The organism is Verrucomicrobiaceae bacterium, from assembly GCA_016713035.1.
In the GTDB taxonomy this organism is placed as follows: Bacteria; Verrucomicrobiota; Verrucomicrobiia; order Verrucomicrobiales; family Verrucomicrobiaceae; genus Prosthecobacter.
In genome coordinates, this window is sequence record JADJPW010000001.1 from 346,027 (window position 1) to 403,697 (window position 57,671).

Annotated in this window: 50 protein-coding genes and 1 pseudogene (2 of these 51 only partly in view); 23 read left to right on the forward strand and 28 right to left on the reverse strand. The window is 60.1% G+C overall.

All coding sequences use genetic code 11. From position 1 onward, the window contains the following. Positions 1–830, reverse strand: partial view of a hypothetical protein gene (locus IPK32_01440; GenBank protein MBK8090682.1) — the 5' portion only. Its footprint begins 436 nt before the window's first position; only the first 830 of its 1,266 coding nucleotides appear in the window; its start codon is at positions 828–830; its stop codon lies beyond the left edge, outside the window. Between the two features lie 76 nt (positions 831–906). Here IPK32_01440 and IPK32_01445 point away from each other — a divergent pair, with 76 nt between their 5' ends. Continuing rightward, a complete protein-coding gene (locus IPK32_01445; GenBank protein MBK8090683.1) occupies positions 907–2,694 on the forward strand; it encodes a cytochrome C peroxidase in 1,788 nt (595 codons plus the stop codon). A gap of 179 nt (positions 2,695–2,873) precedes the next feature. On the opposite strand, the gene IPK32_01450 is transcribed toward IPK32_01445, so the two are convergent. After that, positions 2,874–4,178: a Gfo/Idh/MocA family oxidoreductase gene (locus tag IPK32_01450; GenBank protein ID MBK8090684.1), complete on the reverse strand. Its 1,305-nt coding sequence runs from the start codon at positions 4,176–4,178 to the stop codon at positions 2,874–2,876. A 172-nt stretch (positions 4,179–4,350) separates the two neighbouring features. Here IPK32_01450 and IPK32_01455 point away from each other — a divergent pair, with 172 nt between their 5' ends. Continuing rightward, entirely contained in the window at positions 4,351–5,583 is a 1,233-nt protein-coding gene (locus IPK32_01455; GenBank protein MBK8090685.1) for a xylosidase/arabinosidase, read from the forward strand. A gap of 17 nt (positions 5,584–5,600) precedes the next feature. Here the strand turns inward: IPK32_01455 and IPK32_01460 are convergent, their stop codons facing one another. From IPK32_01460 to IPK32_01505, 10 genes and pseudogenes are all read right to left on the reverse strand, one after another. Then, complete coding sequence (locus tag IPK32_01460) at positions 5,601–6,416, reverse strand: aldolase (protein ID MBK8090686.1); 816 nt, start codon at positions 6,414–6,416, stop codon at positions 5,601–5,603. A 9-nt stretch (positions 6,417–6,425) separates the two neighbouring features. Continuing rightward, on the reverse strand, positions 6,426–7,652 hold the full coding sequence (locus IPK32_01465) for an SGNH/GDSL hydrolase family protein (GenBank protein MBK8090687.1): 1,227 nt from the start codon (positions 7,650–7,652) through the stop codon (positions 6,426–6,428). Between the two features lie 221 nt (positions 7,653–7,873). Next, a pseudogene (locus IPK32_01470) lies at positions 7,874–9,006 on the reverse strand (exo-alpha-sialidase). Then, a complete protein-coding gene (locus tag IPK32_01475) occupies positions 8,984–9,745 on the reverse strand; it encodes an SDR family oxidoreductase (protein ID MBK8090688.1) in 762 nt (253 codons plus the stop codon). Before IPK32_01475 ends, IPK32_01470 begins: the two are co-directional and overlap by 23 nt. Continuing rightward, complete coding sequence (locus IPK32_01480) at positions 9,742–10,488, reverse strand: SDR family oxidoreductase (protein ID MBK8090689.1); 747 nt, start codon at positions 10,486–10,488, stop codon at positions 9,742–9,744. The genes IPK32_01475 and IPK32_01480 overlap by 4 nt, the downstream gene beginning before the upstream one ends. Beyond that, positions 10,485–10,826: an HNH endonuclease gene (locus tag IPK32_01485; protein ID MBK8090690.1), complete on the reverse strand. Its 342-nt coding sequence runs from the start codon at positions 10,824–10,826 to the stop codon at positions 10,485–10,487. The genes IPK32_01480 and IPK32_01485 overlap by 4 nt, the downstream gene beginning before the upstream one ends. A 65-nt stretch (positions 10,827–10,891) precedes the next feature. Continuing rightward, positions 10,892–11,116 carry a hypothetical protein gene (locus IPK32_01490; GenBank protein MBK8090691.1) on the reverse strand — a complete coding sequence of 75 codons (225 nt, stop codon included), beginning with the start codon at positions 11,114–11,116 and terminating at the stop codon, positions 10,892–10,894. A gap of 50 nt (positions 11,117–11,166) precedes the next feature. After that, positions 11,167–11,559: a RidA family protein gene (locus IPK32_01495; protein MBK8090692.1), complete on the reverse strand. Its 393-nt coding sequence runs from the start codon at positions 11,557–11,559 to the stop codon at positions 11,167–11,169. Beyond that, positions 11,556–13,031, reverse strand: coding sequence for a M81 family metallopeptidase (locus tag IPK32_01500; protein MBK8090693.1), 1,476 nt, complete (start codon positions 13,029–13,031; stop codon positions 11,556–11,558). Before IPK32_01500 ends, IPK32_01495 begins: the two co-directional genes overlap by 4 nt. 7 nt (positions 13,032–13,038) lie before the next feature. Then, positions 13,039–14,379 (reverse strand): aminotransferase class III-fold pyridoxal phosphate-dependent enzyme, encoded by a 1,341-nt coding sequence (locus tag IPK32_01505; protein MBK8090694.1) that lies wholly within the window; start codon positions 14,377–14,379, stop codon positions 13,039–13,041. Positions 14,380–14,515: 136 nt separating this feature from the next. Between IPK32_01505 and IPK32_01510 the strand changes: the two genes are divergently transcribed. Both IPK32_01510 and IPK32_01515 read left to right on the forward strand, forming a co-directional pair. Continuing rightward, entirely contained in the window at positions 14,516–17,191 is a 2,676-nt protein-coding gene (locus IPK32_01510) for a DUF1592 domain-containing protein (GenBank protein ID MBK8090695.1), read from the forward strand. A gap of 89 nt (positions 17,192–17,280) precedes the next feature. Beyond that, positions 17,281–18,582, forward strand: a complete 1,302-nt coding sequence (locus IPK32_01515; GenBank protein ID MBK8090696.1) for a DUF1552 domain-containing protein — start codon at positions 17,281–17,283, stop codon at positions 18,580–18,582. Positions 18,583–18,589: 7 nt separating this feature from the next. Here the strand turns inward: IPK32_01515 and IPK32_01520 are convergent, their stop codons facing one another. Together IPK32_01520 and IPK32_01525 are read right to left on the reverse strand one after the other, a co-directional pair. Next, positions 18,590–19,447, reverse strand: a complete 858-nt coding sequence (locus IPK32_01520; protein ID MBK8090697.1) for an FAD:protein FMN transferase — start codon at positions 19,445–19,447, stop codon at positions 18,590–18,592. A gap of 115 nt (positions 19,448–19,562) precedes the next feature. Next, positions 19,563–20,867 (reverse strand): DUF58 domain-containing protein, encoded by a 1,305-nt coding sequence (locus tag IPK32_01525; protein ID MBK8090698.1) that lies wholly within the window; start codon positions 20,865–20,867, stop codon positions 19,563–19,565. 128 nt (positions 20,868–20,995) lie between these two features. On the opposite strand from IPK32_01525, the gene IPK32_01530 reads away from it, so the two are divergent. Genes IPK32_01530 through IPK32_01540 form a run of 3 tightly spaced genes read left to right on the forward strand, consistent with a single transcriptional unit; the run spans position 20,996 to position 22,924 of the window. Further along, on the forward strand, positions 20,996–21,499 hold the full coding sequence (locus IPK32_01530; protein ID MBK8090699.1) for a hypothetical protein: 504 nt from the start codon (positions 20,996–20,998) through the stop codon (positions 21,497–21,499). Next, positions 21,496–22,050, forward strand: coding sequence for a hypothetical protein (locus tag IPK32_01535; GenBank protein MBK8090700.1), 555 nt, complete (start codon positions 21,496–21,498; stop codon positions 22,048–22,050). Before IPK32_01530 ends, IPK32_01535 begins: the two co-directional genes overlap by 4 nt. Further along, the gene (locus IPK32_01540; GenBank protein ID MBK8090701.1) at positions 22,007–22,924 is read left to right on the forward strand and encodes a hypothetical protein; all 918 of its coding nucleotides are present in this window, start codon (positions 22,007–22,009) and stop codon (positions 22,922–22,924) included. The genes IPK32_01535 and IPK32_01540 overlap by 44 nt, the downstream gene beginning before the upstream one ends. Here the strand turns inward: IPK32_01540 and IPK32_01545 are convergent, their stop codons facing one another. Further along, positions 22,925–23,701, reverse strand: a complete 777-nt coding sequence (locus IPK32_01545) for an SDR family oxidoreductase (protein ID MBK8090702.1) — start codon at positions 23,699–23,701, stop codon at positions 22,925–22,927. Positions 23,702–23,969: 268 nt separating this feature from the next. On the opposite strand from IPK32_01545, the gene IPK32_01550 reads away from it, so the two are divergent. The 4 genes from IPK32_01550 (at position 23,970) to IPK32_01565 (ending at position 29,965) form a co-directional block, all read left to right on the forward strand. Further along, positions 23,970–24,308 (forward strand): helix-turn-helix transcriptional regulator, encoded by a 339-nt coding sequence (locus tag IPK32_01550; GenBank protein ID MBK8090703.1) that lies wholly within the window; start codon positions 23,970–23,972, stop codon positions 24,306–24,308. 158 nt (positions 24,309–24,466) lie between these two features. Beyond that, a complete protein-coding gene (locus IPK32_01555) occupies positions 24,467–27,601 on the forward strand; it encodes an efflux RND transporter permease subunit (GenBank protein MBK8090704.1) in 3,135 nt (1,044 codons plus the stop codon). A 38-nt stretch (positions 27,602–27,639) separates the two neighbouring features. Further along, positions 27,640–28,623: an efflux RND transporter periplasmic adaptor subunit gene (locus tag IPK32_01560; GenBank protein MBK8090705.1), complete on the forward strand. Its 984-nt coding sequence runs from the start codon at positions 27,640–27,642 to the stop codon at positions 28,621–28,623. A gap of 37 nt (positions 28,624–28,660) precedes the next feature. After that, positions 28,661–29,965 carry a TolC family protein gene (locus IPK32_01565; protein ID MBK8090706.1) on the forward strand — a complete coding sequence of 435 codons (1,305 nt, stop codon included), beginning with the start codon at positions 28,661–28,663 and terminating at the stop codon, positions 29,963–29,965. Between the two features lie 17 nt (positions 29,966–29,982). Here the strand turns inward: IPK32_01565 and IPK32_01570 are convergent, their stop codons facing one another. Next, complete coding sequence (locus IPK32_01570; protein MBK8090707.1) at positions 29,983–30,798, reverse strand: aldolase; 816 nt, start codon at positions 30,796–30,798, stop codon at positions 29,983–29,985. Positions 30,799–30,949: 151 nt separating this feature from the next. Between IPK32_01570 and moaC the strand changes: the two genes are divergently transcribed. After that, positions 30,950–31,408, forward strand: a complete 459-nt coding sequence (gene moaC / locus IPK32_01575) for a cyclic pyranopterin monophosphate synthase MoaC (protein ID MBK8090708.1) — start codon at positions 30,950–30,952, stop codon at positions 31,406–31,408. Here the strand turns inward: moaC and IPK32_01580 are convergent. From IPK32_01580 to IPK32_01595, 4 genes are all read right to left on the reverse strand, one after another. Continuing rightward, complete coding sequence (locus IPK32_01580; GenBank protein MBK8090709.1) at positions 31,386–33,167, reverse strand: M3 family oligoendopeptidase; 1,782 nt, start codon at positions 33,165–33,167, stop codon at positions 31,386–31,388. The genes moaC and IPK32_01580 overlap by 23 nt on opposite strands. Before the next feature lie 162 nt (positions 33,168–33,329). Next, positions 33,330–34,043: a DUF1080 domain-containing protein gene (locus tag IPK32_01585; protein MBK8090710.1), complete on the reverse strand. Its 714-nt coding sequence runs from the start codon at positions 34,041–34,043 to the stop codon at positions 33,330–33,332. Positions 34,044–34,102: 59 nt separating this feature from the next. After that, positions 34,103–35,209: a Gfo/Idh/MocA family oxidoreductase gene (locus IPK32_01590; GenBank protein MBK8090711.1), complete on the reverse strand. Its 1,107-nt coding sequence runs from the start codon at positions 35,207–35,209 to the stop codon at positions 34,103–34,105. A 117-nt stretch (positions 35,210–35,326) separates the two neighbouring features. Next, a complete protein-coding gene (locus tag IPK32_01595) occupies positions 35,327–35,887 on the reverse strand; it encodes a CDP-alcohol phosphatidyltransferase family protein (protein ID MBK8090712.1) in 561 nt (186 codons plus the stop codon). Positions 35,888–36,000: 113 nt separating this feature from the next. On the opposite strand from IPK32_01595, the gene IPK32_01600 reads away from it, so the two are divergent. The 5 genes from IPK32_01600 to IPK32_01620 all read left to right on the forward strand — a co-directional run bounded on the left by IPK32_01600 (position 36,001) and on the right by IPK32_01620 (position 42,631). Next, a complete protein-coding gene (locus tag IPK32_01600) occupies positions 36,001–36,606 on the forward strand; it encodes a leucyl/phenylalanyl-tRNA--protein transferase (protein MBK8090713.1) in 606 nt (201 codons plus the stop codon). A gap of 73 nt (positions 36,607–36,679) precedes the next feature. Next, positions 36,680–37,282: a biopolymer transporter ExbD gene (locus IPK32_01605; protein ID MBK8090714.1), complete on the forward strand. Its 603-nt coding sequence runs from the start codon at positions 36,680–36,682 to the stop codon at positions 37,280–37,282. 379 nt (positions 37,283–37,661) lie between these two features. Further along, positions 37,662–39,212, forward strand: coding sequence for a hypothetical protein (locus IPK32_01610; protein MBK8090715.1), 1,551 nt, complete (start codon positions 37,662–37,664; stop codon positions 39,210–39,212). A gap of 74 nt (positions 39,213–39,286) precedes the next feature. After that, positions 39,287–41,191 carry a DUF1549 domain-containing protein gene (locus IPK32_01615; protein ID MBK8090716.1) on the forward strand — a complete coding sequence of 635 codons (1,905 nt, stop codon included), beginning with the start codon at positions 39,287–39,289 and terminating at the stop codon, positions 41,189–41,191. 90 nt (positions 41,192–41,281) lie between these two features. After that, complete coding sequence (locus IPK32_01620) at positions 41,282–42,631, forward strand: DUF1501 domain-containing protein (protein ID MBK8090717.1); 1,350 nt, start codon at positions 41,282–41,284, stop codon at positions 42,629–42,631. Between the two features lie 35 nt (positions 42,632–42,666). Here IPK32_01620 and IPK32_01625 read toward each other — a convergent pair whose 3' ends face one another. The 4 genes from IPK32_01625 to IPK32_01640 are packed head-to-tail and all read right to left on the reverse strand — an operon-like array spanning position 42,667 to position 47,816. After that, positions 42,667–45,495 (reverse strand): ankyrin repeat domain-containing protein, encoded by a 2,829-nt coding sequence (locus IPK32_01625; protein ID MBK8090718.1) that lies wholly within the window; start codon positions 45,493–45,495, stop codon positions 42,667–42,669. 36 nt (positions 45,496–45,531) lie between these two features. After that, complete coding sequence (locus tag IPK32_01630) at positions 45,532–45,669, reverse strand: winged helix-turn-helix domain-containing protein (protein MBK8090719.1); 138 nt, start codon at positions 45,667–45,669, stop codon at positions 45,532–45,534. After that, a complete protein-coding gene (locus tag IPK32_01635; GenBank protein MBK8090720.1) occupies positions 45,635–46,219 on the reverse strand; it encodes a response regulator transcription factor in 585 nt (194 codons plus the stop codon). The genes IPK32_01630 and IPK32_01635 overlap by 35 nt, the downstream gene beginning before the upstream one ends. Positions 46,220–46,232: 13 nt before the next feature. Then, the gene (locus IPK32_01640; protein ID MBK8090721.1) at positions 46,233–47,816 is read right to left on the reverse strand and encodes a HAMP domain-containing histidine kinase; all 1,584 of its coding nucleotides are present in this window, start codon (positions 47,814–47,816) and stop codon (positions 46,233–46,235) included. 148 nt (positions 47,817–47,964) lie between these two features. Here IPK32_01640 and IPK32_01645 point away from each other — a divergent pair, with 148 nt between their 5' ends. Next, the gene (locus IPK32_01645; GenBank protein ID MBK8090722.1) at positions 47,965–48,414 is read left to right on the forward strand and encodes a hypothetical protein; all 450 of its coding nucleotides are present in this window, start codon (positions 47,965–47,967) and stop codon (positions 48,412–48,414) included. After that, positions 48,345–50,852 (forward strand): DUF1553 domain-containing protein, encoded by a 2,508-nt coding sequence (locus IPK32_01650; GenBank protein MBK8090723.1) that lies wholly within the window; start codon positions 48,345–48,347, stop codon positions 50,850–50,852. Before IPK32_01645 ends, IPK32_01650 begins: the two co-directional genes overlap by 70 nt. Before the next feature lie 19 nt (positions 50,853–50,871). Here IPK32_01650 and IPK32_01655 read toward each other — a convergent pair whose 3' ends face one another. Continuing rightward, positions 50,872–51,627, reverse strand: a complete 756-nt coding sequence (locus tag IPK32_01655) for a hypothetical protein (protein ID MBK8090724.1) — start codon at positions 51,625–51,627, stop codon at positions 50,872–50,874. A gap of 190 nt (positions 51,628–51,817) precedes the next feature. Here IPK32_01655 and IPK32_01660 point away from each other — a divergent pair, with 190 nt between their 5' ends. The 4 genes from IPK32_01660 to IPK32_01675 all read left to right on the forward strand — a co-directional run bounded on the left by IPK32_01660 (position 51,818) and on the right by IPK32_01675 (position 55,425). Continuing rightward, positions 51,818–53,212, forward strand: a complete 1,395-nt coding sequence (locus tag IPK32_01660) for a DUF1501 domain-containing protein (protein MBK8090725.1) — start codon at positions 51,818–51,820, stop codon at positions 53,210–53,212. 263 nt (positions 53,213–53,475) lie between these two features. After that, positions 53,476–54,090 carry a superoxide dismutase gene (locus IPK32_01665; protein MBK8090726.1) on the forward strand — a complete coding sequence of 205 codons (615 nt, stop codon included), beginning with the start codon at positions 53,476–53,478 and terminating at the stop codon, positions 54,088–54,090. An 89-nt stretch (positions 54,091–54,179) separates the two neighbouring features. Beyond that, positions 54,180–54,497, forward strand: coding sequence for a hypothetical protein (locus IPK32_01670; protein MBK8090727.1), 318 nt, complete (start codon positions 54,180–54,182; stop codon positions 54,495–54,497). A gap of 25 nt (positions 54,498–54,522) precedes the next feature. Beyond that, the gene (locus IPK32_01675; protein ID MBK8090728.1) at positions 54,523–55,425 is read left to right on the forward strand and encodes a thiamine-monophosphate kinase; all 903 of its coding nucleotides are present in this window, start codon (positions 54,523–54,525) and stop codon (positions 55,423–55,425) included. A 12-nt stretch (positions 55,426–55,437) separates the two neighbouring features. Here the strand turns inward: IPK32_01675 and IPK32_01680 are convergent, their stop codons facing one another. The 3 genes from IPK32_01680 to IPK32_01690 all read right to left on the reverse strand — a co-directional run. After that, positions 55,438–56,112 carry a hypothetical protein gene (locus IPK32_01680; protein ID MBK8090729.1) on the reverse strand — a complete coding sequence of 225 codons (675 nt, stop codon included), beginning with the start codon at positions 56,110–56,112 and terminating at the stop codon, positions 55,438–55,440. Between the two features lie 320 nt (positions 56,113–56,432). Next, entirely contained in the window at positions 56,433–57,074 is a 642-nt protein-coding gene (locus IPK32_01685) for a YdcF family protein (protein MBK8090730.1), read from the reverse strand. A 51-nt stretch (positions 57,075–57,125) separates the two neighbouring features. Then, positions 57,126–57,671, reverse strand: partial view of a DNA alkylation repair protein gene (locus tag IPK32_01690; protein MBK8090731.1) — the 3' portion only. The gene runs 165 nt beyond the window's last position; the window shows 546 of its 711 coding nt (coding positions 166–711); its start codon lies beyond the right edge, outside the window; it ends in the stop codon at positions 57,126–57,128.

Here is a 57,671-nt window from a genome sequence, read left to right on the forward strand (position 1 = left end):
GGGATTCCCGTCCCAGCAGGTGTCAGGGCAGCATGGAGCCGATAGGTGCCTGCGGAGGCGGGTGTGAAGGCGGCGACGTACTCGCCTGCGGTGCTCACGGCCTTCACCGCGAGGTGATGGAACTCCTTTTTATCCGCATTCGTGACGATGAGATGCACTTTTTGCGTGTGCATGGGCCAGAGGGCTGATTCCTCCACTGGCGTGCCATCGGCGTGGCCCAGGGTGAGTGTCAGTTTCACCTCTTTTCCGGCCTGTGCGGGTGCAACGGGCTTCACCGCCATTTGGATGCCTGGTTTCTCCGCACGAGCATGGATGAAGCTATACGGGATGCAGCGCGGAAAGAGTGTTGCGGCGCAAGTGGGGCATTTTTTGCCGTTTTCACGCTCCAGCACCTCAGGATGCATCTGGCAGGTGTAGAGCTCGGATTTCACCACAGCCGTATCGAAGCAGGTGGCTAGCTCCGCGAGTGACTTTTCGAACTCAGTGAGCACTGCGGGCAATCCGTCAGCATTTTCCGCCATGCCATCACGGGCGAGCAGATTCACCTGTGCAAAGGCACGCGTGGTGAGCTGGGTCATATCCCCTTCCCGTCCGGCCTTCACCGGGCTGCGGGCCAGCATGCGGAGCGCGGGACTGCATAGAGAGATCTGCGTGGCTACCTCCAGCGGGCGGCGCTCACGCACGAGTCGGGCGGTATTCGCTGTGGCCAGACGGATGATGTTCCAGGCCTCGGTCGCGTCCGCAGGCTGCAAGACCGCCGGTGGCAGCGGCACATCAGCATGCAGCACAGCGGAAAGTGAGAAGACGAGGGCAAAAAGACGGCCAATCATGGCGCGGATGATGGAGGGCAGGCGCGGGAATGTCGAATGCGGAATGCCGCAGCATCGTTATGCTAGGATATCTCCCATGCCACCGACCTGCTTCACACGCACGCTCGCCACCGCCACAGCAGCATTCCTCATGCTGCTACTGCCCGTGCATGCGGCGACGCTGCGCCTCATCATGGAGCCGCAGGCACAGGATCGACCACTAGTCCTCAATGACACACGGCTACGCAGCACCGCTGGTGAGGAGTGGAGCATCACACGCCTGAGCATGATCCTGAGTGGGCTCTCGCTGCAAAAAGCAGATGGCACCTGGCTGCACCGACCCGATGCCGTGGCGTGGATGAATGCCGCCACGCAGCGTGATACCTGGGAGCTCACCGCATTGCCCGCAGGGGCTTACACAGCGCTGCGCTTCCACATCGGCCCGCATGCACAGGATGACTCACGCCCTCCATCCGCATGGGGGCCAGATCATCCGCTGAATCCACGCATCAATGGCCTGCACTGGAGCTGGCAGGGCGGCTTCATCTTTCTAGCGCTGGAGGGCATGTGGAAAGGCAACGATGGGAAGTCCAGCGGCTACGCCTACCACCTGGGGAGGGATGCTTTCCGCGCACAAATCACTATACCCTGCGATCTACACCTCCAGGAAGGCACCACGCAGCAGCGCATCGTGCTCGATGTGGCAGCGATTCTGAAAAACATCCACTTCGCCCGTGATGGCAGCACCACGCACTCACGAGCGGGCGATCCACTCGCGACGAAGCTGCATGACAATCTGCGCAGTGCCTTCCGCCTGCTAGCGCCAGAGGCCACCGTGGCCACCACGGTGCCCAGAGCAGCCACACCGACCAGCGCAGCCGTAAAACTGGATTACGGCAGCTCCTTTCCTCAGCCCAAACTGCCCGCAGATAATCCGCTCACTCCAGCACGCATCGCTTTGGGCCGCAGACTCTTCGCGGAGAAGAACTTCTCGCGTGATCGCAGCCTCGCCTGCGCCTCCTGCCATGCTGCCGGGGCCGCGCTGAGTGATCCGCGCCGTTTCAGCATCGGTGTACAGGGCCGTGTGGGAGAGCGCAATGCCATGCCGCTCTTCAATCTCGCGTGGAAGGATGCTTTTTTCTGGGATGGCCGCGCCCCGAGCCTGCGTGCGCAGGCGCTGATGCCCATCGTCGATCACCGTGAGCTGGATATGAGCCTAGATGCCGTCGTAGCACGCTTGCAGGATGAAAAAAGCTACGAGCAAGAATTCGCCACCGCCTTTGGCATGCCGGGAATCAGTGCAGAGCGCATCGGGCTCGCGCTGGAGGCCTTCATGCTCACACTCACCTCGCATGACTCCAAGTTCGACCGTGCGCAGCGTGGCGAGACGAAGCTCACCGCCGATGAGCAACGCGGGTTCGAGCTTTTCATGATGGAGCGTGAGCCACGGCTCGGCACACTAGGCGCGGACTGCTTTCACTGCCACGGCGGGCCGCTTTTCACCGATCACCAGTTTCGCAACAACGGCCTCCCTTTCACCGATGCGGATACGGGTCGTCACCGCGTCACGGGTGCAGCGCTGGATCGCGGCACCTTCGCCACGCCCAGCCTGCGCAATATCGCCCTCACCGCGCCCTACATGCATGATGGCCGCTTCTCCACGCTGGAGCAGGTGCTCGATCATTACAGCGAAGGCGTGCACCGCACCGACACGCTCGATCCAAATCTCGCCAAGCATCCAGACGGCGGCCTGCACCTCACGGCGGAGGATAAGCGCTGCGTCATCGCCTTTCTGCGCTGCCTCACCGATGATCGCTTTGCCAAATCACCGCAGGCAGTGTTTGAAAACCGTACACAGGCACCAAAAAAGGCGCCAGCAAAGTAGCCATCTCGCTCCGCGAGATGAGCTGGACGCGTGGCAAACCCACCGGCTTACAATCTCCGCACATCGTTCATGCTGGCGAAAGCCTTCCGCTTCATCTCGACGGAGCGAGATGGCAACATTGCTTCGCTTGATGTTTGCTAGCAGGTTTAAATACACTGCCGTAGCTGCGGCTGGCCGTGTCACACGGGATACTGCCACTCACCACGGTACTCGCGGCGGAGCAGCTTCGCGGCCTCTGCATCGCCGATGATTTGCTCTTTTTCGGCATCCCACCGGATGCTGCGACCAGCTTTGTAACTGAGCATGCCCAGCATCGGCAGGCATGAGGAGCGGTGCGCACTCTCGATGTCGGCGACAGGCTTGCGGCCCGTCTCGATGGCTTCGAGGAAGTCCGCCCAGAGCAGAGCGATGTTATGCCCATCTGGCTCCTGGAGCTGATGATTGCCGTGCTTCTCGCCGTCCTTCGCATTGGCAGGATGAAAGGTCCAACCATCGCGCCAGCCGATGTGGAGCACGCCTTTTTCACCATAGAAGTAGGCACCGATGCCATGCTTCTCGCTGTCATTGCCCGCGAACTTGCGGTGCTCCCAGACCGCCGTGAAGTTCTCGAACTCAAAGGTCGCCACCTGATGATCTGGCGCATCGGTGGTCTGCTCTTTCTCATTGAGCACTGGGGCACCGGCGATGTCACGCCCACCCGTGCAGAAGACTGTTTTCGGCCCCTTCTCCCCGCTCCACCAGAGGATCTGATCGAGCCAGTGCACTCCCCAGTCACCCATGGTGCCATTCGCGTAATCGAGGAAGTTCCGCCAGCCGCCGGGATGCAGCTTGGTATTGAATGGACGTAGCGGCGCAGGGCCGCACCACATATCCCAGTCCATGCCCTCCGGCACCTTGCTGTTCGGCTTCGGCTGCTCCAGCCCACCTTTGCTATGCGCAAAGACTCGCACCATGCCCACCTTGCCCACGGCACCGGACTTCAGGAAGTTCATCGCCTCGACGTGATGCGGCCCGATGCGCCGATGCAGTCCTACTTGCACGACGACTCCTGCCTCGCGTGCCGCTTTCACCATCGCCTGGCTCTCGCCGATGGTGTGCCCAGTGGGTTTTTCGACCAGCACATGCGCCCCAGCCTTGCATGCAGCGATGGTTTGCAGCGCATGCCAATGATCCGGCGTGGCAATGATGACGATCTCAGGCTTCTCCTTGGCCAACAGCTCGCGGAAGTCTTGGTAGAGCTTCGGCTCGTCGCCATTGAGGCCATTCACATCATCTCCCGCGTTCGATGCCACATCCTCATGCACATCACAGAGGCCGCAGACCTTCACCCGCTTCGATGCGATAGCCTCGCGCAAAATATTCATCCCCCACCAGCCCGAGCCGATCAGAGCGACGCGGTATTTCTTATCCTTATCCGCTCCAAAGATGTGAAAAGCAGGTGCTGCGAGTGCGGCAGTCGTGAGGAAGGTGCGGCGTGAGGTCATGAGTGAAGTGGCGTAACGAGCATGGAACAGCGGAAACAGAAAACCAGCCCCGCGTTTTCTCATGAACGAGGCCCATGGCAAGCCTTTTTCTGCCACCCACGCTTTCCCAGCCAAGCACTGACTCGAATCGCACTTCACATCCCTCGAAACATGCGCATTGGTTTTGCTAAGTATGCGCCATTTCTTCCTCACGAGTCTGCTTCTCCTCTCCACACATCTCCCAGCGTCCGATACGCTGACAGGCAGCGTGATGTGCGGTTATCAGGGCTGGTTCTCCACGCCAGCGGATGGCTCAGGGCTCGGCTGGCGGCATTACGGTTTTGAAAAGCCCGGTCAGTGCCACATCGACCTCTGGCCGGATGTGAGCGAGCTCGATGCAGATGAAAAAGTGCCCACACCGCTCCTTTTCGCCGATGGCAGTCCCGCGCACGTTTTTAGCTCCGCCAATGCCAAGACCACGCGGCGGCATTTTGACTGGATGCAGCAGCACGGCATCGACGGCGTGTTTTTGCAGCGATTTGGCTCCGTACTGCGTGATCCACGCTCACGGGCACATGCCGACACGGTGCTGGAAAACGTGCAAAAAGCCGCAGAGGCCACTGGGAGGACTTTTTGCATCATGTATGACCTCAGTGGCATGCGGGCAGGCGAGATCGACTCCATCGTCATGCAGGACTGGAAGCGGCTGCGCCGCGAAAAACGCGTCCTAGAGAGTCCTGCGTATCAAAAACATGCCAAAAAGCCCGTGGTGGCCGTGTGGGGCATCGGATTCGGCGATGACCGCGCCTACTCACTCGATGAATGCCACGCCTTGCTGCGCTTACTCCATGACAATCCCGAGTGGGGCGGCCTCACCGTCATGGCTGGCGTGCCCTGGGGCTGGCGCACACTCGACCGCGATGCCGCACCCGATGCACGGCTCCATCAAGTACTGGGCAAGGCCGACATCATCAGTCCATGGGCCGTCGGTCGCTATCACGATGAAAAATCCGCCTCGCACATGATCACCAGCATCCACACCGCCGATGCCGCATGGTGCCAGGCCCGTGGAAAGGACTACCTGCCCGTGATCTTCCCAGGCTTCAGTTGGGCCAATCTGATGAAGATGCGCGGCAAAGAGGCCAAGCTCGATCAAGTGCCTCGCCACGGAGGCCGCTTCCTCTGGCATCAGGCCCAGCAGCGTATGCAGTTAGGCTCACGCATGCTCTACGTGGCCATGTTTGATGAGTTGGACGAAGGCACCGCGATCTTCAAAACCGCCTCCACAGTGCCCGTCGGCACCGTCGGCTTCGTCACAGAGCCCACACTGCCATCGGATCACTACCTCTGGCTAACCGGGCAGATCGGCCGCATCCTGCGCGGTGAAATGCCGCTGCCAGATGCCATGCCCGAGCGGAAACTGTGATGGCTGCCACGCGGCACTCAATACGTCTTCCCCGCCGGGATCGCGGCGATGTCACTGCTTTCCGACAAAGCGGTATCGAAGTCTTTCGCACACGCCGCCAGGTGAGAGTGGACCGCACCGAATTCACTCCCATACGCCACGAGGCGTGCCCCCAGAGCGATCAGCGCACGCACATCTGCCAGCGTGCCCACAGGGCGCCCCCAGGCCTTGCCATGCTTCACACACGCGGCGTTCAGATTCTTCTGCACCTCGATCATCACCGGATCACTCACCGCAGGTGTGCAGCCCAGCCGCAGCGAGATGTCACCCGGTCCCAGAAATAACAGATCCACTCCCGGCACCGCCGCGATGGCTTCCACGTTTTCTAGCGCCTGCGGAGTCTCGATTTGCACCATGAGAAACGTCTCTCGATTCGCCTGCTCTGTGTAATCCGCAGGCTTCCCGATCCAGTAGTCCGCATCACGCCCACCACCGCAGAAACCACGGTCGCCCATCGGCGGAAACTTCACTGCCTGCACCAGCGCCCGCGCTTCCTCCGGTGTGCTGACATGCGGGATCATCAATCCAGACGCACCATCCTCCAGCAGGCGGTAGAGCGCATTTTTCTCTTTCGTCGGTGGACGATACAGGCAGTCGATGTCCGCCGCATGGTGCTGCGCCAGCATGGCATCTGCCTCACGCGGTTCCCAGGTGCGGTGCTCCGCATCCAGCCAGATACCATCAAAGCCAAAGTGCGCCGCCACCGCCGGGTAAAACATAATCGGATTTCCCAAGCTACAAACACGGGCGACTTGCCCAGAGCGGATTTTGGCGAGGATTTTAGAACGGCGCATAAAAATGGATTAACGAGAGGTGGATCGGAGATGAGGGGCGAGCCAGTGAGTCAACAAATCAGCAGTCGTGGACCTGTCCCCTTCCCTGCGGTCGATCATGTGGAGGTCTTGAGCCTGGATCAACTGCCGAGCGAGCTTTTCATGCGCCATCTGCTCTGCGGGGAGCTGCGTATTCGTCGCGGAAGGCACCACCACGATCACATCCCACTGCTGCGGCCCGAAACTGAGCGCCAGATTCATCGTCCAGGAGTAATTGGCATGAAAAGCCTCCATTTTCCCCACTGGCACAGCACCAGGGATGGCGATGAGCACGAGATCAGGAGCCATCGCTCGCACTTTACCAGCAAAGGCACGGATCTGCGCCAGCGTCTGTCCCTGCGTCGGCCATGGCGTGACCTGCATGACCGCCTGCGGAAAGGCATGCTGAATCGCCGACGTGATCAGTGTGTCATACGGCGGCATCGCCAGCACATGGATGGGCCGCCCCTCCGCCAATCGAGCCCGCGTGTGGCGCAGCGCAGGCTCTGGCGGCCCTACACCAGCCAGGGATGTCTTCTGGCCCGTGATCGTCTGCGCGATCGTCTCGGCAAAGAGCCGATGCCCCGCCATGTTCGGATGGATGTCGTCACTCAGCAGCAGATTCCACGCCGATGTATCCCGTGCATGCACCGCCTCAAAAGTCGCAAAACAATCTGCCACCGCCAGCGACTCAGACTGCGCCACATCGCGAATTATTTGACTAAACTCCGCCAACCGAGCCGCTGGGCGCTTTTCAGACGGATAGATGGAGTTCTGCGTGCAGAGGACGACCTCCGCCCCGATGCCGCGACAGCGCAGGATGATCTCACGCAGATGCTTTTCAAAAGCCACCGCCTGTGTGCCCACGAGGTCATTCATCCCAAACATCACCGTGACCAGATGCGGCCGATGCGACAGCACATCACGTTCCAGGCGCTTCAAGCCACCAGCAGTGGTATCACCACTGATGCCCGCATTGCGCACACTCACCAGCGCCTGCGGATGGATCTGCTTCAGAGCGATCTCCAGCATCTCCGGGTAAGCACGCAATCCACCGCTATGATAATAGACCCCCGTGATGCTATCTCCGATGCAAACGATGCGAACCGGCTCTTTGCCAGCGGCAAGGAGCTGCGCCGTTTTCAGCGGTGCAGCAGGCAGCTGACTCAAGCAAGCCAGCGTGCCTGCGACGAAGATGAGGAGAGTGCGGCAATTCATGAACAACTCATCATACGGCCCACCGAGCCCATTTCACCCAGTGGAATCGCAATCAGTAATCAGTAGCAAGCTTCTAAATTTACCTGGCAGTATAGCGGCATTCAGTTGCCTTCATTCTGTTGCCAATCTGCCAATGAGATTTCACAAAAGATGAACCCTGGGCGTGTAACTTACTTTGAAGGTCCTGCCGCCGACTTTCGTGAGGCAGTGATGCATGGTCTTCAGGGCTGCTTCAGCCAATCGAGGGTGATGCGGCGTATGCGGAGGCGGTTGAGGGCACCGACTTTGCTGTCGCCGGCGCAGTAGCCGATGAGCATAGCATCACCGATGAAGTGGATGGCGGTGTAGTGGTAGAGACCGTCGGGGTCGCTTTCGATGAGTTTGCGCTGCGGCCAGGTTTTGCCGCCGTCGGTGGAGAGGGCGGCGACGAAGGGATTGCGCTTTTTGGCGGGAATGGGAACTGGCCGGAGTGATCGTTGAAGATGGCGAGCAGGTCGCTGCTGCCGGGCAGGCGCTTGATGCTGGCGGGACCGTTGGGGGATTTGAGTTCGGTGGGTTCGGGTGGGGTGAAGGTCTTGCCCGCATCGGTGGAGCGGAAGCCGTATTGCGTGCCCTGATCGGTGCGGGACCAGGAGAAGAGGCTGCCATCGGCGAGTTCGACGACGCCGGGCTCTTGCAGACCGCTGCCACTGCGCACGGGCATGGCCCACCAGCTTGAGGATTCGGTCCAGGTGCTGCCTTCATCATCGGAATAGAGCCAGGTGGCGATGGCGCGTGCGTCCCAGGATTTGCTGGTGTGCGGATCGGTGCCGCGTGAGCGGTGAAAGGCGAGCGGGACGATGAGGCGGCCTTTGCTGGTCTGGATGACGCGGTCGTTGTTTAAGACGAAGTAACCTGGCGCTTGCTGGATGAGCTGGGGCTCGGTCCAGGTCTCGCCGTCATCGGTGGAGAGGCGCATGTGCGGGCGGCAGTCGATCCAACTGTTTTTGATGCAGTAAAACATGGCCAGCTTGCCACTGGCGAGGCGCAGCAGCGACACGCTCATCACATTGTTACCGCCTGTGTTTTCCACCACGGTGACAGGCGGGCTCCAGGTGCGGCCTTGATCGTCCGAATGGATGCGCACGAGGCGTGCGGGGCTCTCATCGGCATTGCCACCGTAGAACTGCGAGTAGATGAAGATGACGCGACCAGAGGCCAGCGTGGCAAAGGAGCCTTCGGAGTTACGCGGATGCTCTTTGGAGGGCTCGACATTGAGCGTGACGAGGCTTTCGGCGTGGGCAGAGAGGGTGAGGAGGAGAAAAAAGAGGGCTTTCATGCCAAACATACGTTCACCACACCGTCCATCCACCATCGACGGCGAGATTTTGACCCGTGATGAAGGTGGAAGCATCGCTGAGGAGAAAAGCGACAGCTCCAGCGATTTCGGGCGACTGACCGACACGGCCCAGAGGCACCTTTTTCGAGAGCCTTTCGATGAAGGCGGGCTGTTGAACCTGAATCGTCGGATTGGGGAAAGGGCCAGGGCTAATGGCATTGCAGCGCACGCCGCTTTTACCGTAATGAACGGCAAGGTAGCGCGTGAGCTGCTGGATGCCCGCTTTGCCGACGCCGTATTCGACAGGATTGGGGTTCATCGGGGCCTGGTAAATATGCGGATCAGGCGAGACGCTGCCATACATGCTGGAAAAGAGCACCAGGCTGCCGCTACCGCGCTCCGCCATGGCATTGCCGATGGCGCGGGCGAACGTGAAGGTGGCGGTGAGGTTGCCGTGGTTCGCGTGATCGAACTCGGCAGCGGTGAGTTCATCAAATTTCTTCGCCGTGGAGGCATACGTCATCACCACCAGGCCATGCGGCACGCCACGAGCAGCGATTTGATCCGCGATGAACTTTTCGAGCGCTACAGTGTCCGCCGCATCAAGATCAGCAGCGGTCACGTTCGGAGCATTTTGAGCCTTTCCGGGCAGATCTGCGCACAAAACGGTCGCGCCGAGCTGTGTGAGTATTTTGACCACTTCCTGGCCCAGATAGCCTGCGCCGCCGATGACCCAGATGTCGCGATTTGGCAGTGAAAAGGGCGTTTCGCTCATAATTTGCCGATTTGAGTCGTGGTGAGGCCTCCGTCGATAGTGATGATTTCACCGGTGATGTAGCTAGCCGCTGGTGAGCAGAGAAAAACCACCGCCCCGGCACAATCCGGTGGCGCACCGACTTTACCTAGCAGGATTTTTTTCTCATAATGCTTCAGCAGATCATCTGCGCGGCTTTCCATCCAGGTGCCCGTCAGCGGCGTGCGGATGAGCCCTGGCGCGATGCCATTCACGCGGATGCCATGCGGTGCGAGCGAGGCCGCGAGTGATCGCGTCATCATGACGAGGCCGCCTTTACTGGTGTCATAAGCCACGCTGTCGGCCTCTGCCTGAAATCCATTCGTAGAGCTGACAATGACGATGCTGCCACCACCGCCCAACGCCACGCGTCTTTTCGCAAAGGCTTGAGCGAGAAAGAAGGTGGCGCGGAGATTCAGCGTGACCGTTTTCTCCCACTCCACCGCTGTCATATCGAGAAAAGGCGTGTCAAAGAAGCTGCCAGCATTCAGCACCAGCGTATCGATGTCGGGCTGGAGGACGAAGGCTGAATCAATCAGCAAATCAGGCCCCGCCGCATCGGATAAATCCGCGCGGACATACCCCGTGGCACTCGGTATCTCCTGCAATCCATGCCGCACCACCGCAGCCCCCGCATCCTCTAATCCCTGCGCAATCGCGGCACCAATGCCCTGCGAGGAACCTGTGACCAGAGCCGCGTGATTTTGGAGTGAGAAGTGGGTCATGAGAAGGGTGGGAAGAGACCAAAGAGTGCTTCAGCAGTGCGCACACGCTGGCGACGAGGGTGATTGAGATCGAGAGCAGAAATAGTAGCTCGCCCGACAGAAGTTAGCCCGATGATCGTCGTGCCCTGCCAGGCAAAGTGCTGTCCCCAATTATCCTTTCGTGGGTGATACAGCTCCATTAGCAGACCGGTTTCCGGGTCCAGCGCATGAGTTCGATCCGATTTGTGCAAATTGCGTCCACATGCGACAGCGAGGTTTTGCTCCTCCGACACCCCACCCAGAATACGTGGTAGAATGTGCTCCACATGAAACGTGGCGACCTGGAGTGACTGCGACATTCCACAGTATTCACACCGCCCGCCAGCGCGAGCTTGCACAAGAGCCGTGATGCGAGCGGATACGCTCATGCAGGGCGGGAACCTAGCAATTGGAGTGCTTGTGCACGTAGGACGGAAAAATCTTCACTCAGGGCAGCAAGCGCGGCGAGTTCTTCTTTTTCCTCCGCCAGTAGAAGCCCATCATTATTCCGATCCATCAACTTCCTCAGGTGCCCATCCGTTTGGGATGGCAACCTAAAGTCCACAATAGACTGAATCCATGCGGCAGGAACTGAGATGGTGGCGTTCATGGGTTGGAAAATGCGGGACCGTGATGTTTTTGTCAACGCTTCGCTTTGCATCACGTCAGCCGCCTCACCGCCACCGCCTCGATCTCATAGCGGAGGCTGGAGGGCAGGCAGTTGGTGATGGTGGTGCGGGCGGGTTTTGGATCAGGGAAGTACTCGCGGTAGAGTTGGTTGTAGAGAGCTACGTCTTCGGCATCGCGGACGTAATTCCGCGTCTGCACGACATGGGCCAGATCGCTACCGGCGGATTCCAGCACCTTGCGGAGATTTTCCACACTGCGGCGGAATTCGCCCTCAAAGCTATCGCTGATGATCCCTCCTTTGGCATCCACACTGGCTTGGCCAGAGACGAAGATGAGATCACCCACGACGACGCAGGGGCTGAAGGGCAGATGCGAGGTCGGCGTGTCGGGATTGCAGGGATAGGAGACGAGTGGATGGTTCATGCATCGAGCGGGTAAATGGGGCGGCGGATGTGCTTGTAGGGCAGCGTTTTCAGATTGCTGCTGCATGGACCAGGTGTGTCCACCCAGAGCATGCGTGCGGCGATGGGATCATAAGCTCGCCGATGAGCGACGGCGGCCTTCACCGCGATGACGGAGAGCTGCGTCGGCTCGATCCCCTGGCTGCGCCACTGACCGAGGTCAAAGGGCGGCGTCTTGGTGCTGGTGAGCAGGATGGTGAGGCCTGTATGGCGGACGACCGCAGTCGGCCCCATGTCGAAACGATCGCCGCACATGCTGGCGAGATGGCTTTGCTTATCCTCCAGCTCGAAGCAGCCATCGCTCAGTGCAATGACCTCGACCTCCAGCTCCACAGGACCCGCATCCAGTCGGCTACCTTTGCCACCAATGCTCAGTGTGACACGGGAGCCGATCCCAGAGGCAGCGGCAGCCTTCACTGCCGCAGGATCAGCGATGCAGATGGCGCTATTCGCGACTTCAAAGTCGAGCAAAGCACGCAACAGTCCCGTGCCATCGCCAGGAGCACCTCCGCCGATATTGTCCGAGGGCTCGACGAGCACTGTGAGGCCACTGGTGGCAGCAAGCACCAGCTCCATGATCTCATTGAGCGGCGGATCGATCACATTGCCGAGTCCACGCAGTTCATGCGCCTTAGCGGACAACGATTTGAGACAATCCTCCATCGCCTGCTGATCGGTGCCCGTGGCTAGCAGGCTGACGCCCGTATCTTTCGTGTCGGCAAAGGCAAAACCAGCCACGACACTGACTGACCATATCCCCGAGCGCTTCTCCATCTCACGGGCCATGGTCTCCAAAGTCTTCATCGGGTCATTGGATGTCGCCGTGCCCGTCGGCGGCCACACGATGGAGCAAATCTGCACCTTTTGATGCGGTAGCTCGCCTGAGCTCAGACAACGCTGGAGCAAGCGAGCTGACACGCAGGCTGCCTCACGAGCATCCGTGTGGGGATTCTCTCGGTATCCAACGAGGCATTCGCTCAGAGCAGCCATTCTTGCGGTAAAATTGGCATGTAGATCAAAGACGCCGAACAGCGGCAGCTTCGCCAGCGCTGGAATGGCGCGGATACGCTGAAGAAGCTCTCCCTCCACATCCTGAATGCGCTGCGAAGTCATCGCTCCATGCAGGACAAAGTAAAACGCATCGAGCGGTTGGCTGAAATGTGGCTCAGCGTGGTTGATAAAATCCTTCCAAAAGGTCTCCACGACATCATCCTCCACCGTGGCACTCGGTTGTGCGCGGTAATCGACCGTGGGCAGCACTTCCCAGCCGAATTCCTCTGCCAGCTCGAGCACGCCACCGAGCGGTGAGCTATCGCCTTTGGCCATGAGCATGTCTTGGCCACGAGTGATGTGGAAATCACCAAGGCCCGTGGTGCCATCCAGAAACGTGTGCGTCTCGTGGAATAGACCGGAGATGAGGACTCGCTTTTTCATGTTCGGTTTAGGCTGCGCTCCACTCCGCAGCGTGTTGGGCAAAGGCGGGCGCGGCGCGTTCCAGAGCTTCGGTGATGTGCTCCTCGCGGTGGGCGAGGCTGACAAACCACAGGCCGCGCTCGATGGCGCGGACGCCGTGATCGAGCAGGCAGCGACGCAGATGAGCCCAGCGTGGCGCATCCTGGCGACGGGCGTAGTCGCGGTAGTCGCGGATAGGGCCTTCGGCGGCACCTTTTTTGAGCATCACGGCGTGGAAGGCCGCGCCGGGGCCCTGGGGGCGCAGGGGGATGCCATTTTGATCCGCCAGCGTGCGCAGGCCGTGCATCAGCTTTTGTCCGAGCTCCGTGACGACACGCGGATGCGTGTCTCCGAGGCTCAAAACATGATCGAGGCACCATTTCGATGCCGCGAGGCAGAGCGGATTCCCATTGAGCGTGCCTGCATGCACGACCTGCCCCGAGATGATTTTTTGAAACGCCGCTTCTTTGCCCACCAATGCCGCAAAGGGCAATCCACCGCCGATGGCCTTGCCCAGGATCGTCAGGTCCGGCGTGAAGCCCAGGAACTGCTGCGCACCACCCGGCGCAAAGCGGAAGCCCGTGATCGTTTCATCCGCGATCATGAGCATGCCATCGCGGTCGCATAGCTCGCGGATGGTGGCGATGAGGCCGTCCACCGGCTCCATGCAGCAGGTGTTGCACATGATGGGCTCAAAGATGATCGCAGCGATCTGACCGCGATGACGCTCCACCACGCGGCGGAGGTGATCGGGGTCATTCCAGCGGGCGACGACAAAGGTATCGAGCACCGCAGGAATCACGCCCTGGGAGGGATGCAGCCGCGTAGGGGCCTCATCGTCGCCCCATAGATCCGGCGGGGGTGCGAAGCCGACGAGCCCCTCATCCGCCCAGCCGTGATAAGCGCCCTCAAACTTCAAAATGAGCGGCTTGCCTGTGTGCGCACGAGCGAGGCGCAGCGCGGAGAGCACGACTTCCGTGGCACTATTATTGAAGCGCACACGCTCCGCCCCAGGCATCAGTTTTTGCAGCCGCTCGGCCACATCGATCTCCAGTTCACTCTGCGCCGCCCAGTGGGTGCCTTTGTGCGCCTGTGCGGCGATGGCATCCGCCATTCCCGCTGGTGCATGACCATAGAGCAGAGCCCCCTGCCCTATCTGGAAATCCAGGCACTCATTGCCATCCACATCCCACAGGCGCGGGCCATCCCCGTGGTCAAAGTAGAGCGGCACTGGCTGCTCCATTTTGCGAATGCCGCTATTCACGCCAGCAGCGATGGATTTTTGGGCACGTTCAAAGAGGCGGCGAGAGGTGGCGTAGCGATCAGACATGAGAAGGCGAATACGAAGTGGAATGCAAAAGCTGTCGGCATCCTGTTCCCTCGTCAAAAAAATCTGATCACCATTCCAGCTCAATTTGACCACAGTTCCATGAAGGCTCGCGCTGCATTCCGCCGTTTCCCCGCCCGTGATTCGCCTCCTCGTCATCTTTGTCTTCAGTCTTTCCTGCACCACCGCAGCGGAAATCCGCCCACTGCTGCAAAAATACTGCCTCGACTGCCATAACGCCGACAAACAAAAGGGCGATGTCGATCTCACGCACTTCGGCTCACCGCAAAATGTGGTGAAGGAATTCAAGCTCTGGCAAACCATGCTCCAGCAGGTCGAAGAGGAGGAAATGCCGCCAAAGAAGCCGCTACCCCGCAGTGCTGATCGGGCGGAGATCGTCGCGTTTCTGCGCAAGGGCATCGACTCGGTCGATTGGAGCCAGCAGAAAGGTATCGAGCACGTCACGCTACCGCGACTGACCAAAACCGAATACAACAACACCCTGCGTGATCTCCTCGGCATCGACTTTGAGCCCGGCAAGCTGCTGCTGGATGATGGCCCAGGCCTTTCGGGCTTCACGAATGATCGCGATGCGCTTTTCATCTCCCCCGCGCTGGCGGAGCAGCTTTTCGATGCGGCGGATTATGCTCTGCAAAGCATGCTCAATCTGCGCCAGCAGCCTTACACGAAGCACTTCGAGGCCGAAAACATGCTCATGACGGAGCGCAGCGCGAAGCCCGAGGACCTGCCCGGCGGCGGAGTCGGCTACTCGCTGGCCGGAGCGGGGCAGCGCACCCTTTATGACGAGGTGATCGTGCCTGCGGATGGCTGGTATCGGCTGACAGTGAAGCACGTCGGCCGAGGTGGAGATAGCGGCATGCGTCTGCGCATCGACAACGAGCCACGGGCGCTTCTGAAGTGCCTCGACAACGCACCGCAGGAGGAAACGATCGAGCTACTGCTCCGTGCTGGCACGCATCAGATGACCTGGAATATCGACAACACCAGCCTGCGTGCCGCAACACCGGCACCGCTGCGCAAAAACAGAAAGGCAGCACCAAAGGGCGGTTATCCTGTCTTTGATCAAAAGAAGGCTGCGCCGCTAGTGAAGGATGCGGCAGCGAAGAATGCGCCAAAGCTGCCGCTGCCCGCAAATGCCACAGACGAGATCAAGAAGCTCACCGACACACTCAACCGCAACTTCCAGAACATGCAGATGCGCATCGAGTATCTGCGTGCGGTGACGCCCGCTGGCAGCCCGAACGATCTGCGCAGCTTTTACAATCTACTACCAGAGCGCACCGAGGCGATGGTGGTTGTGAAGCATCAGCTCGCCAAGGTGATGCAGCTCTCCGTAGCCGAGCTGGATCGCCAGATCGAGGCTGCGAACGTGCAGAAGCTCGCCAGCAACCGCGAAGTGGTGGGTGATTCACTCCAAGTGCTCGATCTGAATTTTGATCCCGCCTCGCTCATCGGCAGTGCAGAGGCTCAAAAAGCCGTGAAGGCCGAAAAAGTCGGTGCGCCAGGAGTGGACTGGATTCGCGTCGCAGGCCCGATCTCGCCCACAGGCTTAAAACCACGCGAGATCTTCCAAAGTGATGCCAAAGCCGCTTTGAGTGCCTTTTTGCCAAAAGCCTTCCGTCGGCCCCTGCGAGCCGGAGAACTCGAAAAACACCTCGCGCTTCATGAAAAGGCCCAAAAACGCGGCGAATCGCCCGAACAGGCTCTGAAACTGGCTTTCGCCGCCGCATTGACCTCACCGAGCTTCTTGTTCCGCGATGAGTTGCGTGCCGGAAAGCTCAACGATCATCAGCTCGCCAGCCGCTTGAGCTACTTCCTCTGGATGACCATGCCGGATGATGAATTGCGCACTCTCGCCGATGCCGGAAAGCTGCACGACGACGCTACGCTGCGTGTGCAGGTGCGGCGCATGATCGCTGATTCGCGCTCGCGGGCCTTCACGAGCACGTTTTTGAGCCAGTGGCTGGGCTTCTCCGGCCTGGGCACCGAGCATGTGCCGGATGCGCGGAAGTTCCGCGACTTCACACCCGCGCTGGCGGATGCGATGAAACTGGAGCCCGTGCTCGTCTTTGAAAACCTCCTGCTAACTGGCGGCAGCCTCTCTCGCTTGCTCGATAGCCGCGAAACCTTTGCCAATGCCGAGCTGGCGAAACTTTACGGCATCGCAGTGAGTGGCGAGGCCATGCAGCCGGTCAAATTCACCGATGACAAGCGTGCGGGACTTCTCGGCATGGCGGCCGTGCTCACCGCCTCCTCCACGCCGAACCGCACGAGCCCCGTGATTCGCGGCAAATGGCTGCTCGAAAACCTCCTCGGCCGCAAACTCGCCGAACCACCCGCCGATGCCGGTCAGCTCGATGACAAAGCCGGTGATCGCGGCAAGACACTGCGTGAAGAGCTCGCCGCGCATCGCCGCAACGAAAGCTGCGCCAGTTGCCATGACAAGATCGACCCCATCGGCTTCGGTTTAGAGAACTTTGATGCCATCGGCCGCTTTCGCGAAAAGGAAGCAGGCAAGCCTGTCGATGCCACTGGCACCCTCCCCGGCGGCATTTCAATCAACGGCCCCGCCGAGCTACGAAACGCCATCCAGCAGCACCACGCCGATGAATTCCTCCGCAACGTCACCCAGCGCCTCACCGCGTTTGCGCTTGGTCGTGCCTTAAAGCCCCAGGATGAAGGTTTGATCCGCCAGTTGCTCGCCCCCCTGAAACAAAACGACCACCGCGCCGACGTCCTCATCGAGTCCATCGTGCTCAGCGAGGCGTTTCGGACTCAAGGCACCACACCTTGAAGCCCGGAGGGCTTCCCTACGAATGGCCAGGGGAATGCCTCCGGCATTCAAATGTAAGGTGGGGGAGCTGGGGGGCGTTGAGGCGGAATATGTCCCACCGTATCGAACGCCGCACTCTTCTTCGTGGACTCGGAGCCACGCTGGCTTTGCCATGGCTCGAAATCATGACGCCGAAGGCCCGTGCTGCCGCAAAACTGCCGCCACGGCGGTTTGTGACGTTTTTCCAGCCGAACGGAGTGTTTCCGAAGGCTTGGGATGTGACGGGCACGGGGCGGGATTTTGCGCTGTCGCCGATTTTGCAGCCGCTGACGGATTATCGCGATGACATGGTTGTGCTGAGTGGGATCGACAGTTGCGGAAAAGGGCATGTGAAGCTCACCGGGGCCTTTTTGACCGGCACGGCCATCGAGAATGGGGTGAATGGCATTTCGGTAGATCAGGTCATCGCGCGGCAGATTGGCCAGGGCACTCGCTTTGCGAGCATCGAGCTCGGTACGGAGCCGCCACGGCAGGGCATGGCCGGTGATGATCCCATCGCATTGGCAAACACCGTTTCCTGGAGCAGCGCCACGCAGCGCATCGCGCCAGAAATTAGCCCGCGAGCGGCTTTTGATCGGCTTTTCCGCGATCCGTCGTCGCCGGAAGCACGGCGAGCAGCGGAGAATAGGCGCAGCGTGGTGGATCTCGTTTTGGAGGATGCCAAAGCACTGCAAAAGATCGCTAGCGGTCGCGATAAGGAGAAGATCGACGAATATCTAGAAGGCGTGCGCGGTGTGGAGCAGCAAATCGCACGCACGATGAATCCGCCTGCGCCGGAGTGGTCACCGCTGACGCCACCAGAGCTAAAACGGCCACCTGCTGGCATCCCGATGAGCAAGGATGCACACATGAAGCTGATGCTGGACCTGATGGTGCTCGCTTTGCAGACAGACACGACGCGTGTGGCCACCTTCATGAGTGCGCATGGCTTCTCGCGGCAAAATTTCACCTTCCTCGATGGCGTGAAGAACGACCACCACGGCATGAGCCACCACAAGAACCAAGAGGCGCTAGTGGCCGAGTACACGACCGTGAGCCGCTGGTATGCGCAGCAGGTGCAATATCTCGTGTCGAAGATGCGCGGAATTGATGAAGGCAATGGATCGCTGCTCGATAACAGCGTGGTGCTCTACGGCAGTGAGATGAAGGATGGCAACGGCCACATCAAAGAGGACCTCCCTCTAGTGCTCATCGGCAAAGGCCAAGGCCGCATGAAGACGGGTCAGCACGCCACCTTCGCCAAAGGCACACCCTTGGCGAATCTGCATCTCTCGCTGGCGCAGCAGTTCGGTGTGGAGATGACGAGCTTCAACAATGTGAGCACCGGCACGCTGAGTGGGCTGTTTGTGTAGGCCGTATTTACTCTGGCCAGAGCAACTCGACACCTGCGACCTGCGCTGCTGCCAAAGTGCCTTTTTCCCGGCCTAGGACGCACATCGCTGTCGCTAGGGCATCGCTGGTGGTGCAGTCCGGTGCGATGACGGTGCAGGCGATGCGCTGGGTGAGGCCGAGGCCCGTTTTGGGCGAGACGATGTGCGCGTAGCGAGTGTCGTCGATCTCGATGTATTGATAAAGATCGCCAGAGGTGGATACACCGCGCTCGGCGAGTATCAGCGTGGTCAGGCGGTTGTCCGTGGCTGCGAGGGACTGCGTGCGGAGCTTGATCTCCCAGCCAGCGGCATCAGGTGGAGCAGTGCCGATGGCGATGTCTCCACCAGCGATGACCAGCGCACGACGGATGCCGTGCCGCTCACGCAGCAGCCGCAGGGCTTCATCCGCTGCGCGGCCTTTGGCGATGCCTCCGAGGTCGATGAGCATGCCTGCACGCTTCAGCGTGAGGCTGCGGGAGGATGGATCGAGTGCCAAGGCCCGGTAATCCGTGGCGGCGAGTGCTTTTTGCAGCCGATCCGGCGGAGGGAGCTTTTTTTGATCTCGTGTGCGGCGCCAGAGGCGGGTGAGATTGCCACAGGTGATGTCGAAGGCTCCGTCGGTGGCGGCGGAAAGCTCATGAGCACGCGAAATGAGCCCGTAGAGCTCCAAACTGGCTGCAAAGGGCTTTCCGGCCTCTGCGCGGTTCAAACGTGATAATTCGCTCTCTGGCTCGTAGTCAGAAAAAATCGCGTTCAGGGCCGCGATGCGCTCAACGGTGTCTTGGGCAGCTTTTTCTGCCTTTTGGGAGTCCTGGGTATAAAATGACACACGGAACTTGGTGCCCATCAAAAGGGGCCTCGAAGTCAAAACGCTGCTCCTGGGCCACCAACGGTGTGGTGATGAGGATGAAAAGGAGTCGCAGCGTGGGATTCATCGGTGTGGAGTCGTGAACGCGGCATTGTTACAACTTCCCGCCAGCTTTCACATCGAGGTACTTATTGGCCAGAGCGACGGGGAGCATCTGCGCCGTCTCATCCACAGTCAGGACGCGGCGTGAGCGCAGATTCTCCAGCAGCAAGCGGCGCTCACCGAAGTAATGGGTTAGCGCACCATAGCCGAGTGCATCGTTCAAATTCTGCACGGGGCGAGCGGCGTGGTCTTCGAGCTCTTGCTCACGCAGCGTGGCGGCGAGCACGAGATGGCGCTTTTGCATGAGGTGTGTGGCAGTGACGAGGTTGCCACCATCTTCGCTGCGTAGATTGGTCAGTAGGATGACCAGCGCACGGCGCTTCTGCCGCGCCATGACCTGCTCTGCGGCCTCGATGAAGTCGCTCGGCTCACTGGTGGTCTCGTAATCGTAGAGGTGATTGAGCAGGCGTGGCATGCTATGGGTGCCTTTGACTGGTGGGAGCCACTTTTTAGTGCCGCCAAAGCCGCACACGCCGACTTCGTCACCCTGCCGCAGGGCGATGAAGGCGATGAGCAGCATCGCATTGAGGCAATGATCGAACTGAGAGAGCGAGCCATCCAGAGCACGCATGCGGCGGCCACAGTCTGGCACCAGCAGCACGGTCTGATTACGCACCTCATCGAAATCACGGCTGATAAGGCTGAGGCGGCGGCTGGTGGCCTTCCAGTCCACGCGGGAGAGCACGTCGCCGTCTTGATAATCACGAAGTTGGTGAAAATCCAGCGAGGCACCGATGCGCCGCCGCCGCACGATGCCCATCTGCTCCAGCCTGTTTGCCGTGGCCAGCAGGGCAAAGCGCACCACGGGCTCGTAGTTCGGATACGCACGCGTCATCTGCGCTTCACCGGCTTGATAAAACCGCCGCCAGAGTCCCAGCAGTGAGTCTGCTAGCACCTGCACCAGGCTGAAGCTGTGCTGACCGCGCTGGACGAAGCGGACCTCGTACGATGCGGTGGCATGCTGTCCGGGAGGTATGGCCAGGTGCTGCGGCATGCCTTCTGCCTCTGCACCGAGCGGGATACCATCAAACACCTCCAGATGCAGCTCACGCCGCGCGGTGTGCGTGATCGTCAGGGTCACAGAGCCTGGCACACCGAGCGCGAAACGGCCCGGCAGCGAGCGCTGCGCGGTGATGCGGCCTTTGCGCGGCAGCGTGAGCGCATCGAGCACGAGCACGAGAACCGTGAGCGCTGCACCGATGCGCCAGAGGATGGCGATTTGACCCCAGACACTGCCCGCCAATGCCAGCGCCAGCAGCACCAGCAGGACGCGGAGTAATCGGGGCGTGGGTCTCATGAGTTGGCGTGCTATCTAGGCCGTGTTTGAAAACTGGCAAGGCTGGCTGTGGCTGCAATCGGGGTGAGTTTTGTGCATTCTCTGGCGCTGGGTCGAAAGTTCTCCACTGCCGGAAGCGAACTACAGCCATGCCTGACGCCGCCCCACTGCCCTACACCGATACGAAGCCCGTCGGCGCAGCGGATTTCTACACAGCGATCAATGCGACCTTCCGCTTCATCCATGCCAAGCTGGGAATCGAGGGGCTGCGGCGTTACTGGCACGAGCTGGGCACTCAGTATCATGCTCCTGTGGCGGAAAAGTGGCGAGCAGGTGGCCTGCGGGCCGTGGCGGACTACTGGCGGGCTTTTTTCGATGCGGAGCCCGGTGCAGAGGTGCAAGTGAGCGAGTCGGCGGATGCAGTGCATGTCCGCGTCCAGGTCTGCCCCGCCATCCGCCACCTGCGTGTGCAGCAGCGTGAGGTGATGCCGCTTTTCTGCCAGCACTGCTACTTCGTCAGCGAGGCGATGGCGGCACCTGCGGGCCTAACGGTGCGTGTGCTAGGCGGGAATGGCTGCTGCGAGCAGCGCTTCATGAAAAACAGCTCTGAACTGGAACCCCAACGTCTGGAGGACATCACCCACGCATCATGATCGGCTGCTACGACTTCTGTGGGCACTATGAGTGGACTTTCGGCTGGCTGGAGCAGCAGGGTGGGCATGACCTAGTGCGTGCGTATTGGGAAGAGGCCATCAGCATCGACTCCCAGCGGCATGCCGCCGATCTGATCATCGGCCAGGGCATCGAAGGGATGAAAAAATACTGGCACCACACGCTGGAGGAGGAGGCCGCCGATCATGTCATGACAGCGACAGATGAGGTGTACCGCATCGACATGCATCAATGCCCTTCCAAGGGATTCCTCATCCGTAATGGCCTGGATCAATACCGCGACTACTGCGACCACTGCATGGGCTGGATCGGACCGATGATGAAAAAGGCAGGTTTTGTCATCGACCACGAGCACAACCACTGCGGCCAATGCTGGTGGGAAATGCGGCGTGCCGAGGACGCCTCGCCTGCTAGTGACCCTGGCGAACTCAGCGGCAAAAACGACGTGCGCCTCCTGCCCACATGGAAATCCGAACACACCGACCATTATGAACGAGCGACTGATCCTGATGACAAAACGGCTCTTTGTTAGCCTCGCACTCCTTTGCAGCGCCTACGGGCAATGGGAGCCACTGCCGCCGCTGCCTGAGCCCAATGGTGGAGGTGTAAGTGGACATCAAAATGGCCAAATCATCCTGATGGGCGGCACGAACTGGGAAGGCGGGAAGAAAAACTGGCTGAAAAAAATCCACACTTTCGATCCATCATCCAAAGTCTGGAAAAGCACCCAAGAGCTGCCCGAGCCCGTGGGCTATGCCATCACCGTACAAACGCAGGAAGGCCTTTCATACCTGGGCGGCTTCAATGGCGAAAAGGTCAACCCAGTGGGAGCTTTCAAACACGCAGCCCTCGCCGCAGGTGGCGTCATTGGTCAGAGCGTCATCGCGGTCGGTGGCACGGATGATCCAGCGAATCTCGCCGGAGTCAGCCGTGAGACTTGGTTGCTCGACAAAGAGGGGAAACGCCTCGCGGACTTCCCTGGTAAACCCTTTGCTACGGCGGCCTCATCCGTCGTGGGAGATGCGTTGTTCGTCTTTGGCGGCATGAACTTTGAGACGACGACTCAGACTGTCATGAACACCGCTGTCGCCTACGCATTCACGCCGGAGAAGAATCAGTGGCGCAGTTTGAGACCCCTCGCTCACGCCACCCGTGGCCTCTGCGCCGTCGCTCTCGATGAGCAGCATATCTACATCGCAGGCGGTTATCGAGATGACTTCACAGCGGCGGCGGTGATCTATGATGTGCAGGCCGATAGCTACCGGGAGGCCACACCCCTGCCCTACGCGGCGATGGTGAGCCTCGTGAAGCTCGGCGGATCTGTCTATTGCCTCGGTGGTGAGGACAAAAAGCAGTCCCGCACGGATAAATTCTACCGCATCCCGGTCGCTGAGCTGCTGAAGTGACTACTTCGCCGTGTAACCGCCATCGACGGGCAGATTCACGCCCGTGATGTAGAGTGAGGCATCACTGAGCAGGAAAATCACCGCACCACCGAGGTCGGTGTCATCCGCCATGCGTCCGAGCATGGTATGCTCGCAGTAGCGCTGCAAAAATGGCTCCGGCTGATGATTGAAGAAACCACCAGGGGCGAGGTTGTTCACGCGGACGTTGCTCGGGCCATAGAGCGCGGCGTAAAAGCGGGTCAGGTTCTCCATGCCGCCTTTGTGGAAGAAGTAATCCGGCGGCATATCCCCCATGTTCGTGCCGGTATAGAGCTCGTAGCTGGGACCGATCATGCCCTGGATGCTGCCGATGTTCACGATGCTGCCGCGTCCAGCCTCCGCCATGGTTTGACCAAAGTGCCGGTGCATGAGCATCACACCCGTGGCATTCACACGCATGGATTCGGCGAACTGCTCCGCTGCGCCTTTGGCACCTTTCATCGGGCGGAGCACCGCATTGTTCACCAGGCCGTGCAGGGGGCCGAATTTTGCTTTGATCCGATCATGCAAGGCGATCACAGAGGCCTCATCACCCTGATCGAGCGACTCAGCGAAGACCTTGTGGCCCAGGGCTGTCTCCTCATCGGCGACGATTTGCAGCTTCGCCACATCACGAGCCGCCAGGATGAGCGTGACACCGGTCTGAGCCAGCATCGCCGCTAAACCACGACCATAGAGACCCGCGCCGCCTGTGAGGAGGATGATTTTGTTTTGCAGTGAAAAGGATGGAGCAGTCATGCAGGTGAAGAAGGGTGAAAAAGGCGATTCTTGCAGATTCGGAGCAGCCTAGCGCATGGCAGATCAAAATAGCTATCCGCGAGAGACGGCGACTGAAAGGTGTGTGCGAATGCCCTATCAACGTCTTGAGGCTGATGCTCAAGTCCATTCCCATCAGCACCGTTTTCAGGAGCGCGACGCCGAAACCCGCCATTGCGTCTGAGATGATGTCGAACCGAGCATTGAATTCGAGAGAACTCGTCTCATGTTCTAGATCAAGAAACGTCAAATCGTTGCACCATCTGCCTCCGTGGACCTGAAACTCATCAATCGCGAAATCCTGCTCTCCTTTTGGAAGGTGCATGTGCTGCATCATGCCGCCGAAGGAGAAGTAATCGGCCAGTGGATGCTCAAGGAACTGGCGCATCATGGTTATGACGTCAGTCCAGGCACCCTATATCCGCTGCTCAAACGCATGGAGACCAATGGCTGGCTCACCTCCACCGCAGACCCCGCCCGCGGACCCAAGGCACCGCGCTCTTATAAGATCACAAGGGATGGACGTGCGGTGCTAAAGATCGTGCGTAAGCAGCTCAAAGAACTCGGTGTCGAAGTCTCCAATCATTGACCCGATGGCCTAGTTTGTCCGCTGGGTGAAAACACATCATTTGGAGGAAAGATCGTTGCAGCCTCACGTTTTACGGTGCCCGTAATGGCTGCCCATTTCGCCGCCTGCGGAAACCCTCGTCTCTTGTCATTCCGTTTTCGTCTTCTGCCACCTTTAGCATGTCTCTCGCTCGTTTTGCTCTTCGCCATCCTTGGACCGTTCTTGTTGCCGTCGTGGCTGTGGCGCTGGGGGCATGGCTGGGTCTTCAGCGCATGACGCGGGACATCTTCCCACCGCTGGGCATCCCGACGATCTACGTTGCGCAGCCCTATGGCGGCATGGACCCACTTCAGATGGAGGGCTATTTGACCTATCGCTACGAGTACCACTTCCTCTACATCGCGAATATCGAGCATGTGGAGTCCAAGTCGATCCAGGGGGCCTCGATCATGAAGCTACAGTTTCACCCTGGCACGGACATGAGTCAGGCGATGTCGGAAACCGTGGCGCAGGTGAATCGCAGCCGCGCATTCATGCCGCCGGGCACCGTGGCCCCCTTCATCATGCGCTTTGATGCAGGTAGCGTGGCCGTGGGGCACATAGTCTTCTCCACAGATGATCCGAACATCACGCTGAATCAGATGCAGGACCAGGCGCTGAACAAGGTGCGGCCAGCCTTTGCCACCCTGCCAGGCGTCTCCGCGCCGCCGCCCTTCGGAGGCAGCTCACGCGGCATCGTGGTGAATGTGAACCCAGACCGCATGAAGGCCTACGGCTTGTCACCGGATGACATCGTGCAGGCCATCGCCAAGGGCAATCCGATCAGCCCCTCCGGCAACATGAACCTCGATGGCAAATATCCCATCGTGCCGACGAACGCCATCGTCTCCAATGTGAAGGACCTGGAAGCCGTGCCACTGCGAACGACGGATCAAGGCGCTGTCTTCATCCGCGATGTGGCGACCGTGGCCGATGCTGCGGATGTGACCACTTCCTATGCCTTGGCGAATGGAAAGCGCACCGTCTATCTGCCCGTCACAAAACGTGCGGAGGCCTCCACGCTCGCAGTCGTCAAAAAAGTGCGAGAAAGCATTCCTGAATTCCAAAAGCTGCTGCCAGACGGCATCAAGGTGAGCTTTGAATTCGATCAGACACCTGTGGTGAAGCGCAGCATCGACGATCTGGTCAAAGAAGGTGCTCTCGGTGCCCTGCTTACAGGCCTGATGGTGCTGGTCTTCTTGCGTGATCTGCGCACGGCATTCATCGTGATCATCAATATCCCGCTGTCGCTGATGGCCGCCACTTTCGGCCTATGGATCAGCGGGCAAAACATCCATCTCATGACGCTGGGTGGACTGGCACTCGCTGTGGGCATCCTCGTCGATGAGGCCACCGTGACGGTGGAAAACATCCACACCCATCTCGCTCGCGGCAGGCCCCTGGCCCGCGCTGCGCTGGATGGCACGCTGGAGACGACTCTGCCGCGCCTTCTAGCGATGCTGTGCATCCTCGCGGTCTTCATCCCCGCCTTTTTCATGATCGGCGCGGCAAAGGCGCTGTTCGTGCCGCTGGCGCTGGCGGTGGGCTTTGCGATGTTTGCCTCCTTTGTTCTCTCCAGCACACTGGTGCCGGTGCTGGCCGTGTGGCTGCTGCCAAAGAAGGTGCAAACGCATGAGCGGAAGCCCGGTATCCTAGTGCGTGCCTACAGTGGGCTGGTGAAGGCCGCCGTCACCAGCCGCTGGATACTGGTGCCAGCCTATCTCGGCGGTGCCGGGTTCATCATTGCCACCTTCAGCCCATTCCTGGGCTCAGAAATCTTCCCGCAGACGGACAGCGGCCAGTTCGCCATCCGCTTCCGTGCCCCCAGCGGCACCCAGGTCGGCATCACCGAAGGCATCGCTCAAAAAATCCTCAAAATCATCGGCGATGAGGCCCCAGTGGAGTTCTCCATCGGCATGGTGGGCGTGCATAACTCCAGCTTCCCGGTGAACCTGGTGCATCTCTGGAACGGCGGCCCCGAAGAGGGCTGGCTGGCCGTACAGCTCAAAGCGAATCCCGGTGTCGCGGTGCCTGCTTTGCAGGAAAAACTGCGCAGCATCATGAAGCGTGAGCTGGCCGATGTGCGGGTGTCTTTTGAGCCGCAGGACATCGTCAGCCGGGTGATGAGCTTTGGTGCCTCCACCCCCATCGAAATCGCCGTCAGCGGCCCCAGCCTGCCCGCCAGCAAAGAGCATGCCGAAAAGCTACTCGCCAAGCTCAGCGAACTCCCGTTCCTACGCGATGCGCAGATCGCCCAGACGCTCGATGCACCCACAGTGAATGTGCAGATCGACCGCGAGCGGGCGGGACTGCTCGGCGTGAATGTGGAGGACGTGACGCGTAGCCTCGTAGCCGCCACGACATCGAGCCGCTTCACCCAGCCGGTCTTCTGGGCAGATCCAGGCACAGGCATCAGCTTCAATGTGCAGGTGCAGATCCCAGAGGAGCGCACACGGAGCATCGAGGACCTCGGGAACACACCCGTGAAGTCCTCCAAAGGTGGCACCGTGCTGCTGCGCACCATTGCCAAGCTCGATCCCGGCACCGCCGTGGGCACCTACGAGCGCTACAACATGGTGCGCATCGCCAGCATCACCGCGAACGTGCACGACATCGACTTCGGCCATGCCATCAAAGCCGTGCGCAAAGCCATCGCGGAAGTAGGCCCCGCCGCCGATGGCAAGACCAAGGTGGACATCCGCGGACAAGTCGTGCCCTTCGAGCAGCTCTCAGAGGGCTTCGGCAATGGTCTCATCATCGCCATCGTCGTCATCTTCCTTCTGCTCTGTGCGAACTTCCAGTCGCTGCGGCTCGCCATCGTCGTCGTCTCCACCATGCCTGCGGTGCTCGCGGGTGTGGTGCTCGCGCTGTTCTTCACCGGCACCACCATCAATATCCAGTCTGCCATGGGCTCGATCATGGCCGTGGGTGTCGCCGTGGCGAATGCGATCCTGCTCGTGACCTTTGCAGACCGCGACCGACTCGCCAATGCAGGCGACCGCCGCGCCGCCGCCATCGAGGGTGCGGTGAGCCGCCTACGCCCCATCATGATGACCAGTTTTGCCATGATCGCAGGCATGCTGCCCCTGGCACTCGGAGCTGGGCAAACTGCGCCACTGGGCCGCGCCGTCGTCGGTGGTCTCGCGCTAGCCACCATCGCCACACTTTTCATCCTACCCGCCGTCTTTGCCCTTTTTGCCAGTAAGAAGGCCACCTCCGCCTCACTCGATCCTGATGACGAACAGAGTGCGCTCTTTGAAGCCCGACCTCAGTGAATCCGAGTGCTACACCACCTCCATTTTTTGTCCCAATCATGAAACTGATCCTCCTTTTCACCTTCCTGACCACCTGCGCCATCGCGCTGGAGCTACCTGCCGCCAAGCCGCAGAAGAGCACCATCCACCGCTGGGTCACGCTGCCCGGTGAATTCGCTCCCTGGCAGAAGGTGGAGCTAAAGGCCCGCGTCGCTGGCTACATCGAAAAAATCAGCGTGGACAAAGGCGATGTCGTCACCGCACAGCAGCAGCTCGTCCAGATCGAAGTCCCCGCACTAAAGGCAGACCTCATCAGCCACCGCGCCGAAATCGCCGCCGCCGAAATCGAGGTAAAGCGCCTCCACCAAGCCCGCGCAAAGTCACCCGAGCTCGTGCTCCCGCAGTCTGTCGATGATGCCGAGGCGAAGCTCTCCATCGCCAAAGCGGGCATGGAGCGCACCAACGCACTCATCGAGCTCGCACAGATCAAAGCACCCTTTGCAGGCGTCATCACCGACCGCCGCGTGGACCTGGGAGCCTTCGCCTCCGCTGGGGGCGATACATTGCTCCAGCTCACCGATGTCAGCACCCTGCGCCTCCGAGTGCCCGTCATCGAGGTGGAGACCGCTCTGCTCAAAGTCGGCCAACAGGTCGAGGCCAAAGTGGATGCTCTCAATGGCACCGTCATCAAAGGCACCCTCACCCGCATCGCAGGTGCGCTAGACACCACCACACGCACCATGCTCATCGAAGCCGACTTCAAAAACGCAGACGGCAAACTCCGCCCCGGCATGTTCGCCATGGCACGCATCGCGGTGGAGCAGCATGACGATGCCACCGTCATCCCTGTGGCCGGACTGGTGAAGGAAAAAGCCAACAGCTTTGTCTTCAAGCATGTGGACGGCAAAGCCGTAAAAACCGCCATCAAGCCCGGCTTCAACGACGGCGTGAACGTCGAGGTGCCCGAGCTCAAAGCCGATGAAGTCATCCTCCTGCCCGGCACGGCCACACTGACTGATAAGCAAGAAGTGACGGTGAAATAGAGGCCCATCAAACTCCGAATCCAATCCCTCCAACGCCATGTCCTTCGTCATTCGAGTTTTGTCCTTATTGCGGCACTCCTGGCTCCTACTTGCTGTGACTGTGCACGCCGACACGGTCCATGTCGATCTCCCGACCGTCATGCGGCTCGCGGGAGCGAATAATGACGAAATCCAGCTCGCTCGCGTGAAGCACACGGAGACCATCGCGGAGTCAAAGCAGGCCTGGCAGCGCTTTTGGCCCTCTTTGAGCCTAGGAGTCGGTTACAGGCGACATGATGGCAATATTCAAGATGTCGCCGGGGCCGTCTTCAATGCCTACAAACAGCAGTACACCATCGGTACCGCCATCATGATCGACTGGTCGCCAGGTGATCTCTATTACGCCGCTCTCGCAGCCAAACAAAAAACACTCGCGGCAGAGCAACTGGCAGAAAAAACACGCCGAGACATCATCACGCAGGCCACCGGGCGCTATTTTGACCTCCTCGCCACGGAGGCCAGCGTCGCTATCATCGAGGATGATCTGCGCCTGACACAGGATTATGAAAAGCAGCTCGGCGGAGCCGTCACTGCAGGCACCGCATTCCGCGCCGATCTACTCCGCGTGAAAACACAAGTCTCGCGGGCAAAACTAGCCATCCGCCAAGAGCAGGAGAAGCGCGATCTCGCAGCCGCAGCATTGGCAGAGACTCTACGCCTACCTGCTCAGACCGAGCTGCGTCCCGCCAAGGCCGATCTGGTGCCCGTGCGGCTCCATGGCAAATCCGGCGTCGCCACACTGCTCTCCCAGGCCAAACAGAACCGCCCAGAGCTCAAAGCCGCAGGCGCTGCCACCACAGCCGCACAGCTCGAAAGCGACCGCGCCCACATCGCCCCGATGATCCCGAATGTGCAGGCTGGTTACACCGTAGGTGGTCTAGGCGGAGGGATCGGCAACAACACAGGCAGCTTCGATGACACGCAGGACTTTTACATCGGTCTAGGATGGAAAATCGGCCCTGGGGGGCTCTTTGATAAGCAGCGCAAACTCATCGCCAATGCCCGCGAAGAAGCCACCAGCCTGCAAACCGATCAGATCAAGGCCGCCATCGGCCGCGAAGTCGTGGAAGCCGCCGCAAAGTCCCAAAGCGCCCACGACCAAATCGCCATCAACGATGAAGCCGTCGCCGCAGCCGAAGAAATGGTGAAACTGGCCAAAGAACGCCAAGCCAGCCAACTCGGCGTGGTGCTAGAATACCTACTGGCCCGTGAAGAGCTGACCCGTGCCCGCCAGAGCCGCGTGCAAGCCGTCACCGACTTCAACAAAGCGCAGCACGAGCTCAAAAGAGCGGTCGGGAAGTGAGCTAGACTGCCGAACTGCTACTTTTTATTCGCATAGACAGAGTCACTGCTCGGAGCAGCCGCACCACCGCTGAAGTCTTTGACCATCCTGTTGAAGGCGTTGCCGAGCTCGATGACATCGGCTCCGAGGGTGAAGACACGGACGCCTTCCTCGATGAGCATGTCCTTCTGGCCGAAGAGGGAGGCGACAGCGGCGTATTTGCCGTTTTTGATCGCGGCGGCGTGGACTCGCTTCCGCGCGGCGACGACTTCTGGGCACGTCGCTTGACCGAGCTTGCCGATGCGGTGGCTAAAATCCCCTGCCCCAAAGAGCAGCATGTCATACCCTGGCACCGCAGCGATCTCTTCGACGACTTCCAGTGCCTCGGGGCTCTCGATTTGCAGGATGACGAATTTCTCCGTGTTGCAGTGCTTTACGTAATCAGCCAGCGGCACTTGGCAGAAGAGTCCGTCCATGTTTCCGGCATCCAGAGCCTTGCTCCCCATGGGGCGGCAGCGAACCATATCCACGACATTGCGTGCCTCATCCGCGCTAGTGATGTGCGGCACCATGATGCCCGTGGCGTCACACTCAAAGGGCTTCACATACTCGCTGTAGCCGCCTTTGTTCACGCGGACAATGGTGTCCATGTCGTAGAGCTTTGCGGCGCGGATTTGATGCTCCAGATTGAGCCAATCATTGGGCACATGCTCATTGCACAGCCACACGGCGCTGGCTCCAGCCAGCCCCGCGAGCTCCACGATGCGTGGATCGCCCATGTTGAGCTTCAAAATGGTGCTATTTTGGCCAGCGCGGAGTTCGCGCAGGAGGCGGGAGGGGCGGAGTGTGGGCATGGGATGAGATGGGTGATGGGAACGTTGTATCGAGCTGCTAGCTGGTTGCATATTGAGCTGCCGCAGCCCATGGCGCAAGACCACGCTCGCTCAATTACGAGTTACGCCTTGCCCCATGGCCTGTGCGGTGTTGTCATCCGACTCATTCCGTATGAAAAAGCTCACTCACATCGACCATTCCGGTCAGGCCAGCATGGTGGACATCAGCGCCAAGCCTGCGCTGCGACGCGAGGCTGTCGCCACAGGCCGCATCCTGCTCCAAGCCGAAACCATCCGCCTGCTGAAGGCCAATAGCCTGAAAAAAGGCGATGTCCTATGCGTGGCCCGCATCGCAGGCATCCAGGCGGCGAAGCAGACGCAGGCTCTCATCCCGCTGTGCCATCAGATCCCGCTCAATAAGGTGCAGATCGACTTCCAAACGACTGCGAAGGCCGTGGAGATCACCGCCACAGTCATCACCACCGCTGCGACGGGTGTGGAAATGGAGGCTCTCACGGCAGTATCCGTGGCCGCTTTGACCATCTATGACATGTGCAAAGCGGTGGATAAAAAAATGCGCCTAGAGGGCATCAAGGTGGTGAAGAAGCTCAAAGAGCCTCATAGGCCTTGAGCGAGGGCTCCATGGCTTTCAGTGCCCCAGACCAGAAGGCCGGATCAGTGAGATCACCGCCCAGGGTGTGCTGGACAACGTCTTCACAGCTAGCGCTGCCAGTCATGGCGAGGAAGGCCTCGTAGCGGGGGAGGAAGTCAGCGCCTTCTTCTTTGAAGCGAGCAAAGAGTGCCTGACTGAGCAAGTAACCGAAGACGTAGGGGAAGTTGTAGAATGAGATGCCGCTGATGAAGAAGTGCATCTTCGAGGCCCAGAACATGGGATCAGTGCCGTCTGGCAGCAGCGTGTCGCCATAGAGTCCGCGCTGGGCTTCGCTCATCAGCTCACGCAGGCGTGTGACACTCACCTCGCCCTTCGCCCGCTCGGTGTAGAAGGCTTTTTCAAACTCATACCGCATGGGGATGTTGATGAGGTAGGCGTGGGCTCGGAGCATTTCTTGATCGAGCAGGTAAGCCTTTGTCGCAGGCGTGATGGCTGGATCATTGAGCAGGCCGGAGAGCAGGATCATCTCGCCAAAGTTCGATGCCGTCTCTGCGAGCGTCATGGGATAAGCTGCAGCGAGGTAGCGTGCTGGACGCAGCACGCAGTAGTGCCAGGCGTGACCGGCTTCATGGGCGAGTGTGACCATGTCATGAACGGTGCCGTGATAGGTCATATAGACACGCTCTTCGTGCTTGAACTGCGAGCCGGTGCAGAAGGCCCCTGGACGCTTACCGGGCCGTGGCTGGGCCTCGATCCATCGTTGGGCGAGCATGTCGCGGAAGTAGGAGCCGAGTTTCGGGTAAGCGGCGCTGAAGGCCCGCTCCACGGTGGCGCAGGCTTCATCCCAGGTGAGCTCTTTTTCATCAGGAGCGGCGATTTGGGGCGCTTCGAGGTCGAAATAGTGCAGCGCGGGAGTTTTTTGCAGTTGAGCGGCTTTTCGCAGAGCGCGGCGTGGGAGCTCGACTCCGGCGTGGATGGCCTCCAGCATGGCATCGAGTGATTTGCGGCTCATCGCACCGTCAAAGAGCGGTGTATCCAAGAAGTGCCCGATGCCGCGACGACCGTAGAGATCGAGTCGAGTGCCAGCGATGCCATTGAGAGCCGCAGCGAGGGTGACAGCGTGATCTTCCCATGGGCGCTGACCATCGTGAAAGGCCGCCTGACGCAAAGCGCGGTCAGGCTCGGACATGAGGGCGCGGCGGCGTGCCATGGGGACTGTTTCGCGGTGTCCATCCGGGAATGTCATCTCGAATTCCATTTTACCGGTGAGGGTGTCATACAAGCGGCCCCAGGCATGGAGGCCGTTCACATTGAGATCGGCAGCGAGAGCCTCCATTTCGGCGCTCATCTGCCTGCGGCCTTCCGTGCGCCAGCGGGTGATGCTGTGCTCCGCGTGCTTCAGAGCAGGTGTGGCGAGTAATTGGTTAAAACTGGCCTCATCGAGCGCGGCGAGCACCGAGCGCAGCGTGGCCATGAGCTTGGTGCTTTGGGCTTCGAGGGTGGAGAGCCAAGCTTCATCCGCTTTGACCGCTTCGTTGTTGGCATCCGCAGCAGAGAGGCACCCAAGGTAAGCCGAAAGATGTCCCAGCCGGTCACTGAGTGCCTCGACATCGACAATGAGCGTCGCGATGGCAGAAATCTCGCTTTTGAGCCCCGAAGCGCGGTCTTTCAGCGCATTGAGGTCTCGGACGAGGGCGTTTTTGAAGTCAGTGTAATCAGCTTGGCCAAAGCCTGTGAACCAAGTGTCAAGGGACCAGCGGTCGGATGTATTCGGCATAGTGCCCACTGCTTTAGGCGCAGTTGGTTTGGCTGGCAAGAATCTTGCCTGAGTTCTCGGGTCGCAGCTCCCTGTTCTCACCACTAAGCACTAAGAACTAAGCACTTTTTGCCTCGTCTAACTCCGTGACTCGCAAACCACCCACCAGCCACTTCGCCGCCACTACTTCGCGAGCACAGGCGCGGTCTGCTCGGGGGTGAGGCGGCCTGGGGGGAGCTCGAGGAGGCGGATGTTGCGGAAGTGGATCTCGCTGCCTTCGCTTTCGAGGCAGAGGTAGCCTTTGCGGACGGTGGATTGGCTCACGCCATTGACGAATTTGCCGTTGATGCTGAGTTTCACGACGCCATCGACGGCGACGACGTCGTAGGTGTTCCATTCGCCTGCGCCTTTGCAGCGGAATTCAAAGGACATGCTGCGTGAGCCGCGTGGGTTCTCGGGCACGATTTCGAGGCCGTTGGCTCCAAAGAGCTCGCCGGAGACATAGCCGGGATGATTGGGTTTGCCGTCTTTGGTGAGGTGGAGATTGGGCCACTGAAGCTCGAGCATTTGCACTTCGAGCCCTTTGGGGAGCTGCTTGCCGGGGGCGGGTGTGGCATCGCTCCAGAGGAAGACGCCGCTGTTGCCGCCGGGCTGCATGTGACGCCACTCGATGTGGAGGAGGAAGTTTTCATACTGCTTTTCGCTGCGCATGACGCCGATAGGCAGGCCACTGCATACGAGCAGGCCATCACGGACACTCCAGGTGTCCTTACTCGTGTTGACATCGACCCAGTCGGTGAGGTCTTTGCCATTGAAGAGCTCGCGGTAGGCGGCGGCGTCTTCAGCACGAGTGTGGATGACGGAAAGGAGAAGGAGGAGCAGGAGGCGTGTTTTCATCCCGCAGACCTACGGCTGGCAGCAGCGCGGTCTTGTCGCGAAGATGCGGCAGGGACTCATCACAGTGCGATGGAGGCTCCATCTGCCCGTGCGGAGCGGAGGCAGGCATCGAGCACACGCTGGGTGAGTAGGCTGATCTGGCCCCAGCGTGGCTCATGCTGCCCGGTGAGCACTAGGGTGGAAAAGTCGGCAAATAGTGCGGACTCCTGCGATCCGGGGGCGTTGTTCGCGGGCTCGTCGGAGCTGTGGCTTTCTCTCCCGGCTCGCATGTCACTGCGGCAACCGTCCACGCTGAAGTCGGATTTTGTCACGCTGAATGCGGGTGCGGTTTCGGCATACGGCAGCACGAAGTCAGCGAGCTGCAGCAGCCCCTTTTCTCCGCTGATGATGGCCCACTGGGCATGTGCGGCATGAAAAGAGCAGTAAAACGAGGCGCTCACTCCCTGATCGAACTCCAGTGTGCCGGAGAAGGCGAGTGGCACGCTCGGTGCCCCACCGCCCTGCCCGGCCTCGGCGTGGAGGCGTCCGGTGACTCTGCGCGGTGTGGCCTCTGCCATGGCCCAGAGGGTGAAGCTCAGGCAGTACCAGCCTAGATCACCCAGGCAGCCGAGGGGCTCGAGTGTGCCGTGGGTGCGGATATTCGCACGGGTGAAGGCCTCATCGCCAAAGAAGCTGAACTGCGTGGCAATGTGCCGCACGGGGCCGACTTCTCGATCCACGGCGCTACGCATCTGCTGGAGCCGCTGCCCATGCATGAACATCACGCCGTCCATAAACTGCACGCCGCGCTCAGCGCATGCCGCGAGGATTTCCTCCACCTCGGCGGCATCGCAGCCGACGGGTTTTTCCACCAGCACGTGCTTCCCTGCTCGCACGGCACGCAGCACCCATTCTTTGCGGATGCCCGTGGGTAGCGGGATGTACACGGCGTCGATGTCGGGCCGCTCCAGCAGTGCTTCATAGCTGCCGAGAGCCTCGGGCTGCACCGGATGCGGCACCTGCGCCTGACATTCGTCGATAAAGGCCTGAGCTTTCGCCAGTTCGCGGCTGGCCACGGCGATGAGCGTGGCATTCCCAGCATCCAGGATGGATTGCCAGTTCTTCCGGGCGATGAAGGCCGCGCCGAGGATGCCCCAGCGGCAGGTGGTGGAGGTCGTTTGTGCCATGAGTGGTGAGATGTCGGATGAGTTGCTGAAAAAAGGGTGCGTATGCTGCATGCTCGATGCTCGGCCAGCCCGGTAGAAACGCCGATCCTGCGTGATTCACGCATCACGCAGCAGGCTTCACTTCGGCTCCGCTGCGAGGAGCTGCCGCGTGCCATCGACCAGGTAGTAAACACCGGACCACAGGGCAAAAAAAGCAGTTATCAGCACCGGCCAGATCAGCGCGGGCGTGGTGATGTCCAGCATGATCCAGAGCACCGCGACGATCTGCGCCACCGTGCAGGCCTTCCCCGTCCAGTGGGCCTGGATATGGCACTTCCCCGCAAAGTGGTCGATGATGAAGGCCGCACCGATGGAGGCGAGGTCTTTGAAGACGATGAGCAGCGGGAACCACAGCGGAAACTGCTGTCTCCACGACGTAAAGCTCAGCGTCAGGATGGCAGAGAGCAGCAGCAGCTTATCCGCCAGCGGGTCCAGGATCGCTACTAGCCGTGTGCGCATGTCGAACCGCCGCGCCACCCAGCCATCCAGCGCATCACTCAGCGCCGCCACGGCAAAGACCACCACCGTCCACAGACGTAGGGATTCATCTGCCGCACCCGCCTTCACACTCTGTGCATAGTACACAGCCAGCCCGATAAAGACCGGGATCAGCAGGATGCGCAGGATCGTGATTTGCAACGCTAGATTCACTCCACCTCCTAATATGCGGGAAGTACGAAGCTGAAACTTGAAACTTAGAACCTCTTCGCGACAGGCAGTGACACACACATCCTGCCCACTCACTCTGTTTCATGGAAATCGCGCCGCTCGACCTCCTCAACGCCTACTGCGAAGGCATCTTCCCCATGGGGGAGGACGGTGGCGGTGTGAACTGGTATCGGCCAAAGATGCGCGGTATCCTCCCCATCGCGGATTTTCATCTACCGCGCCGCTTTGCCCGCTTCTACCGCTCACACCCCTTTGAGCTGCGGTGGAATTCTGCCTTTGGCGATGTCATGCGCGGCTGCGCAGACCGCGAGGAGACGTGGATCACCCCCGCCATCCTCGATGTCTATGAGGAGCTCCACCGCATGGGCCATGCCCATAGTGCAGAGGTCTGGCGAGAGGGCCGCCTCGTCGGCGGCGTCTATGGAGTCACCATCGGCGGTGCTTTTTTTGGCGAATCCATGTTCAGCCGTGAGACCCATGCCTCCAAAGTCGCCCTCACCGCCCTCCAGCATCGTCTGCACGAGCGAGGCTTCATCCTGCATGACACCCAGTGGACCACGCCGCACCTCGCCATGTTCGGCGGGCATGAAATCCCCTGCGCAGACTACCTCACCGTCCTCGATCACGCCATCCGCCTCCCGGTCCACTTTGATGAGCACATGCCACCGACCACGCTCATCTTTCGCTAAAAAGTAGTGCCCAGCCTCCAGGCTCGATTCATGTATTGACGTATCCGCCTGCTTTCCTGACAATACCCACGCCATGAAAGCCGCCCTCCTGCATGCCTGCACCCTCCTTCTGTGCCTCCCCGTCGCAGCCATCGAAAAGGAAGTCCCGCCCAAAATCCGCGAAGGCTCCACGACTCAAAAACCGTCAACAGAGTCACCAAGGTCAACCGAGTCCCCCAAACCCGCCATGAAAGACGGGGAGCGTGAAGGCGGCAGCAAACCGAATATCGAACGCGACGGCGAAAAGAAACCCGGCATACGCGATGGCGAAAAACCACGCACCGGCCCCCGCGACGGCGAAGGCATGAAAAAGCCCGGCACCAAAGACGGCGAAGGCCGCAAACCCTCCGCCGAATCCGGCTCAAAGTCCCGCAAAGTTGACGGCGACCGAATCTCTGACTCCAGTGATGAAGTCATCATCATGATCGTCTCCGCCGACGGCGAAAACATCCTCATCGGTGACGAAAAAGTCCCCACGAACCGCCTCCGCGGCTTCCTCAGTACCTACCTCCCCGATCACCCCGGTGCCAAAGTCATCGTGCGAGGTGACGCAAACTCTCCCTACAAGTCCCTCCTCCAGGTCCTCGATGCCATCAGCGACAACGGGAACAAGAAGGCCCGCATTGAGGAGAAGTGATTAAAGCACCAACAAGTCATGCTCATGCCAGACTCTCAGTCATCAGCCAAGAATGCCAAGACTAGCCCTTGGTATGAAGTGGTGGCTGCTTTCTGGCCCGTGTTAGTGTGTCCGACTGTTTCACTGGTTTCATTGCATTCTTCCCCCTGGGCAGGCGTGTTGTTTGCCTGCGTAGTGCTTATGCTTCGCAGACTCTGGTGGACATGCATTTTTGGCTTATTGGTGGCCTGCGTCATTACCGCTTCGATGATCATGTCTAGCATAGCTTGGTGGAAAATGATGTGACTCTCACAAAGTCGCTCCAGCAGCCCCCTAACCATCCATCTTTGGATCCTATGAGGCTTCGCGCCTTTGCGTAACCCCTAATCACCACCGCGCCATGAAGTCTTCGTCATTCAGCCTTGTTCATTCCTTCGTCATTCTGATTTCGTCCTTCGTCATTCCGCCACTCGCCACGGCAGCGACACCCGCCGAAGTCACCGCCGCCACCATCAAAGCCGTTTCGTTCTACCACTCCCACGCGGCGGCCCACGGCGGTTACGTCTACCGCTACAGCGCCGACTTCACCTTGCGCGAAGCGGAAGGCATTCCCGGTCCGGACACCATCTGGATTCAGCCACCGGGCACGCCTGCGGTCGGCATGGCCATGCTGGATGCTTACGAGGCCACGAAGGACGAAAAGTGCCTAGCAGCCGCCGTCGAGGCCGCGCGATGCGTTTCGCGCACGCAGCTCGCTTCGGGCGGTTGGGACTACTCGGGCCATTTCAATGCCAAGGGCCGCGAATCGAAGAATTACTGCCGCAAAGCCGATGGTACGGCCATTCCACGCACGCAGACCGCCACCCGCGAGGCCGGTTGGCACAACTGGCGTCGTCAGGATAAGAAAAACTACGCCACCTACGACGACGATGTCTCCCAGGCCGCCACGCGGCTGCTCGTGCGGGTCGATCACGCGCTCGGTGGAAAGGACGCCGAGATCAAAGCCGCCGCCGACTTTGCGCTGCACACGCTCCTCATGACGCAGTATCCGGCGGGCGGTTGGAGCGCGAATTTCGACGACGCGCCCACCGCGCCGCCGCCTGCGGACAAGTATCCCATCAAACCCGGCAGCTACCCCGCCGACTGGCCGCGCAAGTGGCCGAAGGACTTCACCGGCTGCTATGTGCTCAACGACAACACCCACGCCACCTTGATGAGCACGCTGCTGCTCGCCTGGCAGCTTCGCGGTGATCAAAAATACCTCGAAGCCGCCAAACGCGGTGGCGACTTCCTTCTGCTCGCGCAGATGCCCGATCCGCAGCCCGCCTGGGCGCAGCAATACAACGCCGACATGCAGCCCGTGTGGAGCCGTCAATTCGAGCCCACCGCCATCAGCGGTCGCGAAAGCCAGGCCGCCATGTGGGCCCTGCTGAAGCTCGCCGCCGCCACCGGCGACAAAAAATACCTCCCGCCCGTCGCCAAAGCCATCACCTACCTCCGCACCGTGCTCCTGCCCGGCAACAAGCTCGCCCGCTTCTACGAACTCAACACCAACAAGCCCCTCTACTTCGAGCGCGGCCCCGGCGGCAAAGGCTTCGAGCTGACCTACTCCGACCAAAAAGCCTCCTCCAACTACGGCTGGGTCTGGGACAGCGAACTCGACGCCCTCCAAGCCGCCGGCAGCCAGATCGCCCGTGGCGAGCCCGTCACCTTCCCCCGCACCGAAAAAGAGCGCTGGTCCTCCCCCCCCACCGACGCCGACATCGCCACCATTTTAAAAGAACAAGCCCCCAACGGCTCCTGGCCCATCACCGACGACGACCGCGGCATCATGCGCGACGCGAACGGCAAAAAGCAAAAGCCAGCCGGTGGCGTGATCTACAGCCTCGACTTCACGCAGAATGTGAAAGCACTCAGTGCATGGCTGAAAGCGAAAGGAGGCGTGAAATGAAAACCCAATCCGAATGGCAACAGAATGAAGACAACAGAATAAACCCATTCTGTTACCCCCATTCTGTTGCCAATTTGCTGATTCTTTGCCTCGCTAGTCTTTTCCCTGCCCAAGCCGCCGAGAAATACGACAACCCCACGCCGTGGTCCTACCAGCGCCTCCAGCGTCCGGCCATTCCAGCCACGAAAGACACCGCGTGGCCGAAAGACGACCTCGACCGCTTCATCCTCGCGCGTCTCGAAAAGGAAAACCTCCGCCCCATCGGTGATGCGCCCCGTGCCACGCTCATCCGCCGTGCATCCTTCGATTTGCGCGGCCTTCCGCCCTCTCAAACCGAGGTCGAGGTTTTCCTGCGCGATCCTTCACCCGATGACCTCGCTTTCGCCAAAGTCGTGGACGCCTTTCTCCAATCCGAACGCTTCGGCGAGCGCTGGGCGCGGCATTGGCTCGATGTCATTCGCTACGCCGACAGCGTCGGTCGCGTGTGGAATGCACCGTTTTTGTATGCCGCGCGTTACCGCGATTGGGTGATCGACTCCTTCAACGAAGACAAACCCTACAACCGCTTCGTCACCGAGCAGATCGCGGGCGATTTGCTCCCAGCCACCACCGTGCTGCAGCGCCGCGATCAAATCGTCGGCACCGGCATGCTCGCGCTCGGCAGCATGAACGTGCAGGAGGGCGACTACGAGCAATACCTCCTCGATCAGGTCGATGACCAGATCGACGTCGTTGGGCGTGCTTTCCTCGGGCTCACACTGGCCTGCGCACGCTGCCACGATCACAAAACGGAGCCCGTCACCATGCGCGACTACTATGCGCTCGCGGGCATCTTCTACAGCAGCCGCACGCTCAGTGGCACGCCGAATCGCAACGAAGGCGTCAGCGGCGGTTACGTGAGCCCCGAGGCACTCGTCGATCTGCCCACGGAACTCGATGAAGCCGTCGGTCCGCCGCAAAAACTGCCCGCTGGCATCCACTCGATGGATGACCTCCGCGAGCTCGGCAATCCGAAGGAAACCATTCGCTACGACCACGATCCGCACTTCTGCATGGGCGTCATTGATGCCGAGATCAAAGACTGCGAAATCGCCATCGGCGGCGATCCGCATGATCGCGACACCGCGCCTGCTCGCGGCGAATTGAAGCTCCCCGCCTTGCCACCAATGCCGAAAGTGCCCGCGCAAAGCTCCGGCCGCCTCGAATTCGCCCAATGGCTCACGCAGCCCACGCATCCGCTCACCTCACGCGTCATGGTGAACCGCCTCTGGCAGCATCTTTTCGGCGAAGGCCTCGTGCGCACGCCCGATGACTTCGGCATCACCGGTGCCGATCCGAGCCATCCCGAACTGCTCGACCATCTCGCGATCCGTTTCGTCGAAAACGGCTACAGCATGAAGAAGATGATCCGCGCCATGATGCTCAGCCGCACCTATCGACTAGCCACCACTGGCAATCCCGAGCATCCCGACGCCGGCAACAAACTCCGCTGGCGACAGAACCCCAAGCGCCTCGAACTCGAACCCCTGCGCGACACGCTGCTGCAACTCGCCGGTCAACTCACCTTTGATCGCCCCGAAGGCATCCAAGTCGCCGGAAGCGGCGGCAAAGGCCGTCACGGCATCACGCGTGGTCTGCTCGGCATTGAGGAGCCGTATCGCACGATCTACTTGCCCGTCGTTCGCGACAACATCCCCGAACTCTTCAGCACCTTCGACTTCCCCGGCCCCACCCAAATCAAAGGCCAGCGCGATGTCACCACCGTCGCTCCACAGGCCTTGTTTTTCATGAACAACCCCTTCGTCGAGCAAATCGCCGCTCAAATCACCGAGAAGGCCGGAAAAGACACGAAAGCCATTTACCACCTCCTTTTGGGCCGCGAACCCACTTCCGAAGAAATCACCGATGCACGCGATTTGGACACGCAATCACTGATCCAAGCACTGTTGGGCACCGCTGAGTTTCGCTACGTCTTCTGAACCAATCCATCTGATAGAAAAATTGAGGACAGAAAGATTTCAGAACCCAAATTTTTCTGTCCCCAATCTTCCTGTCAAAAATCCGCCTCCATGACCACCCGCCGCTCCATTCTCCAATCCACCAGCGCAGGCTTTGGCTGGCTGGCGTTCAATGCGCTGCATCAGCAGTGGGCGAGTGCGGCGGCACCGCCGAAGACGATCAATCCGCTCGCTCCCAAGGCACCGCATTTCGCGGCGAAGGCCAAACGCGTGATTTTCATGTTCATGCAGGGTGGGCCGAGCCATCTCGACACGTTTGATTACAAACCGGAGCTGGTGAAGGCGCAGGAGGCCAAAATGGCGAAGTACATGGGCGCCGCGTTCGACTTCAAACCTCGCGGCAAGAGCGGCCTCATGATCTCCGAAGCGTTTCCCGAGCTGTCGAAGCACGCGGACGACCTCTGCATCCTCAACGGCATGCAGACACGCACGAACGCGCATCAGATGGCCACGGTGGCGCTGCACATCGGCAGCGAGACCTTTGTGCGGCCTTCGATGGGCGCGTGGATCGTCTATGGGCTCGGCAGCGAGGCGGAGGACCTGCCCGGCTTTGTCACGATCAATCCCGTGGCCGACACCGGCGGCGCGATGAACTACGGCAGCGCGTTTTTGCCCGCGAGCTTCCAAGGAACACGCCTCAGCACCACCGGCGGCGGCGTTCCCGATCTCTCGAATGGCAGGTTCAGCGACGCGCAGCAGCGCAAGCAGATCGAATTCATCCAAAAAGCCAATCGCAGGCTCCTCGCGGGTGATCCGGGCAATCCCGAGCTCGAAGGCATCATTCAAAGTTACGAGCTCGCCTACAAAATGCAGACCAGCGTGCCCGACGTGCTCGATCTCGACAAAGAGCCCGCGCACATCCGCGAGCTCTACGGCCTCGACAACGGCGACACCGAGCGCTTTGGCACGCAGTGCCTCATGGCGCGTCGGCTCGCTGAGAAAGGCGTGCGCTTCATCCAGCTCACCAGCACCGGATGGGACCACCATCAGCAGCTCCGCGAAGGCATCACGCGTCAGGCAGGCAGCATCGACAAACCCATCGCCGGCCTCATCGCCGACCTGAAGCAGCGCGACATGCTCAAAGACACGCTCATCCTCTGGGGCGGCGAATTCGGCCGCGGATCGAGCTACGACAACGAACTCTACAACGGCCGCGGACACAACGGTCGCGGTTACACCATGTGGATGGCCGGTGGCGGCGTGAAAGGCGGCTTCACCTACGGCAGCACCAACGCCATGGGCGACACCGCCGAAACCGGCATCATCACCACTCACGATTTGCACGCCACGGTCCTGCATCTCCTCGGCATCAACCACGAGCGCCTCACCTACCGCTACTCCGGCCGAAACTTCCGCCTCACCGACGTCCACGGCGTCGTAGCGAAAGACATCATCGCGTGAGTGAGATTCATATACTTCTTGTGAAACTTGAGGAGTCAACGCGGGCTAGGCACCCCAATTCTGGGTCGAGGAACCGGCTGAGGCACGCCCGGCATGTTTATCATATTGGGTTGCGGGTTGACGTAGTTCACCGACACCTTCACCAGCCATGTATCCCCGTCGCGCAGCAGACTGTCACGCACCAGGTTTGTATCGCGAATTCCATTTATGACTTCGTGGAAGTGACGCGCCTGGCCCTGCTCGCCGTTGGCACGGTTCAGTGCCTCGCTGAGCGCGGAGGTGGTCATGGAGGTGATGTGACCCTCGGCTTTGTTTTCGACGGGGACATCCTGACGGTGCCACAGGCCGCTCTCCAGTCTCAAGCGCGGCGTAAACCACGTCAGCCGCAGTTCACGCTTGGCCACCCCGTCGTTTAGCATAACCGTGCGGGCCAAGGATCGCTGGAAAAAGCGCACCACCGCCTCATCTGGCCCGGTCCACGGCTTTCCGGATTCAGATTCACGCACAGGCAGCTCGATAAGGTCACCGAGTTGCAGCGGAATGTCCTCAAACAAGGTTCCATCCGCCATCGCAGCGGCCAGATTGATGGGTTTGGGCTCATGCGCCTTCTTTTTCTCATCCCAGCGGCGCAGCACCAGCTTTGACCAATCTGGGTGTGGCAGCACGATCTCGGAATCATTCAAAAAAGCCGCCAGCGCCTCCAACAGCGTCATGTGCTGGTTCACCGCACGACTGAGCGGCAGGCCGGGGGAGATGATTCGCGGCCTAGCATTCACGACCATCACCTTCCGGAGTGGAAAGACGAACTCGTCCCCCGGCTGGATGCGGCTTTCCGCGTTTCGCTGCGTGAGATCGAGCGTGGCTTTGCGACGCTTGCCCGCAGGTCCGGTGACGTATTCAACCGCGCTTGAATCGCAGCGTGGATCATTCACCCCCAGTAGCTCGAGAACGGACTGCATACTGCGCAAGGTCTCACTCGGAAACCCGTGAATGCTGCCTGGCACGAGGTTCTGCGTCGGATCAAAAATCTCCGCGCCGCCGTGCAGCACAAAGTCATTCTTCAAACCATCAATGGTCACGCTGAAAGGCACACGCCGAGCCGCACGCAGCATGTCGGCGATGCGAGGGCTGTCCTCATGCTTTCCCCATTCATCAAACTCGATCACATCCCCCCAGCGCAGCTCCGGCAGCTTCGCGTGATCGCCCCCGGTATCCGCCCAGGCCTTCATGTCGAGCGGGATGCGCTCGAAACCGGCTTCATTCGCCGCTTTGCGCACGATGAAGGCTTTTTGCAGAGAGCTGAACTCATTCACCAGATCGCAAACGAGCGGCGCGGGATCGTCAGGAGACTGTTGCACCGGCATGGAGGTATTTTGCGGTGCCCAGGTGATCTGCGGCTGCGCAAACCACTCCGCGTAAAGTGTGCTGCGCACGATTTGCGCCCGTTCGAAGGTCATTCCGTAATACATGCCGCCGCTTGAGACAGGCGGGCGATTCTGTCCAAGCGCCTTCTTCGCGCTCGCGCCGTGTTTGATGAGAAAATGCAGAAATGAGTCCGGCACCTTCTGCGCTTCTTGCTTTGCAGCGTGAATCAACGGTGTGTCGTATTGACTGACTTCGTTGATGTCGCCACCAGCCTGGATGAGGCGCAGAAAGAAGTCTTCTTTGCCGAGCCTTGCCGCATAGGACATGACATCCTGCTGAATCTTGGCCTTCGAATCCAGCAGCAGGGTGACACACTCCAGGTGTCCTAGCTGGAGAGCTTGCGAGAGAGGTGAATCACCGGGCATTCCGGGTGGAAGCTCAGGGCTGGCTCCAGCGGCCAATAATCTTTTCAGCAGCTCAGGCGCGTTGTTGTGCGCGGCGATCAAAACAGGCGGGTAGTTCCATCCCAACTTATTGACGTCTGTAGTCAATTGAGATGCATGGAGATCTGCTTTGTGAGCGATCAGCAGATCGAATAACGCCGAGTCACCTTGCTGTGTGACCATGGTTAGTGGCGTTTGGTAAAAGGCGGCTTTTTTCTCTTTGTTATACTCATAGAAGACACGGTTCACATCCGCTCCCTTCTCGATGAGCAGGCGGGCGAGCTGCGAACGTTTGTTCATCAATGCCGCACCGAGTGGTGTGGAACCTTTGTCCTTGCCGTGAATGTCCGCGCCTTTGCTGATGAGCAACTTGGCCATCTCCAGATGACCCGCAGCGCAGGCCATGTCGAGCGCGGTGCGGCCCGCGCTTTCGCGCAAGTCGAGCTGGCAGCCTTTTTCGAGCAAGAAGGTGACGACGCGGAGCTGGTTACGCCAGGCGGCGTGGTGCAGTGGCGGCGGCATGCCGTCTTTTTGCTCACTGTTGACGAGGTCCGGGCTAGTTTTAAAGAGCGACTCCAGCCGCGCGATCTCCGCCACCTCGTCGTTCACGGTCGGCGCAGGCGCGGCGGGCGAAACGCCCATTCCGGCGAGGTTTTCGCGGCTGAGACGGGCGAGGGCCTCGTCATCGGCAAACTCGGCCAGCACGCGCTGGTAGAGCTGCGCGGCCTCTTTGGCGTCTCCCTGCTTCCGGCGGATTTCTGCGAGTCGGAACAAGGCCGTGGCTGCCTGGCGGCGATCCGCGTTGTAGAGCTGCACGGCGGCCTCATAGGCCTTCGCGGCCTTTTCCAGATCCCGCTCCGCCTCCTCGGCAAAAAGCCCCTGGCGCAGCTTTTCCGCGATCGGATTTGTATCTGCGGCTTGGAGCGAACAAGCGAGGAACATCAGAAGGAACTCACGCAAAGGCGCAGAGGCGCAAAGGTTCAGAAATCTCATTCTTTGCGCCTCTGCGCCTTTGCGTGAGACTTCAAAAAGACGAAACGAAGATGGTGCGTTCATGGTGGATGAAAATGACATATCGTGAGCAGCTTTGTGTCATGCAGTTGTCATGAGCAGGTAGCCCTGACCGTGGGCGGTGAGCAGGTAAACGGGCAGGCCCGGCTCAGGCTCGATCTTGGCGCGGAGGGCGGAGATGAAGTTATCCACTGTGCGCGTGGTGGGGTAGGCGTTCACGCCCCACACGGCATCGAGGAACTGCTCCCGCGTGACGATGCGCCCGGCCTCGCGGGCCAGCAGGCGGAGGATTTGCAGGCTCCTTCGTGCTCAGCGGCAGCGGTTTGCCGGCCTTGGTGGCGGTCTGCGCGGTGAAATCCACGACCACATCGCCCAGACGCAGCGTTTCAGGTTCCACGCCGCGTCTTTCCACGCGACGCAGCAGCGCTCGCACACGGGCGAGCAGCTCACGCGAACTGAAAGGCTTCACCAGATAATCATCCGCGCCGGAATCCAGCCCGTTTACACGATCCTCCACGCGACCACGCGCCGTGAGCATCAAAACAGGCGTCTGACAGCCATCGCGACGCAAGGCCGTGCAAACCGAAAGGCCGTCCAGCTTTGGCATCATCACATCGAGCAGCAGCAAGTCGTGCACTTGCTCCCGCGCCATGCGCAGGCCCGCCGCGCCATCCGCCGCCACGCGCACCTCATGCCCGTGAGCGATCAGCACATCCGACAGCGCAGTGCGCATGGCGGGCTCGTCTTCGATGATGAGGATGCGGGGCATGGGATTCCTGATTTTAGATTCCTGATTGCTGATTCTGAACGGGGCATTCGAGGTGGAAGCTCGTCGCGCTGTCGCATTCAACCCAAACCCGGCCGTGGTGAGCCTCGGCGATGTGTTTGACGATGCTGAGGCCGATGCCGACGCCCTGAGTCTCACGCCGCAGCTCGCTGCCGAGGCGAAAGAAGGGATCAAAAATGCGCTCGCGGCTCTCCGGAGGCACGCCTGGGCCGTGATCGAGCACGGTGAGACGCCAGTGAGTGCTCTCGATGCCCTGCAAGGTGACAACGATCTCGCTTGGACGCGGGGCGAACTTCAAGGCGTTGTCGAGCAGGTTGGTGAGAGCTTGCTGGATGGCCGTGGAGTCTGCCTGCGCGGCGATTTCAGCGGCTTCGACTCGCAGCGTGAGTCCCAGTGACTCCGCACGCGGCTGGTGCAGACGCACGGTATCGAGCACCAGCGCACGCAGGTCCGCCTCCTCGAACTCGAAGCGCCTCGCACCGCGCTCGATGCGGGAAATGTCGAGCACATTGGCGATGAGGCCACCGAGTCGCCGGCACTCCTCCACGAGCAGGCGGAAGTAGTCCTGACGCTTCGTCTCCGTACTCACTGTGCCGTTTTGCAGCCCCTCGGCCAGCAATTGCATGGACGCCACCGGCGCACGCAGCTCATGCGTGACGCTGGCGATGAAATTCGTCTTCAAATCACTCAGCGCCTGCTGCTGCAGCACCACACGACGCAGCGAAAGAAGCCCCCACACCGCGCTGAGCACCGAAACCACCAACACCGCCGCAAAGCCGAGCGTGAGCCGCCGCTGCACGGCGAACAAACCCTCCATGTCCGCTGCGCGTGCGACAGCGGAGACTCGAGGCAGTGTGCCTTGTGAGGCAAGCACTTCTCCGTGTAGCTGCGGCGAGCCCTCGCCACGGCCGATGAAAAAATAGACATCGCAAAAATCCTGCAATGCTCGCTTCGTCCACTCCAACTCACCACCAGACGAACGGATGCCTTTTTCCTGCGCGAGCGCCTCCAGCGAAATCAGCCCGCGAGGCGGCCCAAGCAGCCAGAGTTGCCCAGAGGCATCTTCTCGCGTTTCGAGCTGTTTCACGCCTTCGGCTGGAAAGGCCCCGCTTCGCAGAAAAGCCTGCTTTTGCTCGATTTGCCGCCATTTCGACCTCCAACGCGTTTTATCATCAGGATCAACCGCGCTCATGATTTCCGGCGAAATGACGTTGGGATGCGTTTCGAGCACGAGACGCTGCATTTCGGCCACGGAGATGCTTTCAGGCTGCTTTTTCCATTTTTCGAAGGCCTCGATGACCTTACGCGGAAGACCGCTCTCTGTCGTTTCTGCGCCCCCTGGTCGTGGTGGGTCGCCAAATAGCGCTGGAGCCGGATTTTGCACGAGAAGCGCCTCCATCTGCTGGCGCATCGTGTCGTACTCTGCCTCGCAGACACGTCGCGCACTATCCCGCATCAGCTCCAGCACGCCACGCCGCATCTCCACCAGTCCCAACACGCCCAGTGCCGCCAGTGCGAGCACGGGCAGCACGATCATGACCGCCTGCATGCGCCAAGCGGATGGTGTGGATGATTTCATGCCTCCCAGAATAGCGCAAGGCACCGGTTTGTTGTCACGCAAATGTCATGAAACATGGCAAGTATTCACATCCCTAGTGCCCAGCTCGCCCCGAAATCTTTATCTGCACGCAACAGCCACTTCGGCATCGTCGTAAACCAATCTGCCCATGCGCTGTTTCCTTTTCGCCATCACGCTTACTTTTCCTCTTTCCATCTGCGGTGCTGAAAAGCTGCGCTTCAATCGTGACATACGGCCAATCCTCTCGGACAAATGCTTTCACTGCCACGGGCCAGATTCCAAGAAGCGTGAAGCGGATCTGCGGCTCGATGAGCGTGCGGCGGCGGTCAAGGATGGCCACATCGTGCCAGGGCAGCCAGAGAAGAGCCTCATCCTACAGCGCATCCTCACGCACGATGCCGATGAGCCTGATGCCGCCGCCGAAATCGAAGCTGGGCCAGGCTCACCAGCGCCGAAGTCGAAACGCTGCGCCGCTGGATCCGCGAGGGCGCGGAATATGAAGCGCACTGGAGCTTTGTTCCGCTACCGATGGCACAACGTGCACTGCCTATCGATCAAGCCGCTGCCCGAATCGACGAGATCGTCACGGCAGGACTGAAGGAACGCGGTTTAGCGCTCCAACCACCTGCGGATGCGGCCACGCTCACTCGCAGGCTGCATTTTGACCTCATCGGGCTGCCGCCTTCGGCTTCTGAAATCTCAGATCAGCATGCTGAAATCGCCAGATTGCTGGCCTCGCCGTCTTTTGGTGAAAAATGGGCCAGTGACTGGCTCGACATCGCCCGCTATGCCGATAGCTACGGCTTCCAGGTGGATCGCGAGCGTGATGTCTGGCCCTGGCGTGACTGGGTGGTGCGGGCGCTGAATGAAAGCCTGCCTTTTGATCAATTCGTGACCTGGCAGCTCGCGGGCGACTTGCTGCCCGATGCCACGGACGATCAGATCCTCGCCACGGCCTTCAATCGCCTGCACCAGCAGGAGAGCGAAGGCGGCAGCATCGAAGAGGAATACCGTGTCGAGTATGTCGCGGATCGTGTGCAGACCTTTGCCACGGCCTTTCTCGGACTCACCTTTGAGTGCGCACGCTGCCATGATCACAAATACGATCCCATCAGCCAAAAGGAGTATTACGGCCTGTTTTCCATGTTCCAAAACATCGACGAAGCCGGGCTTTACGCCTTCTTCACGCCTGCGCCGCCCACACCGACGCACATGATCATGGATGCGCCGTCCAAAGCCAAGTTCGCGAGTGCCCAAGCTGCCGTGAAGACCCTAGAGGCCAAAATGCCGCCGCATCTCGATACGCCGGATTTTTCCACCGGAGAGATCGCCGCGTTCCATTTCGACCAACTCGACAAAAACACGCTCGCGAACCAAAAAGACCCCAAATCGCCCGCCACGCTCAAAGGCGAAAACAAGCTCGGTCCCGGCAAAAACGGCAGCGCCGTGCAATTCACCGGAGATGACGCTGTGGACACGAAAATCGGCAATTTCAGCCGCCATGAGCCCTTCAGCATCTCCCTCTGGCTGCAAACGCCGGATCACAAGGACCGCGCCGTCGTGCTCCACCGCAGCCGCGCATGGACGGATGCAGCTAGTCGCGGCTATGAGCTGCTCATCGAGGATGGTCGCCTCAAATGGTCGCTCATTCACTTCTGGCCCGGCAATGCCATCTCCATCCGCGCCACCGAGCCACTGCCGCTGAAGACCTGGACCCACGTCACCATCACGAATGATGGCAGCAGCCGCGCGGAGGGCCTGCGTCTCTTTGTGAATGGCAAACGGGCCGCCACGGAGGTCATCCGCGATGCTTTGACCAAAAACATCACCGGTGGCGGCGGGGACACCATCAGCCTCGGAGAGCGCTTCCGCGACCGTGGCTTCAAAGGCGGCCTGATCGATGAGCTTCGTGTTTTTAACCGCGATGTCAGCCTGCCCGCCACGCTGGATCTCAAGGAACTCACTGCCGCCCGTGCGGAGGTGACGAAAATCTCCGATGCCCAACGCGAAATCATGGTCATGCGTGAGCTACCGCAGCCGAAAAAGGCCTTCACACTCATCCGTGGCGAGTATGACAAGCACGGCGAAGAAGTCGGTCCCATCACGCCCGCTGCGCTGCCGCCGCTGGATGCAAAACTGCCGCGCAACCGCCTGGGGCTCGCCAAATGGCTCACCGCACCGAATCATCCTCTGCTGGCCCGTGTCACGGTGAATCGTGTGTGGGCAGCTCTTTTCGGTCGTGGTCTGGTCAAGACGGCAGAGGACTTTGGCAGCCAGGGAGAGAGGCCGCTGTATCCCGAGTTGATCGACTTGCTCGCCGCGCACTTCATCCAAAGCGGCTGGGATGTGAAGGCGCTGATCGAGACCATCGTCCGCAGCCGCACCTACCAGCAGCGCAGCATCGCCGATGCCGCGACGATGGCCGATGATCCAGACAATCAGTGGCTGGCACGCGGCCCACGGCATCGACTCAGCGCCGAAATGATCCGTGACAATGCGCTGGCCATTTCCGGCCTGCTCAAAACCCAGATCGGCGGCCCACCCGTCTATCCGATCGAAATGACGGAGGCATTCAAGCCCATCGGCCCCAGCGCGGGCGATGGAGCTTACCGCCGCAGCCTTTACACCACATGGCGCCGCACCAGCCCACCGCCCGCGATGCTGGCTTTTGATGCTCCACGCCGCGCCGTCTGCACCGCGAAACGCGAGCGCACCGACAGTCCGCTCCAGGCACTGATCCTGCTCAATGGGCCGCAATTCATCGAAGCAGCCCGCGTGCTGGCGGAAAAACTCCTCGCCGAAAAGCCCAGCGACACCGCCCAGCTCATCGAGCGCGGCTTTCTGCGCTGCCTCAGCCGCAAACCGGATGCGAAGGAGCAAAGCATCTGCCAGCAACTCCATGCGGAGCAGCTCCAGCATTTCCAAAGCAACGCCCAGGCGACCCAGGCACTCAAAGCCACCTCACCCGCCCACGCAGCGGCCACCGTGCTCGTGCAGGCACTGATGAATCACGATGAGTGCGTGGTGAAGCGGTGACACCCGCGTGCACGGGTGATCACTTCACTTTCCAGATCTTCACGTCGTCGATCCAGACGGTGTTGTTCACCAGAAAGCTGAACCAACGCTTCATCGGGTGGGCAAAGCCCTCCGAGCGGTGCTGGGCGATGGATTTGCCGTCGATGCTGAGGCGGAGTTCATCCCCTTCGGTGACGATGACGAGCTCGTGCCAATCGGTGTCCGCTTTATAGGACACTTGCACGCTTTTGGTCTTGAGCAGTGCTTCCAGGTCTGCTGGCGGTTTTTCTTTTTTCGCGACGGCTTCATCACGGCGGCGGCGGTTTTCCAGATTCATGATGCCCGTCTTGTGGTCGATGAGCGTGACTGAGCTCTGCGACAGGATGCCGTAGCAGAGATGTCCAGCGTGAACTCCGGTGGTCGTCTCCCGATCCACAAATCCGAGCTGCAAGGTCTCTGCTTTGCTCAAACCAGGGAAGCGAAAGCGCACCACTGCTCCGCCATCGGCGAAGCCCGCTTCATGATGAATGTGGGCAGCGTGACCGGCTTCCTTGGATGCGCTGGCGATTTTTAAAATACCGCCGTCGATGTCGGCCATTTTGATCTTTGGCACGCGGTCTGCCGTGGCGCTATTCCAGCCGTTCCCGATGGCTTTGGCCAGATTCCCATCCTCCTCACGCTCGAAGGCATCATGAAAGATGAGCGTGCCTTTTTCACGGAGCCAAGCGGCGTCATTGCGTGGCTCGGCGGCAGTGGCCGCAGCAGTGAGGAGAAGGAGTAAGAGGGGGATTTTCATGAATGGGGCACCTGGAGCTTTTTTTCGAGCACGGTGGCTCACCAAAACGCTGCGGCAGAGTGGATGTTAGCAGGATCAAGGTGGCGTTTCTGCGCTGGCCAAATCAAAAGGAATCTCCGAATGTGGTCCACCTCGCGAAACCAGTCTGGAGAGACGCGGTTTTGTGCCTCTGACTCCACTCTCCCTCTTTATGCACGCACCCATTCCTTCTCCATGCCGCCCACAGGAGCATCTGAGCCGCCGTGGAATGCTGCGCGGTGGGGTGGGCGCGGCGGGCATGTCCTGGCTCACGCCGCTAGCGGATGCCCTCGCTGTGCAGGCAGAGAAAAAGCCCGCGAAGTCGCTCATCCTGCTCTGGCTGGGTGGTGGGGCCAGTCAGCATGATACCTTTGACCCACATCCGACGACAAAGATCGGCGGTGGGGTGAAAGCCGTCGATACAGCGATCCCTGGAGTGAGCTTTGCTGCCGGATTGGAGCAAACAGCGAGCGTCATGGGCGATGTGACGCTGATCCGCAGCATGGTCAGTCGCGAGGGCGACCACGAGCGTGCTTTCTACAATGTCAAAACCGGCTACCGCCCAGATCCCACACTCATTCACCCCAGCATCGGCGCTGTGCTCTGCCATGAAATGCCAGAGGCACGAATCGAGATCCCCACCCATGTCTCCATCCTGCCGAATCAGTGGCCAGCGCGGGGCGGCTACTTCGGGGCACAGTTTGATGCCTTCCAGGTCTATGACCCGAAAGGCAGCATCCCAGATGTGAAGGCCCGCGTGACTGATGAGCGCATGCAGCAGCGCATGGCGGGCCTTAGAGTGGTGGAGCAGGCTTTTTCCACCGGTCGCATGGAAAACCTGGATCAGCAAAAAACACTGCATCAGCTCTCCATCGAGCGTGCACGGAAAATGATGACCACGGAGCAACTAAAGGCCTTCGATGTGAGCCAAGCTGCCGCCAGCGAGCGAGCAGCCTATGGTGACACTGCTTTTGGCCGCGGATGTCTCGCTGCGCTGCGCCTGATCCAAACCGGCGTGCGTTGTGTGGAGGTCACGCTCAATGGCTGGGACACCCACGCGAACAATCTCGAAGGCCAGGCCACCCAGGTCAAAATTCTCGATGCAGCCTATGCATCCCTAATTCGCGATTTGAAGCGCCAAGGGCTGCTCCAGAGCACCCTGGTCATCTGCGGCGGCGAATTCGGCCGCACACCGCGCATCAACAACCTCGGCGGGCGTGATCACTGGCCGCACGCCTTCAGCATGCTCGTCGCAGGCGGTGGATTCGCCGCTGGACGCGTCATCGGTGCCACCGATCCGCAGGGCGAGAAAAAAGAGCCCGAAAAGCCCATCTTCATCGAGGACCTGCACGCCACCGCACTCGATTTATTGGGGATCGATTACCTGAAGGAAATCATGACGCCCGTGGGCCGCCCCATGGCCCTGAGCAAAGGAGATGTCGTGGAAGAGCCCAGGCCTGAGCGAGCGGCTAGGGCACAAGGCCTACGTACGAAATGGCGAAGTGAACCTGGAGCCTATCAAACAGAAGACAGGATTTACAAGATTACAGGATTATGCAGGATTTAACCTGGGTAACTCGGTGTGGATGCCACTCCTTCAAAGCTCAGCCCTTTCAAATGCTAAGTCGCCATCAAGTTACAGGCCGTTAATCCTGCATAATCTTGAAAATCTTGTTAATCCTGTCCTCATTTTCGCTTCATACGATTGACGTCATTTTGGTGTGTATGCCCTGATGGTGCCCAGCCATTCCTGATTTCCCCTCTTGCCCCCCAAAGGTCTCCGCTCTAACAAACGGAGTCCATTTTAACCCTAACCAACCCCATCCTCCTATGGCCCACACACTCGCCCCCCTGCCCTATCCATCCAATGCGCTGGAGCCGCATATCGACCAGCAAACCATGGAGATTCACCATGGCCGTCATCACAACGCCTATGTGACCAATCTGAACAATGCCCTCGCAGGCAATGCCGAGCTCGAAGGCAAATCCATCGAAGACCTCTGCAAAAACATCAACAGCGTGCCCGAAGCCATCCGTGCTGCCGTGCGCAACAATGGCGGCGGTCACTTCAACCACACCCTGTTCTGGAACATCATGGGCCCGAATGCTGGCGGAGCCCCCACGGGTGCCCTCGCAGACGCGATCAATGCCGCTTTTGGCAGCTTTGATGCCTTCAAAGAAGCCTTCGCCAAAGCCGGTGCCACACGCTTCGGCTCCGGCTGGGCCTGGCTCGTCGTGAAGGACGGCAAAGTCGCCGTCACCTCCACTCCGAATCAGGACAATCCGCTCATGGATGCCAGTGGCACCCCCATCCTGGGCTGCGATGTCTGGGAGCATGCCTACTACCTCAAGTATCAGAACAAGCGCCCCGATTACATCGCCGCGTGGTGGAATACCGTGAACTGGAGCGCCGTCGCGGCGAACTACCAGGCCGCTCTCGGCTGATTCCGCTATTTTGACGCCCTATCGTCCCCTCCAAAGCGCGGAACGGCCCTCCCCGTCCCGCGCTTTGTTTTTTTCGCCCCACCAGCCCCGTGTCCCTCGTCCTCCATCGCCTCCGTGCCGGCCTGATCTACTCGCAGGCCTTCGCTGACTTTTTAGAACAAAAGTATGCCGAGGAGCACCGCGAGCATCCGGGCGAATTACCACACCTGGACTATGTGCGCTGTGCACAGGGCGAGCTCGCGGGGCAGTCCTGGCTGCAAATCGAATGGGTCAGCGGCCTCCAGGCCCCGACTGCGGACCGCCACACCATCGGCAGCGTGGAGGTCTTCATCCACCGCCAGGCCATGCGCGGGCTGAAAAACCAAATGCTCCACTTTGACGGCCAAAAGGTCATAGTGAAGAGCTAACCCCTCCTTTTTTCATCATCATCGCATGCCCACATTAGCCGACATCGGAGAAGACAAGCTCATCCGCCGCCTCATGCGCGGAGTGAAGCTCGACCGCGATGTCATCGCGGGTGCGGGGGATGACTGCGCCGTCGTCCGCAGCACGAAAAACGAGCACACCCTGCTCAAAACCGATGCGCTGGTGCAGGACGTGCATTTCACCCTAGAGACACCGCCGCGCCTCATCGGGCGGAAGGCCATCGCACGCGTCGTCAGTGACTTCGCCGCGATGGGAGGCACGCCACGGCATGCCATGATCACGCTCGTCGCCCCACCCAGCATGGAGGTGGAGTTCCTCGCCGATGTGTATCGCGGCATGAAAACCATCTCGAAGCAATTCGGCATCAATCTCGTCGGCGGAGAGACCTCACGCGGCCTGGTGCTCATGCTGAGCATCTCCATGACCGGGACCGTGCCATCACGGCACTGGCTCTCACGCAGCGAGGGAAAGGCCGGAGACGTCCTGCTCGTCACCGGCCAACTCGGCGGCTCCATCAAAGGCAAGCACCTCAAATTTGAGCCCCGACTCACGGAGGGCCGCTGGCTCTCTGAAAATGCCCATCCACATGCCATGATGGACATCAGCGACGGACTCGCCAAAGACCTGCCACGGCTCGCACTGGCCAGCGGCACGCATTATCAGGTCAATGTAGCCTCCCTACCCTGCACACCTGGATGTACCTTTGATCAGGCCTGGGGAGATGGAGAGGACTACGAGCTGCTGCTCGCCGTCAATCCACGCTCCCTCAAATCCCTGCTGCCAAAATGGCGGGCCGCCTTCCCCAAGCTGCCACTCACCGTCATCGGCAAGCTCGTCCCTCCCGGCGAAGGCAGACCGCCCGACTTTGAGAGCAATGGCTGGGATCACTTCGCCCTCAGTGGAGAGTAATCCGCACACGCCTCACAGATCGTCATCATTCACATCCTCAAAGGCGAGACGCTTCCGCAGTGCTCGGCCATGGCGCAGAGCACGCGCATCCTCCACATGCTCCATCAGGAGGCGGCTACTCTGCACAATCTCCGGCGGCAGCGGAGCCAGCAGCGCATCAATGATCGTCGGCATGTCCTGCGCATCACGCATGATATTGCCGTAATGCAGATCGCTCACGATCCACGCAGACTCATGCTCCCAGAGGATCCAAGTCGGCCTTTTGAAGCGTGCTTTGCACGGGATCGCCCGCAGCGTCGTCACCGCCGCCTCACGGTCCTTTTCAAAAGTGCGGTAAGGAGCCGCCAGCGGCTGCTTCACCACCAAATAGTCACCCATTTGATCCAGACCCACGATCTCCGTCGGGCAGGCACCCGCATCATGCAGCACCATGAGCTTCTCCATCGTCTGGAGCAGTGTCGCGTCCTGCGTGTGCATGTCATAGCCGCCGCCTTCATCCGCAGGCTCGATCTCAAAGGTCTTCCCCAGCCCACCACTGCGGTGGAGCGGAAAGAGCTTATAGACCACCTGCCACTGATCATCTGCAAAGGGGCTAGCCTCCGCACCCGGCTTCAGCGGACGCAGGGTCCGCGTCGTGAGCATGCCATCCGCATCATGCGCGATGCCTAGTACTCGGATGTCGATCAATGGGACGCCCCACCGCCTTGCTCGTGCTTCAACAAGGTCTGCCCAAGCATCAGGCGTAAGCGATTGCCGCGATGGAGAGTCGCGAGTTGCTTCCGTGATGCCTTTCGCTCGTCGTCGGTTAAGGGCAGAGCAAGCTGATCGCTCGGTGCCCCCGAAGACCGCGCCTGGGAGCGCGGTTTCGCGCCCGGTGCGGAAGTCGAAGCAGGTTTGTTCTGGGAGGAAGCCATTCACAGGAAGGGTGACGATGATGACAGACCCGTCAAGAAGGTGAAAAACACACTTTGTCGAACGCAGAATCACAAAAGTGCCCACTCTCCGCTCTAATTCGGCACCGCCACTGGCTCCCCGAGAAATCGCGGCTGCGTCCCAAGCACATGCACATCGAGCAGAGCCTTCACGCAGGCGAATTTCTCCCGCAGCCGAGTTTTCAGCGTCAGATGCGCCGGTGGTTCTGCCGCATCCAGCCCCCAGGCCTCCATCCCACACGCACGAGCCAGATACACCGCCCGCAGATGATGAAACCGCTGCGAAACGAAAATCACCCGCCTCTGCCCAAAAACCAACTTCGCCCGCAGCACCGAGTCCAGCGTGCGAAACCCTGCGTAGTCACACACCACACGCTCCGCCGGTACACCCAGCGCCACGAGCCGTTCCTTCATCACCGTCGGCTCATCATACTCCCGCGTGCCGTGATCCCCGCTAGCGATCACCGCCCGGACTTTCCCCGCATGAAACAGCGCCGCCGCAGACTCTAAGCGCGGCTGGAAATACGGATTCGCCCATTTCCCCTGCAAAACCGGCGTCGTGCCCAAAACCACCGCCACCGGCCCACTCGGCAGCGCATTGGCCTCCGCAGCCGCATAGCGCTCCGCGCAGTGAGCGATCCACGCCTCGCTGCCAAAGAGCACCGACACAAAAACCAGCCCCAAAACGAGAATCGCGATCCAAAAACGTCTTTTCATGCAGACAACCTCTGCGCCCCTCAGCATGTGAACAAGCACTTCACGCCGATTTCATGCCCTTCGGCTCATGTAGTCCAATCGGACCTCACGCGGCAGTTTTTCAATCGCATAGCGCAACATCGTGCGTGGCATCCGCACAGCGTATTGTTCCAAAAAGGCCTTTAGCGCCTTCACATCGCGCTTCCCTACCTCACGCAGCATCCAGCCGCAGGCCTTGTGCATCAGATCATGCTCATGGTTCAAAAAATCCGCACACAGCCGCAGCGTATCCCTGAAATCATTCGAACGAATGAAAGCCTGCGTAGCCAGCACGGCAATCCGCTGCTCCCACAGATTGTCAGAGCCTGCCAAACGGCCAAGCACCGCACGATCCCGCTCCAGCAGCCAGGCCCCGAGAAGATGCGGAGCACTGCTATCCACCAAATCCCAGTTATTGACCCACTCGGTATTCGCCAAATAAAGCGTGACGATTTGCCGCTGAATCTCCGGCTCCTTTTTGGCACGCTGAAAGCGCCGCACAAGAATCAACAAAGCCAACAGCCTCTCCTCATGCCATTTGGACCGCAAAAGCTCCAAAACTCCTCCTTCATCCATTTC

Excerpts from the sequence above, each read along its gene's own strand:
- IPK32_01515 (MBK8090696.1), top strand. The coding sequence starts at position 17,281 with ATGTCCCACCGTATCGAACGCCGCACTCTTCTTCGTGGACTCGGAGCC.
- IPK32_01540 (MBK8090701.1), top strand. The coding sequence starts at position 22,007 with ATGAACGAGCGACTGATCCTGATGACAAAACGGCTCTTTGTTAGCCTC.
- IPK32_01490 (MBK8090691.1), bottom strand. The coding sequence starts at position 11,116 with ATGAACGCCACCATCTCAGTTCCTGCCGCATGGATTCAGTCTATTGTG.
- IPK32_01505 (MBK8090694.1), bottom strand. The coding sequence starts at position 14,379 with ATGTCTGATCGCTACGCCACCTCTCGCCGCCTCTTTGAACGTGCCCAA.
- IPK32_01655 (MBK8090724.1), bottom strand. The coding sequence starts at position 51,627 with ATGAAAATCCCCCTCTTACTCCTTCTCCTCACTGCTGCGGCCACTGCC.
- IPK32_01565 (MBK8090706.1), top strand. The coding sequence starts at position 28,661 with ATGTCCTTCGTCATTCGAGTTTTGTCCTTATTGCGGCACTCCTGGCTC.
- IPK32_01580 (MBK8090709.1), bottom strand. The coding sequence starts at position 33,167 with ATGCCGAATACATCCGACCGCTGGTCCCTTGACACTTGGTTCACAGGC.
- IPK32_01520 (MBK8090697.1), bottom strand. The coding sequence starts at position 19,447 with ATGGGCACCAAGTTCCGTGTGTCATTTTATACCCAGGACTCCCAAAAG.
- IPK32_01660 (MBK8090725.1), top strand. The coding sequence starts at position 51,818 with ATGCACGCACCCATTCCTTCTCCATGCCGCCCACAGGAGCATCTGAGC.
- IPK32_01640 (MBK8090721.1), bottom strand. The coding sequence starts at position 47,816 with ATGAAATCATCCACACCATCCGCTTGGCGCATGCAGGCGGTCATGATC.
- IPK32_01465 (MBK8090687.1), bottom strand. The coding sequence starts at position 7,652 with ATGAATTGCCGCACTCTCCTCATCTTCGTCGCAGGCACGCTGGCTTGC.
- IPK32_01685 (MBK8090730.1), bottom strand. The coding sequence starts at position 57,074 with ATGAAAAGACGTTTTTGGATCGCGATTCTCGTTTTGGGGCTGGTTTTT.
- IPK32_01475 (MBK8090688.1), bottom strand. The coding sequence starts at position 9,745 with ATGAGCGAAACGCCCTTTTCACTGCCAAATCGCGACATCTGGGTCATC.
- IPK32_01545 (MBK8090702.1), bottom strand. The coding sequence starts at position 23,701 with ATGACTGCTCCATCCTTTTCACTGCAAAACAAAATCATCCTCCTCACA.
- IPK32_01450 (MBK8090684.1), bottom strand. The coding sequence starts at position 4,178 with ATGACCTCACGCCGCACCTTCCTCACGACTGCCGCACTCGCAGCACCT.
- IPK32_01620 (MBK8090717.1), top strand. The coding sequence starts at position 41,282 with ATGACCACCCGCCGCTCCATTCTCCAATCCACCAGCGCAGGCTTTGGC.
- IPK32_01530 (MBK8090699.1), top strand. The coding sequence starts at position 20,996 with ATGCCTGACGCCGCCCCACTGCCCTACACCGATACGAAGCCCGTCGGC.
- IPK32_01610 (MBK8090715.1), top strand. The coding sequence starts at position 37,662 with ATGAAGTCTTCGTCATTCAGCCTTGTTCATTCCTTCGTCATTCTGATT.
- IPK32_01570 (MBK8090707.1), bottom strand. The coding sequence starts at position 30,798 with ATGCCCACACTCCGCCCCTCCCGCCTCCTGCGCGAACTCCGCGCTGGC.
- IPK32_01525 (MBK8090698.1), bottom strand. The coding sequence starts at position 20,867 with ATGAGACCCACGCCCCGATTACTCCGCGTCCTGCTGGTGCTGCTGGCG.
- IPK32_01650 (MBK8090723.1), top strand. The coding sequence starts at position 48,345 with ATGGCACAACGTGCACTGCCTATCGATCAAGCCGCTGCCCGAATCGAC.
- IPK32_01585 (MBK8090710.1), bottom strand. The coding sequence starts at position 34,043 with ATGAAAACACGCCTCCTGCTCCTCCTTCTCCTTTCCGTCATCCACACT.
- IPK32_01535 (MBK8090700.1), top strand. The coding sequence starts at position 21,496 with ATGATCGGCTGCTACGACTTCTGTGGGCACTATGAGTGGACTTTCGGC.
- IPK32_01625 (MBK8090718.1), bottom strand. The coding sequence starts at position 45,495 with ATGAACGCACCATCTTCGTTTCGTCTTTTTGAAGTCTCACGCAAAGGC.
- IPK32_01560 (MBK8090705.1), top strand. The coding sequence starts at position 27,640 with ATGAAACTGATCCTCCTTTTCACCTTCCTGACCACCTGCGCCATCGCG.
- IPK32_01605 (MBK8090714.1), top strand. The coding sequence starts at position 36,680 with ATGAAAGCCGCCCTCCTGCATGCCTGCACCCTCCTTCTGTGCCTCCCC.
- IPK32_01675 (MBK8090728.1), top strand. The coding sequence starts at position 54,523 with ATGCCCACATTAGCCGACATCGGAGAAGACAAGCTCATCCGCCGCCTC.
- IPK32_01600 (MBK8090713.1), top strand. The coding sequence starts at position 36,001 with ATGGAAATCGCGCCGCTCGACCTCCTCAACGCCTACTGCGAAGGCATC.
- IPK32_01555 (MBK8090704.1), top strand. The coding sequence starts at position 24,467 with ATGTCTCTCGCTCGTTTTGCTCTTCGCCATCCTTGGACCGTTCTTGTT.
- IPK32_01500 (MBK8090693.1), bottom strand. The coding sequence starts at position 13,031 with ATGAAAAAGCGAGTCCTCATCTCCGGTCTATTCCACGAGACGCACACG.
- IPK32_01485 (MBK8090690.1), bottom strand. The coding sequence starts at position 10,826 with ATGTCGCAGTCACTCCAGGTCGCCACGTTTCATGTGGAGCACATTCTA.
- IPK32_01665 (MBK8090726.1), top strand. The coding sequence starts at position 53,476 with ATGGCCCACACACTCGCCCCCCTGCCCTATCCATCCAATGCGCTGGAG.
- IPK32_01445 (MBK8090683.1), top strand. The coding sequence starts at position 907 with ATGCCACCGACCTGCTTCACACGCACGCTCGCCACCGCCACAGCAGCA.
- IPK32_01635 (MBK8090720.1), bottom strand. The coding sequence starts at position 46,219 with ATGCCCCGCATCCTCATCATCGAAGACGAGCCCGCCATGCGCACTGCG.
- IPK32_01460 (MBK8090686.1), bottom strand. The coding sequence starts at position 6,416 with ATGCGCCGTTCTAAAATCCTCGCCAAAATCCGCTCTGGGCAAGTCGCC.
- IPK32_01480 (MBK8090689.1), bottom strand. The coding sequence starts at position 10,488 with ATGACCCACTTCTCACTCCAAAATCACGCGGCTCTGGTCACAGGTTCC.
- IPK32_01645 (MBK8090722.1), top strand. The coding sequence starts at position 47,965 with ATGCGCTGTTTCCTTTTCGCCATCACGCTTACTTTTCCTCTTTCCATC.
- IPK32_01495 (MBK8090692.1), bottom strand. The coding sequence starts at position 11,559 with ATGAACCATCCACTCGTCTCCTATCCCTGCAATCCCGACACGCCGACC.
- moaC (MBK8090708.1), top strand. The coding sequence starts at position 30,950 with ATGAAAAAGCTCACTCACATCGACCATTCCGGTCAGGCCAGCATGGTG.
- IPK32_01590 (MBK8090711.1), bottom strand. The coding sequence starts at position 35,209 with ATGGCACAAACGACCTCCACCACCTGCCGCTGGGGCATCCTCGGCGCG.
- IPK32_01455 (MBK8090685.1), top strand. The coding sequence starts at position 4,351 with ATGCGCCATTTCTTCCTCACGAGTCTGCTTCTCCTCTCCACACATCTC.